Raw genomic sequence first — 56823 nt, 5'->3', positions numbered from 1 at the left:
CTCTGACTGATAACCCTGATTTCCTCACGCTGGCCAGCGCCTTCGGTATTCCTGGCCAACACATCACCCGTAAAGACCAGGTTGAAGCGGCACTCGACACCATGCTTTCGAGCCAGGGGCCATACCTGCTTCATGTCTCAATCGACGAACTTGAGAATGTCTGGCCGTTGGTGCCGCCCGGCGCCAGTAACTCTGAAATGCTGGAGAAATTATCATGATGCAACATCAGGTCGCTTTACAGGCACGTTTCAACCCGGAAACCTTAGAGCGCGTGCTGCGCGTTGTCCGCCACCGGGGTTTCCACATCTGCGCAATGAACATGGAAACCGCGCCGGACGCACAGAACATAAATATAGAATTGACCGTTGCCAGCCCGCGGCCCGTCGAATTACTGTTTAGTCAATTAAGCAAACTGGTCGACGTTGCCTGCGTCGAGATCCAGCAACCCACATCACAACAAATCCGCGCCTGAGCGCAAAGGAAGAAAAATGACGACGAAAAAAGCTGATTACATTTGGTTCAATGGCGAGATGGTTCCGTGGGGCGAAGCGAAAGTTCATGTGATGTCCCATGCGCTGCACTACGGTACCTCGGTATTCGAGGGGATCCGTTGCTACGACTCGCACAAAGGCCCGGTGGTGTTCCGTCATCGCGAACATATGCAGCGTCTGCATGATTCAGCCAAAATTTATCGTTTCCCGGTCTCCCAGAGCGTCGACGAACTGATGGAAGCCTGCCGCGAAGTCATTCGAACCAATAATCTGACCAGCGCTTATATCCGTCCGCTGGTGTTTGTTGGCGATGTCGGCATGGGGGTAAACCCGCCTCCGGGTTACAACACTGACGTGATCATCGCGGCGTTCCCATGGGGAGCCTACCTCGGCGCAGAAGCGCTTGAGCAGGGGATCGATGCAATGGTCTCTTCCTGGAACCGCGCGGCGCCGAACACCATCCCAACTGCGGCGAAAGCGGGCGGCAACTACCTCTCCTCTCTGCTGGTCGGCAGCGAAGCGCGTCGTCACGGTTATCAGGAAGGTATCGCCCTCGATGTTAACGGCTATATCTCCGAAGGCGCAGGGGAAAACCTGTTTGAAGTGAAGGACGGTGTACTGTTCACCCCGCCGTTTACCTCTTCCGCGCTGCCGGGCATTACCCGCGACGCGATCATCAAACTGGCGAAAGATCTTGGTATCGAAGTCCGCGAGCAGGTGTTGTCCCGTGAATCCCTGTATCTGGCGGATGAAGTCTTCATGTCCGGCACTGCGGCGGAAATCACCCCGGTGCGCAGCGTGGACGGCATCCAGGTCGGCGCAGGCCGTCGCGGTCCGGTAACCAAACGCATTCAGGAAGCCTTCTTTGGCCTCTTCACCGGTGAAACAGAAGATAAATGGGGCTGGTTGGATCCGGTAAGTAAGTAATTAAAAATGGGACGGCACGCACCGTCCCATTTAATAAACACAGATGGGAGTAAAAAGAGCATGCCTAAGTACCGTTCCGCCACCACCACACATGGCCGCAACATGGCGGGCGCCCGCGCGTTGTGGCGCGCAACCGGAATGACCGATGCCGATTTCGGCAAACCGATTATCGCCGTCGTTAACTCCTTTACCCAGTTTGTCCCCGGGCACGTGCACCTGCGCGATCTCGGCAAACTGGTTGCCGAGCAGATTGAAGCCGCCGGTGGTGTGGCCAAAGAATTCAACACCATCGCAGTGGATGATGGGATCGCTATGGGCCACGGGGGTATGCTCTATTCACTGCCATCCCGCGAGCTGATCGCCGACTCGGTGGAGTATATGGTTAACGCCCACTGCGCTGATGCCATGGTTTGTATCTCCAACTGCGACAAAATCACCCCGGGGATGCTGATGGCCTCCCTGCGTTTGAATATTCCGGTGATCTTTGTTTCCGGCGGCCCGATGGAAGCCGGGAAGACCAAGCTGTCAGATAAAATCATCAAGCTTGACCTGGTGGATGCGATGATTCAGGGGGCGGATCCGAAAGTGTCCGACGAGCAGAGTAATCAGGTGGAACGCTCCGCCTGCCCGACCTGCGGCTCCTGTTCCGGGATGTTCACGGCGAACTCCATGAACTGCCTGACCGAAGCGCTGGGCCTGTCGCAGCCGGGCAACGGCTCTCTGCTGGCGACCCACGCCGATCGTAAGGAGCTGTTCCTAAACGCCGGGAAACGTATCGTGGAGCTGACCAAACGCTATTACGAGCAGGATGACGCTTCCGCGCTGCCGCGCAATATCGCCAGCAAGGCGGCCTTTGAGAACGCTATGACGCTGGATATCGCCATGGGCGGCTCCACCAATACCGTTCTGCACCTGCTGGCGGCGGCGCAGGAAGCTGATATCGACTTCACCATGAGCGATATCGATAAGCTCTCCCGCAAAGTGCCGCAGCTGTGTAAGGTGGCGCCGAGCACGCAGAAATACCATATGGAAGATGTGCATCGCGCCGGCGGCGTGCTGGGCATTCTGGGCGAGCTGGACCGAGCCGGGCTGCTGAATCGCGAGGTCAAAAACGTCCTTGGCCTGACGCTGCCGCAGACCCTGGAACAGTACGATGTGATGGTGACCCAGGACGACGCGGTGAAAAAAATGTTCCGCGCCGGCCCGGCGGGCATCCGTACCACCCAGGCGTTCTCGCAAGACTGCCGCTGGGATACCCTGGATGACGATCGCGCCGAAGGCTGTATCCGTTCTCTGGAACACGCTTACAGCAAGGACGGCGGCCTGGCGGTGCTGTACGGCAATTTCGCGGAAAACGGTTGTATCGTGAAAACCGCCGGCGTGGACGACAGCATCCTGAAATTTACCGGTCCGGCGAAAGTATATGAGAGCCAGGACGATGCGGTTGAGGCCATCCTCGGCGGTAAAGTCGTGGAAGGCGACGTCGTGGTGATCCGCTACGAAGGGCCGAAAGGCGGGCCGGGGATGCAGGAAATGCTTTACCCCACCAGCTTCCTGAAATCGATGGGGCTGGGCAAAGCGTGCGCGCTGATCACCGATGGCCGTTTCTCCGGCGGCACCTCAGGGCTCTCTATCGGTCACGTCTCTCCGGAAGCGGCGAGCGGCGGCAACATTGCGCTCATTGAAGATGGCGACATGATCGCGATTGATATTCCGAACCGCAGCATCCAGCTGCAGCTGAGCGATGCGGAAATTGCGGCGCGTCGTGAAGCCCAGGAAGCGCGTGGCGACCAGGCGTGGACGCCGAAGAATCGCCAGCGTCAGGTCTCCTTTGCCCTTCGCGCCTACGCCAGCCTGGCGACCAGCGCCGACAAAGGCGCGGTACGCGATAAATCCAAGCTGGGTGGCTAATCATGGCGGATTCACAACCCTTGTCCGGCGCTCCTGAGGGCGCCGAGTACCTGCGAGCAGTGCTGCGCGCGCCGGTTTATGAAGCGGTGCAGAAAACGCCGCTGCAAAAAATGGATAAGCTCTCGTCGCGGCTGGATAACGTTATTCTGGTGAAGCGTGAAGATCGCCAGCCGGTACACAGCTTTAAGCTGCGCGGCGCTTACGCGATGATGTCCAGCCTGACTGCCGAACAGAAATCCCACGGGGTGATCACCGCTTCGGCGGGCAACCATGCCCAGGGCGTGGCGTTTTCCGCATCGCGGCTGGGCGTTAAGGCGCTGATCGTGATGCCAGTAGCGACCGCCGATATCAAAGTCGATGCCGTTCGCGGCTTTGGCGGCGAAGTGCTGCTGCACGGCGCCAACTTTGACGAAGCGAAGGCGAGAGCGATTGAGCTGGCGCAACAGCAGGGTTTTACCTGGGTGCCGCCGTTCGATCACCCGATGGTCATCGCCGGACAGGGAACCCTGGCGCTGGAGCTGCTGCAGCAGGATGCCCATATTGACCGCGTATTCGTCCCGGTGGGCGGCGGCGGTCTGGCAGCGGGCGTGGCGGTGCTGATCAAGCAGCTGATGCCGCAGATCAAAGTGATCGCGGTGGAGGCGGAAGATTCTGCTTGCCTGAAGGCGGCGCTGGACGCAGGCCATCCGGTGGATCTGCCGCGCGTCGGCTTGTTTGCCGAAGGCGTGGCGGTCAAACGCATCGGCGATGAAACGTTCCGTTTATGCCAGGAGTATCTGGACGATATCATCACCGTCGATAGCGATGCTATCTGCGCGGCGATGAAGGATCTGTTCGAAGATGTGCGGGCGGTGGCGGAGCCTTCCGGCGCGCTGGCGCTGGCGGGGATGAAAAAGTATATTGCCCAGCATAACATCCGCGGCGAGCGTCTGGCTCATATTCTGTCCGGGGCCAACGTCAACTTCCACGGCCTGCGCTACGTGTCCGAGCGCTGCGAGCTCGGGGAACAGCGCGAAGCACTGCTGGCGGTGACGATCCCGGAAGAGAAAGGTAGCTTTTTGAAGTTTTGCCAGCTACTGGGGGGCCGCTCGGTGACGGAGTTCAACTACCGCTTTGCCGATGCCAAAGACGCCTGTATTTTTGTCGGGGTACGCCTGAGTCGTGGCCTGGAAGAGCGGAAAGAGATCCTCCAGTTACTGAACGATGGCGGCTACAGCGTCGTTGACCTTTCCGATGACGAAATGGCCAAGCTCCATGTGCGCTATATGGTCGGCGGCCGGCCGACCAAAGCGCTGCAGGAGCGGCTGTTCAGCTTCGAGTTTCCGGAATCGCCGGGGGCGCTGCTGAAATTCCTGCATACCCTTGGCACCCACTGGAATATTTCACTGTTCCACTACCGCAGCCACGGCACTGACTATGGTCGGGTACTGGCGGCCTTCGAGTTGGGCGAGCACGAGCCGGACTTTGAAACTCGTCTTAATGAGCTGGGCTATGAGTGCCACGACGAAACGCATAACCCGGCATTCCGCTTTTTCCTCGCGGGTTAGTGGTTGGGAAGAATTTTCCAGAAAGCATCAATAAGCGGCTCATGCAGCCGCTTTTTTTGTGCGCAAACGCCCAGCTCAAACGGCGTTTGCTCATCGCTGCGCTCCAGGATCATCACCCTGTTGCGTACCGGCTCCGGACTGTTCTCCAGCACCACTTCCGGCAGCAGCGCCACGCCGCATCCCAGGGCGACCATCGACACCATCGCTTCGTGCCCGCCGACGGTGGCGTAGATCGACGGATTGCTGATTTTATGCCGCCGAAACCACAGCTCGATGCGCCGACGTACCGGCCCCTGGTCGGCCATGATAAAGGGCACTGTCGACCAGTCGGGGCGCTCGACGGTCACCTGGTTGCGCACCGGGCAGGGAAGGGCCGGGGCAATTAACACCACGGCGAGGTTCTCCAGCATCGAAAACGCCACCGACCCTGGCAGAGTCTCCGGCTTACCGGCAATCGCCAGGTCGGCTTCGCCGGTGACGACCTTCTCCATAGCGTCGGCGGCGTCGCCGGTCGAGAGCTTGATCTCCACCGAGGGGTGCGCGGCGCGAAAGCGGTCGAGGATCGGCGGCAGATGGCTATAGGCGGCGGTGACGGAGCAGAAGATGTGCAGCTCGCCGGAGAGCGAAGGGCCCTGCTGATCGATGACGTGACGAAGCTGCTGATACTGCAATAAAGTCTGTTGGGCAAAGGTACGTAACTCTTCCCCGGCTTCGGTAAGGGTCACCGTGCGATTATCTCGCACGAACAGCGGCTGGCCGAGGTCCTCTTCCAGACGCTGGATCTGGCGCGAAAGCGTCGACGGGCTGACGTGCATGGCCCGCGCGCTGCGGCCAAAATGGCGGCTTTCCGCCAGATGCAGAAAGGTTTTCAGATCGCGTAAATCCACGGCGCGTACTCCCCGGTTTTGTATTTCATAAAATGCAACGTGACGTTGTGAATATATCAATTTCCGCAATAAAATTCCTGTCATATAGTAAGTTCATTCTCGCAAAAGCGAACCGAACAATAAGCACGACACAACATCACGGAGTTACAGACATGGCTAACTACTTTAATACACTGAACCTGCGCCAGCAGCTGGCACAGCTGGGCAAATGCCGCTTTATGGCGCGCGACGAATTCGCCGATGGCGCAAGCTACCTTCAGGGTAAAAAAGTGGTCATCGTCGGCTGCGGCGCGCAGGGCCTGAACCAGGGTCTGAACATGCGTGACTCCGGCCTGGATATCTCCTATGCGCTGCGTAAAGAAGCGATCGCTGAGAAGCGCGCCTCCTGGCGTAAAGCGACTGAAAACGGCTTCAAAGTCGGCACTTATGAAGAGCTGATCCCGCAGGCGGACCTGGTGGTTAACCTGACGCCGGACAAACAGCACTCAGACGTTGTGCGCTCCGTACAGCCGCTGATGAAAGACGGCGCAGCGCTGGGTTACTCCCACGGCTTCAACATCGTGGAAGTGGGCGAGCAGATCCGTAAAGACATCACCGTGGTGATGGTGGCGCCGAAGTGCCCGGGCACCGAAGTGCGTGAAGAGTACAAACGCGGTTTCGGCGTACCGACGCTTATCGCGGTACACCCGGAAAACAACCCGAAAGGCGAAGGCATGGCGATTGCCAAAGCATGGGCTGCGGCGACAGGCGGCCACCGCGCGGGCGTGCTGGAATCTTCCTTCGTGGCGGAAGTGAAATCTGACCTGATGGGCGAGCAAACCATCCTTTGCGGCATGCTGCAGGCGGGTTCTCTGCTGTGCTTCGACAAGCTGGTGGCGGAAGGTACCGATCCGGCGTATGCAGAAAAACTGATTCAGTTCGGCTGGGAAACCATCACCGAAGCGCTGAAGCAGGGCGGCATCACCCTGATGATGGATCGCCTCTCCAACCCGGCGAAACTGCGCGCTTATGCGCTGTCCGAGCAGCTGAAAGAGATCATGGCGCCGCTGTTCCAGAAACACATGGACGACATTATCTCCGGCGAATTCTCCTCCGGCATGATGGCGGACTGGGCGAACGACGATAAGAAACTGCTGACCTGGCGTGAAGAGACCGGCAAAACCGCCTTCGAAACCGCGCCGCAATATGAAGGCAAAATCGGCGAGCAGGAGTACTTCGATAAAGGCGTTCTGATGATCGCGATGGTGAAAGCGGGCGTTGAGCTGGCCTTCGAAACCATGGTGGCCTCCGGCATCATCGAAGAGTCTGCTTACTACGAATCACTGCATGAGCTGCCGCTTATCGCCAACACCATCGCCCGTAAGCGTCTGTATGAGATGAACGTGGTTATTTCCGATACCGCTGAATATGGTAACTACCTGTTCTCTTACGCTTGCGTACCGCTGCTGAAAGAGTTCATGACCACCCTGCAGACCGGCGACCTGGGCACAGCGATTGCCGAAGGCGCGGTAGATAACGCGCAGCTGCGCGATGTGAACGAAGCGATTCGCAGCCACGCTATCGAGCAGGTTGGTAAGAAACTGCGCGGTTATATGACCGATATGAAGCGTATCGCGGTAGCCGGCTAATTCCTCGTCGTCTTTCGACTTGCCGATGCGTTGGCTACGGTACGTACACCCCAGTCACATAGTAATCTTTGTTCCTGGGGATGTACTTCCTTGCCGCCTTCCGGCAAGCCGAAATCCATAGAGGCATGGATTTGTTTAGTAGGCCTGATAGGCGAAGCGCCATCAGGCAAAAACCCGGAGATTAAGATCCCCGGGTTTTTTTATTATTTCCGGTACAGCACTTTGATGATGTGGTAGCCGAACTGGGTATGCAGCGGGCCGGTTGGCTCCAGTTCAGGGCAGGAGAAGACCACTTTATCGAAGGCCGGTACCATCTGGCCCTGGCGGAACTCACCCAGATCGCCGCCGCGTTTGCCTGACGGACAAATGGAGTGTTTCTTTGCCAGCTTGCCGAAATCGGCGCCGTTTTTGAGCTGCTCGAGCAGATCGAGCGCCAGTTTCTCTTCTTTTACCAGGATATGCAGTGCTGCCGCGGTTTTAGCCATGATTGCGCCTTGAGTGAGTTGGGATAAATCAGGGCGCCATAGTATCACGCGCTAGCGGCGATACAGCACCTTGATGATGTGGTAGCCGAATTTGGTTTTCACCGGGCCATAGGGTTTGAGCAGCGGACAGCTGAAGACGGCTTGATCAAACGGACCGACCATCGCGCCTTGCTGAAACTCGCCTAAGTCGCCGCCGTTGCGGCCAGACGGACATTTAGAATAGCGTTTCGCCAGATGATCGAAGCTGACGCCCCGCTCCAGTTTGGCGAGGATCTCCAGCGCCAGTTTCTCTTCTTTGACCAGGATATGCAGGGCCGCTGCGCTTTTTGCCATGACATCATTCTCAGGATGGTTTGCGTGGCTGACACTTTACCATCAGTCAGTAAATCTCGGCTCCGCTTTCTGCTACAATCCCCACCCCGTTCGAAGATTGAGCAAGACTCCCATGCGTTTAAACCCTGGCCAACAACAAGCCGTCGAATTCGTCACCGGACCGTGCCTGGTGCTGGCGGGCGCCGGTTCCGGTAAGACCCGCGTTATTACGAATAAAATCGCCCACCTGATCCGCGGCTGCGGCTATCAGGCGCGCCATATCGCGGCCGTGACCTTTACCAACAAAGCCGCGCGCGAGATGAAAGAGCGCGTTGGGCAAACGCTGGGGCGCAAAGAGGCGCGTGGGCTGATGATTTCCACCTTCCACACTTTGGGGCTGGATATCATTAAGCGCGAATACGCTGCGCTGGGTATGAAGTCTAACTTTTCCTTATTCGACGATACCGACCAGGTGGCGCTGCTTAAGGAACTGACCGAAGGATTGATCGAAGATGACAAAGTGGTGCTTCAGCAGCTGATCTCGACGATCTCCAACTGGAAAAACGATCTAAAAACCCCGGCGCAGGCCGCCGCTGGCGCGAAAGGCGAACGGGATCGTATTTTCGCCCACTGCTATGGGCTATACGACGCGCACATGAAGGCCTGCAATGTCCTCGATTTTGACGATCTGATCCTACTGCCAACGCTGCTGCTGCAGCGCAACGAGGAGGTGCGCGAGCGCTGGCAAAATAAGATCCGCTACCTGCTGGTAGATGAGTATCAGGATACCAATACCAGCCAGTATGAGCTGGTGAAACTGCTGGTGGGTCAGCGGGCGCGCTTTACCGTGGTGGGCGATGACGACCAGTCGATCTACTCGTGGCGCGGCGCGCGGCCGCAGAACCTGGTGCTGCTCAGCCAGGACTTCCCGGCGCTGCAGGTGATCAAGCTTGAGCAGAACTACCGCTCATCCGGGCGTATTCTGAAAGCCGCCAACATTTTGATCGCCAATAACCCTCACGTCTTTGAAAAGCGGCTGTTCTCCGAACTGGGATATGGCGCAGAGCTGAAAGTGCTCTCCGCCAACAATGAAGATCATGAAGCGGAGCGCGTGGCCGGGGAGCTGATCGCCCACCACTTCATTAATAAAACCAATTACAAAGACTACGCTATCCTTTATCGCGGCAATCACCAGTCGCGGGTCTTTGAAAAGATGCTGATGCAGAACCGCATCCCGTACAAAATCTCCGGCGGCACGTCGTTCTTTTCGCGTCCGGAAATTAAAGATCTGCTGGCCTATCTGCGCGTGCTGACCAACCCGGACGACGACAGCGCCTTCCTGCGTATCGTCAACACGCCGAAGCGCGAGATCGGCCCGGCGACGCTGCAAAAGCTCGGTGAGTGGGCGATGGGCCGCAACAAAGGATTGTTCACCGCCAGCTTTGATATGGGTCTCAGCCAGACGCTGACCGGGCGCGGCTATGAATCCCTCACCCGCTTCACCCACTGGCTACGCGAGATCCAGCAGCTGGCCGAACGCGAGCCGGTCAACGCCGTGCGCGATTTGATTCGCGGGATCGACTACGAATCCTGGCTGTATGAAACCTCGCCCAGCCCGAAAGCCGCGGAAATGCGCATGAAAAACGTCAACCAGCTGTTTACCTGGATGACCGAGATGCTGGAAGGCAGCGAAATCGATGAGCCGATGACCCTGACCCAGGTGGTCACCCGCTTTACCCTGCGCGACATGATGGAGCGCGGCGAATCGGATGAAGAGCTGGATCAGGTGCAGCTGATGACTCTCCATGCGTCAAAGGGGCTGGAGTTCCCCTACGTTTATCTGGTGGGAATGGAAGAGGGATTGCTGCCGCACCAAAGCAGCATTGATGAAGATAACGTCGATGAAGAGCGCCGCCTGGCCTACGTTGGCATCACCCGTGCGCAGAAAGAGCTGACCTTTACGCTCTGTAAGGAGCGCCGGCAATATGGCGAGCTGGTGCGTCCTGAACCGAGTCGTTTTCTGCTGGAGCTACCTCAGGACGACCTTATCTGGGAGCAGGCACGCAAAACCATTACGCCTGAAGAGCGGATGCAAAAAGGCCAGGCCAACGTCGCTAATATTCGGGCGATGCTGGCAAAGGCGAAAAAAGCTTAGCGTCTCAGGCGATAAACTGCTGCCAGGCGGCGGAGAAGGGCATCACCAGTATTAGCGAGGGCAGCATATTGGCGGTAGGGAAGGCACGGATCCCGCACAGACGGAAACCGGTCGCCAGCATAATGATGCCGCCGCAGGCGGTGAAATCGGCGATCATCGACGGATTGATTAACGCCATGATAAAGGTTGCCGCGAAAAACAGGATAACGAAAACAATCAGCTGGGGAATAAAGATCACGGTGATGATATACCCCAGCGTGGAGGCGAAAATCGCGGCAGTAAAAAAGTCGAGGATCGACTTGGTCAGCAGAATGGTCGGGTCGCCGGTCATCCCTTCGGTTAAGGCGCCGAAGATGCCGGTACCGCTGGCGCAGAACAGGATCAGCACGGCGATAAACTGATTCATAAAATCTTCCGCACCGACGCTGGCGCTGGACTGCGCCGGAAAGATACGTTCAATGGGGCTGCGCAGCGTTGTTCCGGCTCGTTCAATCCATTTTTCAATATTCAACAGGCCGCCGATAATCGTGCCGACAATAATAGCCAGGGCAATCGGCGGCAGGTTATGCAATTTATTGACAAAGAATATGCCCATACTGATTGAGATCAGTCCGGCGATCAACGGTAAGGTTTTTTTGAAATGTTCCGGAATAAAACGATTCAGTGAAGCGCCCGCCAGCGCACCGACGAGAAGCGAGCCGCTACAGACAAATATACCTATAGCCATAATTTATTTTCCCTAATAAAAATCAGGGCCTGAATATACAGGCCCTGAAATATTTAAATTAATTATTTAATGTTAAATACGCGGCTGGCATTACCCCAGGCGATTTTCTCTTTCAGGCCTGCTTCAAGTTCTAAAGGATCAAACCAGTCGCAGGCCTGATGAATATCTTCATACGGATAATCGACAGAGAACATCACGCGATCGGCGCCCATGACTTCAATAGCATTATTCAGTGAATGGGTATTGAAATGGCCGCTGGTGGTAACGATGAAGTTATTCTGCAGGTAGTGCATTAACGGTTTTTCCGCTTTACCCAGACCGCAGCCGAAACGCTGACGATAGAGACGATGTTGAGTGCGCGGCAGCATATGTACCAGCCCTTCGCCGAGGTGACCCAGCACCAGATTGAGGTTAGGATAACGATCGAACAGACCGCTCATCATCAGACGAATAGCATGCACTGCCGTTTCCTGAGCGAAGCCCCAGGCAGAGCCGATCAGGCTTTCGTAACCGGTATAGATGCCACGCGCCGGGCCTTCCAGCGGTTCACGAGGATGCAGATAGACAGGCACGTTCAGCTCGTTGACCTTATCCCAGAATACCAGCATGGATTCGTCATCAAGATACAGGCCATGCTCGCTATCTTTAACGTTGGTGTAGCCGTTGATCAGCGCACCTTTCATGCCTAACTTTTTCACGGCGCGCTCCAGCTCTTCCGCCGCGGCTTCCGGGTTCTGCAATGCCAGGGTGGCGAAGGCGCTGAATTTGTCCGGATTTGGCTTCACATAATTCTCAACGATAAAATCGTTAGTATCGCGGGCAAAAGAGACGGCTTTGGCTTTATCTAAAATAGACTGGGCGCCAGGTGAAGTCAGAGAAAGAATTACATGATCAATATGACGCTGCGCCATTTCTTCCAGCTGAATGCTGCGATCCAGCAGGCGGCGTTCGACATCTTTCATATATTCTGTGCCGTTACGACCTGCTTCACCAGATGAATCCCACAGACGGTTATTTTCAGGAGTGGATACGTGTTCTTCTAAAGCAATTTTTCCGCGCATGATATTTTCCTTGCGATATGTGTCAGTGTGGCTTGATGCGAGGAGAATAAAAGCTTTCACGTATTACCAGCAATAAACCAAACGTAATAGGGGTTATTAATAAAACCAATACACGGGCGTAATTTGTTACTTAGATTTTAATAGAAGTACTCTGCTGTGCGGGATCGGCAAGCGTAGCGATCAGCGAGCGTAGCCAGATATGTCCGGGATCGCGGTGCAGCCGCTGATGCCAGACCTGACGGATGGCGATTTTGGCGAGGGGAAAAGGCAGCGGCCAGCTACGGCAGGGATAGCGCCGGGTGATATGCCGCGCCACCTGTTCCGGGACGACGGCAATCATATCGCTTTCGGCCACCAGCTCACCGGTACCTAAAAAACTTGGTAACGTTAGCGCAATGCGCCGGGGCATGTGGTGCTCATCAAGCAGCTTATCCATATCGCCATGGGCAGTCCCCTCCACGCGGATCGCCAGATGCTTTTCCTGGCGCCAGTCTTCGGCGCGGAGCTGTGCGCGAATGCGAGGATGGTTTTCCGCAGCCAGGCAGACATATGATTGATCGAAGAGATGTTGCTGGTAGACGCTTTCCGGAAGCTGCGTCAGATAGCCGATCGCGAGATCGCATTTCCCGGATTCGAGGGCGTTGAGGGTCTGCTCATCCAGATTCTGTACCGTAAAGGTGATCCCGTCCGCCGCCTGCTGCTGGAGCGCAATTTGCAATAAAGGCAGCAGCGTCATTTGGCTGATATCGGTCATACCGATCGTAAAATTACGCTGGCTCTGCTGGGGAAGAAATTCAGGTTTGACCGCTAAATCGTTATCGGCAAGCTGGAGAAGAGTCGAGATGGTGGGGGCGATCGCGTCCGCTCGCGGCGTCGGGATCATCCGCTGCCCGACCCGGACAAACAGCGGGTCAGCAAAATGATCTCGTAGTTTTTTCAGCAAAAGGCTGCCGGTGGGCTGGCTGATATCGAGCGCGTCCGCTGCTGGGGAAACATTGCCCAAGCGGTAGAGCGCAGAGAAAAAGCGTAGCGATTTGAAATCCAGTTCTTCCCGCATCCGCCCTCCTGGCTGGATATTATTTCAGCGTATCGCCGCTGGCGACCCGAAGTATCCAGTGGACGTAGCTTTGCCACTGACACTCCTGATCGACCATCTCCCGACCCAGCGGATGTTCATCCAGCCAGTTTCCCGGCAATATCAGCGTCAGTTGTTCGTCTTGAGCGGTCAGCTGAATGGCGGGCAACAGATCGTCGCGCCGCCGGCTGGCAAACAGGATTGCCAGTCGCAGCAGACGACACAGATGCTCAGCCACCCGCGGTGGGACGGCATTCTGTTGATGAAGCGAAGAGAGGTCGATAGCGTTAGTCTGGTTAAGGAGCAGCGTGGCAATCAGCTTCTTCTGCGCCGGGGTAAAGCCCGGCAGGTCGAGGTTATTGACCAGATAGGCGGCGTGCTGCGGCGCGCGCTTAAAATCCACGCTCAGCCCAATCTCATGCAGCGCACAGGCGCTAAGGAGTAAATCACGGCTTAGCGGATCCAGCTCCCAGCTGCCATCCAACTGACTGAGCAGATGACTGGCAAGGCCGCCGACGCGCTGGGCCTGTTCGGTGTCGATCATAAAACGACGCTGAATATTACGCAGCGTGCGGCTGCGGATGTCCTGCTCAACGGAGAGATGCAGCATGCCGTACACCAGGCCTTCGCGTAACGCGCCGCCCGCGAGGGTCATACACTGAATATTCAGTTCGCTGAAGATAGCGATCAGGATCGCCAGCCCGCTAGGAAACACCAGCGCCCGCTCAAGGGTTAAGCCTTCGATCTCCAGCTCTTCCAGACGTCCGCACTGGATAGCGCGCTGTTTAAGCTGCTGGAGTTTGGCGAGGGTGATTCGTTCATCCATCCCCTGCGCCATCATAATTTCCTGCAGAGCCTGAACGGTGCCGGAGGCGCCAACGCACACTTTCCATCCGTGATAGCGCAGCACATCGGCGACGGGCAGTAGCACCTCGCGCGCAGCCGCTTCGGCGAGATCGAAATTCTCTTTCGTCAGACTACGGTCGGCAAAATAGCGTTCAAGCCAGGTCACACAGCCCATCGACAGGCTAAACAGCGAGGTTGTTTGTGCGCCGGTCCCGGTCACCAGCTCGGTGCTGGCGCCGCCGATATCGACCACCAGGCGCTGATCGGCGCCGCCGGTGGTGTGGGCGACACCCTGGTAAATCAGGCGCGCTTCTTCTTCGCCGCTGATCACTTGCACTGGAGTGCCGAGGATCTCCTGCGCTTTCGCCAGAAACTCCCCCGCATTGACGGCAAGACGCAGCGTGGCGGTGGCCACGACGCGGATTTGCGTCGGCGGAATATCCTGCAGGCGCTCGGCAAACAGGCGTAAGCACTGCCAGCCCCGTTCCATCGCTTCTGCGGAGAGGGTGTTGTCGCTATTCAGGCCGGCGGCCAGTCGAACCTTACGCTTAATGCGGCTCAGCGTCTGGATGCTGCCCGCCACCTCGCGCACCACCAACATATGGAAACTATTGGAGCCCAAATCAATGGCGGCATATAGCGAGGTGGAGCTCATACTCTTCATCGTTCAGAAGGCTCCCTGGTCGGCGGGGCGCTTAGGCCCGATCCACATCACTGAGCGGGTCGCCAGAGGAAGGTCGCCCTGGCAGATTCTGAATGACTGAGCGTATGGCATAGATCTCTTAACCTGAACGACGACGATTGCGCGGTGGACCGTTACGGCGCGGGCCGTTGCCTGGGCGCGCACGGGTCAGACGCAGCGGCTTAGGCAGGTCGGTCATCAGCGCGTCCGGGTTGTACTTACTGACCGGAATTGAGTGACCAATATAGGTTTCGATCGCCGGCAGATTCAGCGCATACTCTTCGCAGGCGAGGCTAATGGAGTGACCGCTGGCGCCAGCGCGACCGGTACGGCCGATGCGGTGAACGTAATCTTCGCAGTCGTCCGGCAGATCGTAGTTAAAGACGTGAGTCACGGCCGGAATATGTAAGCCACGGGCGGCAACATCGGTCGCGACCAGAATATCGAGGTCGCCACGGGTAAATTCTTCGAGAATGCGCAGACGTTTTTTCTGCGCCACGTCGCCGGTCAGCAGACCTACGCGATGGCCGTCGGCGGCGAGATGGCCCCAGATATCTTCGCAACGGTGCTTGGTATTGGCGAAAACGATGGCGCGATCGGGCCACTCTTCTTCCAGCAGCGTCTGCAGCAGGCGCATTTTTTCTTCATTGGAAGGGTAGAAGAGCTCTTCTTTAATACGGTGGCCTGTCTTCTGTTCCGGCTCGACTTCAACGTACTCGGCGTTATTCATTTGTTCGAACGCCAGTTCGCGGACGCGATAAGAAAGGGTCGCGGAGAACAGCATGTTCAGGCGCTGAGTGGCCGGCGGCATGCGGCGGAACAGCCAGCGGATATCTTTAATAAAGCCGAGATCGTACATGCGATCGGCTTCGTCCAGCACGACAACCTGAATGGCGCCGAGGTTAATGTGGTTCTGCTTCGCGTAATCGATCAGACGACCAGTGGTGCCGATCAGAATATCGACGCCGCTTTCCAGCACTTTCAGCTGTTTATCGTAGCCGTCGCCGCCGTAAGCCAGACCCAGCTTCAGACCGGTGGCCAGCGCCAGTGGCTCAGCGTCGGCGTGGATCTGTACCGCCAGTTCACGCGTCGGCGCCATAATCAGCGCGCGCGGTTGGTTAACCTGGCGATCGGCGATAGCCGGGTGAGAGAGAAGATAATGAAACGTTGACGTCAGGAACGCCATCGTTTTACCGGTACCGGTTTGCGCCTGCCCGGCGACATCGCGGCCTTCCAGCGTCAGCGGAAGGGCGAGGGCCTGAATGGGTGTGCAATTATGAAACCCTTTCTTTTCAAGGGCTTCAATGACTGCCGGGTGCAGGGCGAAGTCGGAAAACTTCTGTTCTGTTAAATGTGTTTTGCTCATAGTGTGGTAGAATATCAGCTAACTATTGCATTAAGAAAGCGTATCCGGTGAAATAACGTCAACCTTTCGTTGGCGGTGTACGAAATTATTCAAGGTACGTCTACGGTAACTGAACGAATCCAGGATAGCTTAGACTACTAAGCGAGTCGGGAGCGATAAATCTGCAGCATGCAGTTCGCGTTCGGGCACCCTGGCGTCAACAGGCGAGTCCATGATGGATTGCGCCAGTTGGCAGGCCAGAGAATTGAGGTATCCTGAAGAATAGCGTGCATAACGTAGCCGCAGCGCGTCGTTGATGGCTACGACACCAACACACCAGGCTTATTCCTGTGGAGTTAAATATGAGCGATAAAATTATTCACCTGACTGACGACAGTTTTGACACGGACGTACTCAAGGCTGACGGGCTGACCCTCGTCGATTTCTGGGCAGAGTGGTGTGGTCCGTGCAAAATGATCGCCCCGATTCTGGATGAGATCGCTGAAGAGTATCAGGGCAAACTGACCGTAGCTAAGCTGAACATTGACCAGAACCCGGGCACTGCGCCGAAATACGGCATTCGCGGTATCCCAACCCTGCTGCTGTTTAAAAACGGCGAAGTGGCGGCCACTAAAGTTGGCGCACTGTCCAAGGGTCAGCTGAAAGAGTTCCTCGACGCTAACCTGGCGTAAGCGAATTGCTGTTCCGGCGTCCAGATTCCTATTTTTTGCGGAACTCTGGACGCCCGGCTGGAGTCGTGCTAAGTTAATCCACAGACTTCGTTTTAAACATACCTTGTTTGAATCTTGTTTTACCCGAAGCATCCCGCATAAATGCGCGTGAAGCTAATAATTCCGGGCTTTTCACTCATTCCGTCTAGTCGTTTCAGTTCTGCGTTCTTTCCTGTGACCAGGCAACGTACAGACACGAGATGAAGGCCGTTAACAGGCATGGAAGTTCCTGCCATACCATTCACAACATTAAGTTCGAGATTTACCCCGAGTTTAAGAACCCACACCACTATGAATCTTACCGAATTAAAGAATACGCCGGTTTCTGAGCTGATTACTCTCGGCGAAAATATGGGGCTGGAAAACCTGGCTCGTATGCGTAAGCAGGATATTATTTTTGCCATCCTCAAGCAGCATTCGAAGAGTGGCGAAGATATCTTTGGCGACGGCGTACTGGAGATACTGCAGGATGGATTTGGATTCCTCCGCTCCGCAGACAGCTCCTACCTCGCCGGCCCTGACGACATCTACGTATCCCCCAGCCAAATCCGCCGTTTCAACCTCCGCACTGGTGACACCATTTCCGGTAAGATTCGTCCTCCGAAAGAGGGTGAACGTTACTTTGCGCTGCTGAAAGTTAACGAAGTTAACTACGACAAGCCGGAAAACGCGCGTAACAAGATCCTGTTCGAGAACTTAACGCCGCTGCACGCGAACTCTCGCCTGCGTATGGAGCGTGGTAACGGTTCTACCGAAGACTTAACCGCTCGCGTACTGGATCTGGCCTCCCCGATTGGCCGCGGCCAGCGTGGTCTGATCGTCGCGCCGCCGAAGGCCGGTAAAACCATGCTGCTGCAGAACATCGCGCAGAGCATCGCATACAACCACCCGGACTGTGTCCTGATGGTACTGCTGATCGACGAACGTCCGGAAGAAGTGACCGAGATGCAGCGTCTGGTGAAAGGTGAAGTGGTTGCTTCCACCTTTGACGAGCCGGCATCCCGTCACGTGCAGGTTGCCGAGATGGTTATTGAGAAAGCGAAACGTCTGGTTGAACACAAGAAAGACGTTATCATCTTGCTCGACTCCATTACCCGTCTGGCGCGTGCCTACAACACCGTGGTTCCGGCTTCCGGTAAAGTGTTGACCGGTGGTGTGGACGCCAACGCCCTGCACCGTCCGAAGCGTTTCTTTGGTGCGGCACGTAACGTCGAGGAGGGCGGTAGCCTGACCATCATCGCCACGGCGCTGATCGACACCGGTTCCAAAATGGACGAAGTTATCTACGAAGAGTTTAAAGGCACCGGTAACATGGAACTGCACCTCTCTCGTAAGATTGCTGAAAAACGCGTCTTCCCGGCTATCGACTACAACCGTTCCGGTACCCGTAAAGAAGAGCTGCTTACCACTCAGGAAGAGCTGCAGAAAATGTGGATCCTGCGCAAAATTATCCATCCGATGGGTGAGATTGATGCGATGGAATTCCTCATCAATAAGCTGGCAATGACCAAGACGAATGATGACTTCTTCGATATGATGAAGCGCTCGTAAGGTAAAAAAAGCCAAAAACGCCACGCCTTTGCGTGGCGTTTTCATTTTTGGGTTTGTATGATCCAGAGACAGAGAAAGCGGGACGAAAGTTGTCGTATAATGGCGCCGGATAGCAGGCGGAGACAGCTTTAACAGACTAAAATCTATACAATAAATTTGTAATGTTCTGCTTTTCCCCTTCTGGAGTTGGGGCATCATCGCTATACTTCCCGGATTAACTATGCTGAGAGCACATGCGTTGTGAATTTACTCACTGCTATTACTGAATTAATCAGTATTTTCTTATTCACGACCCTCTTTATTTTTGTCGCGCGGAAAGTGGCAAAAAAGATCGGGTTAGTGGATAAACCCAACTATCGCAAACGGCATCAGGGGTTGATTCCGTTGGTCGGTGGTATCTCAGTTTATGCAGGTATCTGTTTCACTTTCGCCATCGCCGATTATTATATTCCTCACGCCTCGCTGTATCTGGCCTGCGCGGGGGTATTGGTGCTGGTTGGCGCGCTTGACGATCGCTTCGACATCAGCGTGAAAATTCGCGCGGTCATTCAGGCCGCGATCGCCGTGATTATGATGATGGCAGGGAATCTGCATCTGAGTAGTTTGGGCTTTATTTTTGGCTCGTGGGAACTGGTGCTGGGGCCCTTCGGCTTCTTCCTGACGCTGTTTGCCGTCTGGGCCGCTATCAATGCGTTCAACATGGTCGATGGTATCGACGGCCTGCTCGGCGGACTGTCATCGGTCTCTTTTGCGGCGACCGGGATTATCCTTTGGTTTGATGGTCAGTACAGCCTGGCGATGTGGTGTTTCGCGATGATCGCCGCCATTCTACCCTATATTCTTCTCAATCTTGGCGCCCTCGGCCGCCGCTATAAAGTCTTTATGGGTGACGCCGGCAGCACGATGATTGGCTTCACCATCATCTGGATCCTGCTGGAAACCACGCAAGGTAAAACGCATCCCATTAGCCCGGTGACCGCGCTGTGGATTATCGCTATCCCGTTGATGGACATGGTGGCGATTATGTATCGCCGCCTGCGCAAAGGCATGAGTCCTTTCTCACCGGACCGTCAGCATATTCATCATTTGATCATGCGCGCCGGGTTTACTTCCCGCCAGGCGTTTGTCCTGATTACCCTGGCCGCCGCCCTGCTGGCGCTGGTTGGCGTCGTGGCGGAATACACCCGCATTGTGCCGGAATGGGTGATGTTAATTCTCTTTTTGGTAGCCTTCTTTCTTTATGGCTACTGTATTAAGCGCGCCTGGAAAGTGGCGCGCCTGGTTAAGCGCATCAGACGCAGAATTCGGCGACACAGCGGCAATAATCCGAAACTAACCAAGTAGAGCTGGGGATGTGATGACTCAACCATTACCGGGAGCACAAGCAGTGAACGTTGAGAACGAGCTGGATATTCGCGGGCTGTTTCGCGCTTTATGGGCAGGAAAAGGCTGGATAGTCGGCGGCGCCGTACTCTTCGCCGCCATCGTGCTGGTGTACACCTTCTTTGCTCGCCAGGAGTGGAGCGCCACGGCGATCACCGATCGGCCTACTGTCAATATGTTGGGGGGATACTATTCCCAACAGCAGTTCTTACGCAATCTGGACATTAAAGCCGACCTCGCCTCGGTCGACCAGCCTTCCGCCATGGATGAAGCGTATAAAGAGTTCATCATGCAGCTGGCCTCCTGGGATACCCGGCGCGATTTCTGGCTGCAAACGGACTACTACAAGCAGCGTCAGTCGGGTAATGCCCGCGCTGATGCGGCGATGCTGGATGACCTGATTAACAATATCCAGTTTATGCCAGGCGATGCGGCCAAGAGCATTAACGACAGCGTCAAACTGACCGCCGAGACCGGGCAGGATGCCAATAATCTGTTGCGTCAGTATGTGGCCTTCGCCAGCCAGCGGGCGGCAGGCCATCTTAACGACGAACTTAAAGGCGCCTGGGCGGCGCGGACGGTGCAGATGAAGGCGCAGGTGAAGCGCCAGGAAGAGGTGGCCGAGGCCATCTTCAACCGCCGGACGCACAGCGTGGAGCAGGCGCTGAAGGTGGCTCAGCAGCACAATATTTCACGTAGCGAAACGGATGTTCCTGCCGATCAGTTGCCGGATTCAGAGCTATTTTTATTGGGCAGGCCGATGCTGCAGGCCAGGCTGGAAAACCTGCAGGCCGTTGGGCCGGAATATGACCTCGATTACGACCAGAACCGCGCCATGCTGAGCACGTTGAACGTCGGTCCAACGTTAGATCCGCGTTTTCAGACTTACCGGTATTTGCGGACGCCGGAAGAACCTGTAAAACGCGATAGCCCGCGCCGTGTATTTCTGATGGTGATGTGGGGGATTGTGGGTGCGCTCATCGGCGCAGGCGTGGCGTTATCGCGTCGTCGTGTCCTGTGATTGCGGCCTGTGGTGAAGGGCAGATGACCTTCATCGCCTAATCGAAGAGAATCGATGTGAAAGTACTAACTGTATTTGGCACGAGGCCGGAAGCCATCAAGATGGCGCCTCTGGTCCATGCGCTGGCAAAGGATCCTCATTTTGAGGCGAAAGTATGCGTGACCGCGCAGCATCGGGAGATGCTCGATCAGGTGTTGAAACTTTTCTCTATTGTCCCGGACTACGATCTCAACATCATGAAGCCGGGGCAGGGGCTGACCGAGATCACCTGTCGCATCCTTGAAGGGCTGAAGCCGGTGCTGGAGTCGTTTAAACCCGACGTGGTGCTGGTACATGGCGATACCACCACCACCATGGCGGCGAGCCTGGCGGCGTTTTATCAGCGGATACCGGTGGGCCACGTAGAGGCCGGCCTGCGCACCGGCGATTTAAGTTCGCCGTGGCCGGAAGAAGGCAACCGTACGTTGACCGGCCATCTGGCGACATACCATTTCGCCCCCACGGAAACCTCGCGGCAGAACCTGCTACGGGAAAATATTGCCGACAGTCGCATCACGGTCACCGGGAATACGGTCATTGACGCCCTGTTCTGGGTGCGGGATCGGGTGCTGGGTGATGAAGCGCTACGGGAGACCCTGCTGCAGCGCTATCCTTTCATCAGCCACGGTAAAAAGATGATTCTGGTTACCGGCCACCGGCGGGAAAGCTTTGGGCTCGGTTTTGAACAGATCTGCCAGGCGCTGGCCGAGATAGCCCATACCCACCCTGAGGTGCAGATTGTCTATCCGGTTCACCTGAATCCTAATGTCAGCGAGCCGGTGAATCGTATTCTTGGTCATATTGACAATGTGATGTTGATTGAACCGCAGGATTACCTGCCGTTCGTCTGGCTGATGGATCGCGCCTGGCTGATCCTGACCGATTCCGGCGGCATTCAGGAAGAGGCCCCCTCGCTGGGTAAGCCGGTGCTGGTCATGCGCGATATGACCGAACGTCCGGAAGCGGTGGCCGCCGGCACCGTGTGTCTGGTGGGCACCGACAGCCAGCGCATCGTCGCGGAAGTGACGCGACTGCTGGAGGATGATGCTGCATACCAGGCGATGAGCCGTGCGCATAATCCCTATGGCGATGGCGAAGCATGTCGTCGCATTTTGTCTGCACTTAAAAATAATCAGGTAACGCTATGAGTTTTTCTACCATTTCAGTGATTGGCCTTGGCTATATCGGGCTGCCAACCGCTGCCGCGTTCGCCTCCCGGCAGAAGCGGGTGGTCGGCGTTGATGTTAATCAACATGCCGTGGAGACCATTAACCGTGGAGAGATTCATATCGTGGAGCCGGATCTGGCGAGCGTGGTGAAGACCGCGGTCGAGCAGGGGTATTTAAGCGCCACCACCACCTCGGTGGAGGCGGATGCTTACCTGATTGCCGTGCCGACGCCGTTTAAAGATCGCCACGAGCCGGATATGGTGTTTGTCGAGTCGGCCGCCAAATCCATTGCGCCGACGTTAAAGAAAGGGTCGCTGGTGATCCTCGAGTCCACTTCGCCGGTCGGGTCGACCGAACAGATGGCCGAGTGGCTGGCGGAGATGCGCCCGGATCTTAGCTTCCCCCAGCAGGTGGGTGAAGCGGCGGACGTGAATATCGCCTACTGCCCGGAGCGGGTATTGCCCGGTCAGGTGATGGTCGAGCTGATTAAAAACGACCGTGTTATCGGCGGCATGTCGCCGGTCTGCTCCGCTCGCGCCAGCGAGCTGTATAAAATCTTCCTTGAAGGCGAATGCGTGGTGACCAACTCGCGCACCGCCGAGATGTGCAAGCTGACGGAAAACAGCTTCCGCGACGTCAACATCGCTTTTGCCAACGAGCTGTCGCTGATTTGCGCCGACCAGGGGATTAACGTCTGGGAGCTGATCCGCCTGGCGAACCGCCATCCGCGCGTCAATATCCTGCAGCCGGGCCCGGGTGTTGGCGGCCACTGTATCGCCGTCGACCCATGGTTTATCGTGGCGCAAAACCCGCAGCAGGCGCGTCTGATCCGCACCGCTCGCGAGGTCAACGACCACAAGCCGGAATGGGTTATCGAACAGGTGAAAGCGCAGGTGGCGGACTGCCTGAATGCCACCAACAAGCGGGCCAGCGAACTGACGATCGCCTGTTTTGGCCTCGCTTTTAAACCGAATATTGACGACCTGCGCGAAAGTCCGGCGATGGAAATTGCCGCGCAGATTGCCCGCTGGCACAGCGGCACGACCCAGGTGGTTGAGCCCAACATTCACGCGCTGCCGAAGAAACTCGATGGACTGTGTACGCTGGCGACCCTTGAGGCGGCGCTGGCCAGCGCCGATGTGCTGGTGATGTTGGTCGATCATAACCAATTTAAAGCCGTTAGCGGCGATAGCGTCACCCAGGCGTTTATCGTCGACACCAAAGGAGTGTGGCGGTGAGAACCATTCTGGTCACCGGCGGCGCGGGCTTCATTGGTTCGGCGGTAGTGCGGGAGATTATCCAGCACACCGCCGATCGCGTGGTGGTGGTGGATAAACTGACCTACGCCGGCAATTTAATGTCGCTGGCGCCGGTGGCGCAGGATGCGCGTTTCGCCTTTGAACAGGTGGATATCTGCGACCGCGCCGAGCTGGATCGCATTTTTCGTCAGCATCAACCGGATACGGTGATGCACCTGGCGGCGGAAAGCCATGTCGATCGTTCGATTGACGGCCCGGCGGCGTTTATCGAGACTAATATCGTGGGCACCTATACGCTGCTGGAGGCGGCCCGTAGCTGGTGGAATACCCTGGCTACGGCGCAAAAATCGGCGTTTCGCTTCCATCACATCTCCACCGATGAAGTGTATGGCGATCTGCATGGCAGCGATGATTTCTTTACCGAGACCACGCCCTATGCGCCAAGCAGCCCCTATTCGGCTTCGAAAGCCAGCAGCGACCACCTGGTGCGCGCCTGGCTGCGAACCTATGGCCTGCCGACGCTTATCACCAACTGCTCAAATAACTACGGCCCGTATCACTTTCCCGAGAAGCTGATCCCGCTGACGATCCTTAACGCGCTGGCGGGCAAGCCGCTGCCGGTGTATGGCAATGGACAACAGATCCGCGACTGGCTGTACGTGGAAGATCACGCCAGAGCGCTGTATCTGGTGGCGACCTGCGGCGAACCGGGCGAAACTTACAATATCGGCGGTCATAACGAACGGAAAAATATCGAGGTGGTGGAAACCATTTGTCAGCTGCTGGAAGAGCTGGCGCCGGATAAGCCGCAGGGCGTGGCGCACTATCGCGATCTGATCGCCTTCGTTGCCGATCGTCCGGGCCACGATCTGCGCTATGCCATTGATGCCTCGAAGATTGCCCGCGAGCTGGGCTGGACGCCGGCAGAGACTTTCACCTCCGGTATGCGTAAGACCGTGGCGTGGTATCTGGCGAACGAGGCCTGGTGGCGTCGGGTTCAGGACGGAAGCTATCAGGGCGAGCGTCTTGGGCTGCAAAGCTAATCATCTCTGGGGGGAATGATGAAAGGTATTATTCTGGCGGGCGGTTCCGGAACGCGGCTACATCCCATCACCCGCGGCGTATCGAAGCAGCTGTTGCCGATCTACGATAAGCCGATGATCTACTACCCGCTGTCGGTATTAATGCTGGCCGGGATCCGTGAGATCCTGATTATCACCACGCCGGACGACCTACGTGATTTCCAGCGCCTGCTCGGCGATGGCTCAGAGTTTGGCATTGCGCTGCACTATGCCGTACAGCCGACGCCGGATGGTTTAGCCCAGGCGTTTATCATCGGCGAAGCCTTTCTTAACGGCGAACCGGCGTGTCTGGTGTTAGGCGACAATATCTTCTTCGGCCAAAGCTTTAGCCCGAAGCTGCGCAGCGTCGCTGCCCGCACGGAAGGGGCGACGATTTTTGGCTATCAGGTGATGGATCCTGAGCGCTTTGGCGTGGTGGAGTTTGATGATAACTTCCGTGCGCTATCGCTGGAAGAGAAGCCGAAGCAGCCGAAGTCGAACTGGGCGGTCACCGGTCTCTATTTCTACGATGGCAAGGTGACGGAGTATGCCAAACGGGTCAAACCATCCGAGCGCGGCGAGCTGGAAATCACCTCCATCAACCAGATGTATCTGGAGGATGGCGCATTGACCGTCGAACTGCTTGGACGCGGCTTTGCCTGGCTGGACACCGGCACCCACGATAGCCTGATCGAGGCCAGCATGTTCGTGCAGACCGTCGAGAAGCGCCAGGGCTTTAAAATCGCCTGTCTGGAAGAGATCGGCTGGCGTAACGGCTGGCTGGACGACGACGGCGTCAAACGTGCGGCGAAGCGGCTGGAAAAAACCGGCTACGGCCAATATCTGCTGGATCTGCTCCGTGCCCGTCCGCGCCAGTATTGACCCCCTGGAGTGGGAGAACCGCTTCTTTGCCGTGAACAGCGCGATCGTGCGCTTTGACGAGCACGCGCCGCGGCTGACGCCTGAGGCGCTGGCGGGGTGGTCGCGAGTGCAGGCGAAGATCGCCGCCAGCGACACCGTCCGGCTGGACGCGCTGCAGCGGCTGGGTTTTCAGCTGGTGGAAGGTGAGGTCGATCTGGCGCTGCCGGTGGGCAGCCCTGCAGATGCCGGCGCAGACGTCGCCGTGGAAGCGGATATTGCGCCGCTGCGCGAGCAGGCGGCGCAGGCATTTGCCATGAGCCGCTTTCGCGCGCCCTGGTACGCTGCCGACGCCAGCGGCCGCTTCTATGCCCAGTGGATTGAAAATGCGGTGCGCGGCACCTTCGATCATCAGTGCCTGATTTACCGCCATCCTGAGGGCGATATTCGCGCCTTTGTCTCCCTGCGGCAGATCACTGCGACCGAAGCGCGTATCGGCCTGCTGGCCGGACGCGGCGCCGGGGCGCAGTTGATGCAGGCGGCGCGGTACTGGGCCGCCTCGCGCGGACTTTCTACAGTGCGGGTGGCGACCCAGATGGGCAACACCGCCGCGCTTAAACGTTATATTCTCAGCGGTGCTAACGTGGAAAGCACCGCCTACTGGCTATACAGGTGACCCCCATGATCCCATTTAACGCGCCGCCGGTGGTTGGAACCGAGCTTGATTACATGCAGTCTGCGATGAACAGCGGCAAGCTGTGCGGCGACGGCGGCTTTACGCGCCGCTGCCAGCAGTGGATGGAGCAGCGATTTGGCACGGCAAAAGCGCTACTGACCCCTTCCTGCACGGCTTCGCTGGAGATGGCCGCGCTGCTGCTGGATATCCAGCCGGGCGACGAAGTGATTATGCCCAGCTATACCTTTGTCTCCACCGCCAACGCCTTTGTGCTGCGCGGGGCGAAAATCGTCTTCGTTGATATCCGTCGCGATACGATGAATATCGACGAAACGCTCATCGAAGCCGCCATCACCGATAAAACCCGGGCGATTGTCCCGGTGCATTATGCCGGCGTAGCCTGCGAGATGGACACCATCATGGCCATCGCCGACAAATACAACCTGTTTGTGGTGGAAGACGCCGCACAGGGGGTGATGTCCACCTACAAGGGGCGCGCGCTGGGCACCATCGGCCATATCGGCTGCTTCAGCTTCCATGAAACCAAAAACTACACCGCCGGCGGTGAGGGCGGGGCGACGCTGATCAACGATCGCACGCTGGTGGAACGCGCGGAGATTATTCGCGAAAAAGGCACCAACCGCAGCCAGTTCTTTCGCGGCCTGGTGGATAAATATACCTGGCGGGACATTGGCTCCAGCTATCTGATGTCCGACCTGCAGGCCGCCTATCTGTGGGCGCAGCTGGAAGCGGCGGAGCGCATCAACCAGCAGCGCCTGGCCCTGTGGCAGAACTACTATGATGCGCTGCTGCCGCTGGCGCGCGCCGGGCGTATCGAACTGCCGACGGTTCCGGCCGACTGCGGGCAAAACGCGCACATGTTCTACATTAAACTGCGTGATATCAAGGATCGCAGCAGACTGATCGCCTGGCTGAAAGAGGCGGAGATCCTCGCGGTATTCCATTACATTCCCCTGCACAGCTGCCCGGCAGGCGAACAGTTCGGCGAATTCCGCGGTGAAGACCGCTACACCACTCAGGAGAGCGAGCGTCTGGTACGCCTGCCGCTGTTTTACAATCTGTCTGTGGTGAACCAGCGGACGGTGATTAACTCGCTGCTGAGCTACTTCTCCTGATATGTCGTTAGCAAAAGCCTCACTGTGGACGGCGGCATCGACGCTGGTCAAAATCGGCGCCGGTCTGCTGGTCGTCAAGCTGCTGGCCGTCTCGTTTGGGCCGGCGGGCGTTGGCCAGGCCGGTAACTTCCGGCAACTGGTCACCGTACTCGGCGTGCTGGCCGGGGCCGGGATATTTAATGGCGTCACGAAGCTGGTGGCGCAGCATCACGACGATCCCCCGCGCCTGAAGCAGGTGGTGGGCACCTCGTCGGCGATGGTGCTTGGCTTTTCCACCCTGCTGGCGCTGGTATTTTTACTGGCGGCGGCGCCGATAAGCCAGGGGCTGTTCGGCCATACGCACTATCAGGGGCTGGTACGCCTGGTGGCGCTGGTGCAGATGGGGATCGCCTGGGCGAATTTCCTGCTGGCGCTGATGAAAGGCTTTCGCGATGCGGCGGGTAACGCCTTCTCGCTGATTGCCGGGAGCCTGATCGGCGTGGCGGCTTACTATGCTTGCTACGTGTTGGGAGGCTATCAGGGCGCGCTGCTGGGGCTGGCGTTAGTTCCAGCGCTGGTGGTGGTCCCGGCGGGTATTATGCTCTGGCGGCGGGGTAATATCCCGCTGAGCGCCCTGCGTCCGCGCTGGGATAACGGTCTGGCGGGACAGCTATCGAAATTTACCCTGATGGCGCTGATAACCTCGGTGACCCTGCCGGTAGCCTATGTGATGATGCGTAATCTGCTGGCGGCGCATTACGGCTGGGAGGCGGTCGGGATCTGGCAGGGGGTGAGCAGCATCTCCGATGCCTACCTGCAGTTTATTACCGCCTCGTTTAGCGTCTATCTGCTGCCGACGCTGTCGCGGCTGAGCGCCAAAACGGATATTACCCGCGAGATAGTCAAGTCGCTGAAATTCGTCCTGCCGGCAGTAGCGGCGGCGAGCCTGACGGTCTGGCTGCTGCGCGATTTTGCCATCTGGCTGCTGTTTTCCGATCGCTTTACCGCGATGCGTGACCTGTTCGCCTGGCAGCTGGTGGGCGACGTTTTAAAAGTAGGCGCCTACGTCTATGGCTATCTGGTGATCGCCAAAGCGTCGCTGCGTTTTTATATTCTGACGGAAATCAGCCAGTTCGCACTGCTGACCGCATTCTCACACTGGCTTATACCGGCGCACGGCGCGGTTGGCGCGGCGCAGGCATATATGGCCACTTATATTGTTTATTTCGCCCTTTGTAGTGGCGTGTTTTTACTCTGGCGTAAACGGGCATGACAGCACTGATACATGTACTGGGATCGGATATCCCGCATCATAACCAGACCGTACTGCGGTTCTTTAACGACGAACTGGCCGCCGACCCGCAGGCCAGGAGATTTATGATCGTCGGTGATGAGGCCAGCGTGCGTGATGGGTATCCGGCGCTGGACATCACCTGTTATCCGGGGAAAAAGGCGCTGGCGCAGGCAGTGATTGCTACCGCGAAAGCCAACCGCCAGCAGCGCTTTTTCTTCCACGGCCAGTTCAATACCGGGCTGTGGCTGGCGCTGTTGAGCGGCGGCATCCGCCCGTCGCAGTTTAACTGGCATATCTGGGGGGCGGATCTGTACGAAAACGCCACCAGCCTGAAATTCCGCCTGTTCTATCCGCTGCGCCGTATGGCGCAGGGGCGGGTAGGGCGCGTTTTCGCCACCCGCGGCGATCTCAGCTGGTTCGCTAACCGCCATCCGCGCGTCCCGGGCGAGCTGCTCTACTTCCCGACCCGTATGGATCCGGCGCTGAATACCCTGGCCGATAACGCTCCGCGCGGTGATACCCTGACTATTCTGGTCGGCAACTCCGGGGATCGCAGCAATGAACATATTGCCGCGCTGAAGGCAATCCATCAGCAGTTTGGCGATACGGTAAACGTCATCGTGCCGATGGGCTATCCAGCGAATAACGACGCCTATATCAATGAGGTTCGCGAGGCGGGGGCGGCGCTGTTTAGCGGTGAGCATCTGCAGATCCTCAGCGAGAAGCTGGAGTTTCATGATTATCTGGCGCTGCTGCGCCGCTGCGATCTGGGCTATTTTCTGTTTGCCCGCCAGCAGGGGATCGGCACTCTGTGTCTGCTGATTCAGGCGGGCATCCCCTGCGTGCTCAATCGGGAAAACCCGTTCTGGCAGGATATGGCCGAGCAGCATGTGCCGGTGCTGTTCACCAGCGACGCGCTGGACGTCAGCGTGGTGCGCGAAGCGCAGCGTCAGCTGGCGAGCGTGGATAAATCCGCTATCGCCTTCTTCCGGCCGAACTATCTGACGGGCTGGCGGCGGGCGCTACGGTTAGCGGCGGAGGGGCAGGCATGACGTTAATGCAATTTAGCGGGCTGCTGGTGGTCTGGCTGCTGTCGACGCTGTTCATCGCCACCGCCACCTGGTTTGAGTTCCGTCGGGTACGCTTTAACTTCAACGTTTTTTTCTCGTTGCTGTTTCTGCTGACCTTTTTCTTCGGCTTCCCGCTGACCAGTATTCTGGTGTTCCGCTTTGACGTCAGCGTGGCGCCGCCGGAGATTTTGCTGCAGACGCTGCTGATCGCGGTGTGCTTCTACGCAGTCTACTACGTGACCTATAAAACGCGGCTGCGTTCGGCATCGCGTGAGGTTGCGCATCGCCCGCTGTTTACCATGAACCGGGTGGAAACCCATCTGGCGTGGGGCATTTTGATGGGGCTGGCGCTGCTGTGCGTCGGCATCTTCTTCGCCCACAACGGTTTCCTGCTGTTTAAGCTCAACTCCTACAGCCAGATTTTCTCTGCTGAAGTGTCCGGCGTGGCGTTGAAGCGCTTCTTTTACTTCTTTATTCCGGCGATGCTGGTGGTCTATTTTCTGCGCCAGGATTATAAGGCGTGGATCTTCTTCCTCGTCAGCACGGTGGCCTTTGGTTTGCTGACCTACGCCATCGTCGGCGGGACCCGCGCCAATATCATCATCGCCTTCGCCATCTTTCTGTTCATCGGTATTATTCGCGGCTGGATCAGCCTGTGGATGCTGGCGGCGGCGGGTGTGCTGGGTATTGTCGGCATGTTCTGGCTGGCGCTGAAGCGCTACGGGATGAACGTCAGCGGCGACGAAGCGTTTTACACCTTTCTGTATCTCACGCGCGACACCTTCTCACCGTGGGAGAACCTGGCGCTGCTGCTGCAGAACTACGACAAGATCGATTTCCAGGGTCTGGCGCCGATGATCCGCGACTTCTACGTCTTTATCCCCAGCTGGATGTGGCACGGTCGCCCGACGATGGTGCTCAATACCGCCAACTACTTTACCTGGGAAGTATTAAACAACCATTCGGGGCTGGCGATCTCGCCGACGCTGATTGGCTCGCTGGTGGTGATGGGCGGCGTCTGGTTCGTACCGCTGGGCGCCGTGGCGGTAGGGTTGATTATTAAATGGTTCGACTGGCTGTATGAGCTGGGCAACCGGGAGAGCAATCGCTATAAAGCGGCTATCCTGCACAGTTTCTGTTTCGGCGCTATCTTCAACATGATAGTGCTGGCGCGCGAGGGGCTGGATTCGTTCGGCTCCCGCGTGGTGTTTTTCCTCGTGATCTTTGGTATCTGCTTGCTGGCGGCGAAACTGCTGTACTGGTTCCTGGATAGCGTGGGACTGATTCATAAGCGCGTAAAACCGCTTTCGCAACCGCAAGTCTGAGAAGGATGGACATGACTGGGACCATTTCCGCGCCGTTGTACCTGTTAAGAGGGCTGCAGCTCATAGGCTGGCGCGATATGCCGCACGCTCTGGATTATTTGTTTGCCGACGGCGCGCTCCGGGAGGGGACGCTGGTGGCCATTAATGCTGAGAAAATGCTGGCCGTAGAAGATAACCCGGAGGTACGGGCGCTGATTGAGGCGGCGGAGTTTAAATATGCCGATGGCATCAGCGTGGTGCGTTCGCTGCGCAAAAAATACCCGCAGGCCCAGGTATCCCGCGTCGCCGGGGCCGATCTCTGGGAAGCGTTAATGCAGCGCGCTGGCGCTGAAGGGACACCGGTGTTTTTGGTTGGTGGTAAACCTGAGGTCCTGGCGCAGACAGAATCCAGGCTGCGTCAGCGCTGGCAGGTGAACATCGTCGGCAGCCAGGACGGTTATTTCACCCCTGAGCAACGCCAGGCATTGTTCGAACGCATTCGCGACAGCGGGGCGAAAATCGTCACCGTCGCGATGGGGTCGCCGCGCCAGGAGATCTTCATGCGCGACTGCCGGCGCCTGTATCCGCACGCGCTGTATATGGGCGTCGGCGGCACTTACGATGTTTTTACCGGGCACGTCCATCGGGCGCCGAAGTTCTGGCAGGATCTGGGGCTGGAGTGGTTCTATCGTCTGCTTTTGCAGCCGAGCCGCATCAAGAGACAGTTCCGCCTACTGCGCTATTTACGTTGGCATTATTCCGGTAAGCTCTGATATTCCACTGCAACCAGGCGAGTTTGCATACATATTCTGTGTAATCTCTTCACTCGCCTGATACTTTATTTGCCATTTCCGCAAAATTAATTAACCATTCGCAGGCTTCATACGCGCCGGGGAGACCTGCGCGTCGGCAAGGCTATGGTTTCAGTTAATAACAATAACCGGGAGTACCCGGAATACGGCAAACACAAGAGGATATATGACTGAGAAAAAAGCGGAGCTCCAGCGTGGACTGGAGGCCCGGCATATTGAACTGATCGCCCTTGGCGGGACGATTGGCGTGGGGTTGTTTATGGGGGCGGCCAGTACCTTGAAATGGGCTGGGCCTTCCGTGCTGCTGGCGTATATTATCGCTGGCCTGTTCGTCTTTTTCATTATGCGCTCAATGGGCGAAATGCTGTTCCTTGAGCCTGTCACTGGCTCCTTCGCGGTGTATGCGCATCGCTATATGAGCCCCTTCTTCGGCTATCTGACCGCGTGGTCCTACTGGTTTATGTGGATGGCGGTGGGGATCTCGGAGATTACCGCCATCGGGGTCTATGTGCAGTTCTGGTTCCCGGAGATGGCGCAGTGGATCCCGGCGTTGATTGCCGTGGGGCTGGTGGCGTTGGCTAACCTCGCGGCGGTCCGGCTATACGGTGAAATCGAGTTCTGGTTCGCCATGATAAAAGTGACCACCATTATCGTGATGATCGTCGTGGGTCTGGGCGTCATTTTCTTCGGCTTTGGCAACGGCGGCCACTCCATCGGTTTTGGTAATCTCACCGAACATGGTGGTTTCTTTGCTGGCGGCTGGAAGGGCTTCCTGACGGCGCTGTGTATCGTGGTCGCGTCCTATCAGGGGGTGGAGCTCATCGGCATTACCGCAGGTGAAGCGAAAAACCCGCAGGTGACGCTGCGCAGCGCGGTGGGCAAAGTGCTGTGGCGGATCCTGATTTTCTACGTCGGCGCGATTTTCGTTATCGTCACTATCTTCCCGTGGGATCAAATCGGCTCCAACGGCAGCCCGTTCGTACTGACGTTTGCCAAAATCGGTATTACCGCGGCGGCGGGAATTATCAACTTCGTGGTGCTGACGGCAGCGCTTTCCGGCTGCAACAGCGGAATGTACAGCTGCGGACGTATGCTGTACGCCCTGGCGAAGAACCGTCAGCTGCCGGCGGCGATCGGTAAGGTATCGCGCAACGGCGTTCCGTCCGTCGGTGTGGCGCTGTCGATTCTAATCCTGCTGGTGGGCTCCTGCCTGAATTACATTATTCCTAATCCGCAGCGGGTGTTCGTCTATGTCTATAGCGCCAGCGTCCTGCCGGGGATGGTGCCCTGGTTTGTGATCCTGATTAGTCAGCTGCGTTTCCGTCGCGTGCATCAGGCGGCGATTGCCAGCCATCCGTTCCGTTCGCTGCTGTTTCCGTGGGCCAACTATTTCACGATGGCCTTCCTGATCTGCGTGCTGGTCGGGATGGGACTGAATGATGAAACCCGCATGTCGCTCTTCGTCGGCATTATTTTTCTGGCCGCCGTCACCCTGATTTATAAGGTGTTTGGCCTCGGAAGACAGGGGCAAGTCAATAATACGGCTGAATAACCGTCAAAATGAACAAAGCATGAGCAAACGATAATTTTCTTTAAAAAGGCACTAGACAGCGGGGTAGGAAGTCCGTATTATCCGACCCCGCAACGGCGCTAAGCGCCCGTAGCTCAGCTGGATAGAGCGCTGCCCTCCGGAGGCAGAGGTCTCAGGTTCGAATCCTGTCGGGCGCACCATTAACCCGGTGCTGGAGCTGCGGTGGTTTTAATACCGCGTAAAAGGTTTGCAGTGGTGGCTATAGCTCAGTTGGTAGAGCCCTGGATTGTGATTCCAGTTGTCGTGGGTTCGAATCCCATTAGCCACCCCATTATTTGATAGAGTTGTGAATTTGCGAAGGTGGCGGAATTGGTAGACGCGCTAGCTTCAGGTGTTAGTGTTCTTACGGACGTGGGGGTTCAAGTCCCCCCCTCGCACCACGACTTTAACGAATTGAACTAAAAATTCAAAAAGCAGTATTTCGGCGAGTAGCGCAGCTTGGTAGCGCAACTGGTTTGGGACCAGTGGGTCGGAGGTTCGAATCCTCTCTCGCCGACCAATTTTGAACCCCGCTTCGGCGGGTTTTTTGTTTTCTGCTGCCGTCCGCCATCTCTTATTTCTCTGATCTTGCTGATAAAAAATCTTCTCTTTGCTTAAGAATACGCGTCAGGAAAACTCTCAATTCATCACTGTGGTAGATGCAATTTCCCCGGATCCTGTGCGATAATAACCGGGTAGATGCTCATTCCATCTCTTATGTTCGCCTTCGTGCCTCATAAACTCCGGAATGATGCAGAGCCGTTCTTACGGTGCTTATCGTCCACTGACAGATGTCGCATTTATGCCTCATCAAACACCATGGACATTACGTTGAGTGAAGCACCCAATTTGTTGTCAAACAGACCTGTTTTAACGCCTGCCCTGATTTCAGCGCAGGCGTTTTTTTCTTTCAGGGATCCGTCAATGCGAAGGCGGGGGAGAAGGGCTATCGCCCCGCAGGAGGCGATAGCCATGCCAGGTTATGGCTGAGGATTATTCTGCAGCGTCAGCAGCAGTCCATCGCGGCGCATAGCGGCGGCTTCTTCGGGCTGATGCAGGCGGTCCAGGGCATCCGCCAGCCAGGCGTAATCAAAGGCATCCGGACGCTGCTTAAGCGCGGCGCGGAAGGCGATGCTGGCCTCCTGCCATTCGCCGTGCCGCATCAGCGACTGGCCCAGGGTGCTCCACAGCAGCGGACGGTCGCCAACGGCTTTGATCTGCTGGCGCAGCACTTTCTCCAGCTGTTCCGGGTTATTGGTCTTCAGACGCGGGATCGGCATCACCAGACGGTCATCATACTGTTTCTTCAGACCATCAATAATAATTTGCTGCGCGGTATCGTGATCGTCGCTCTCGATGAGGCGCTCGGCCATCGCCACCTGCAGCGGCACCAGCGCCCGCGTTTTACGGCTCTGGTTGCGCCACCATTCGCGTAGTCCTTCGCTGCCGCCATCGGCCAGCGCTTTATCCATCAGGCCAACCCAGGCCAGCTGTTCCAGCGCCGCGCGGTGCGCTTCATCGCCGACGTTAGCTTTCGCCATCGACGGAATGATGTCCAGCAGCGACTGCCAGGCGCCGGTGCGGGTGTATGCCTGTTCGGCGAGGCGCAGCACTTCCGGATGACGCGGGGTAATTTCCAGCAGCTTATCGATGCCATGGCGCGCAGCGTGATTTTCATTACGCGCCAGCTGCAGGCGAACGCGAGTGATTTCCACCGGGATCAGGTCATCGCCCGCCAGCTCGGTGGCGCGCTCCAGATGCTGGTTGGCCCGCGCTTCATCGCCGCGCTGCTGGGCCGCTTCCGCCGCCAGCAGATAGTTCACCACCGGCTGTTCGGCGTGATCGGCATTTTTCGCCATCAGCTTCTCAACCTGCTGGTAATCACCTTCCGCCAGCTTAAGCAGCGCCTGCTCGGTTTGCTTACGCGCGCGACGGCGTTTACGGCCGACAAACCAGCCGCGCGTATGCGCCCCGGTGCGGAAAATGCGGCGCAGCAGCCATTCAATGGCGAACAGCACCACCATGGCGAGGATCAGGATGATCACCAGCCCGGTCACGCTGGTCTCGATATTGTAATTATCGGTCTGGATCAGGACGTAGCCCTGATGCCCGGCGATCATCGGGCCGAGCACGATCCCGGCGATCAACAGTGCGAAGAGTAAAAGAATTTTCAGCATGCGTTACTCTCCTTGCGGCGCAGCGGGGGCGGCCGGCGCAGCAGGTGCGGGCGAAGGCGCGCCGCCCGCGGTAACGGCAGGCTGCGCCATCAGGTTGCGCACTCGGGTCTGCATCAGTTTTTCCAGCAACGCCTGACTCTGCAGCGTTTCCGGCACCGTCATGGTAATGCTTTGCTGACTGAGCTTATCCACCTCGTCGAGGAAGGCTTTGGTGGTGGCGTCATCGGTATCATAATAGGCGCGTACCCAGGTCGAGACGTTATCCAGCGACTGTTTCCAGGTCTCTTCCTGATGGCGCGGAACTGCCTGCGCGGCGACCAGCAGGCGAGAGCGAATATTTTCCCGCAGATAGATATCCTGATTCGGCGCCAGCAGCGGGACCGCCGTTTCATCGCGGCGGCGCACGGTGATAAAGCTGTCCATAAAGTTCTGCCAGCTTTTCTGCAGGTTGACGCGCCATTCGCTGATAGAGCTGGAAAGCTCATCGCTATCAGCGTCCATCGGCGAATCGTCATCGTTATTATCTGCCAGCCGCAGGTTATCGATTTGGTTCGCCAGCTGATTAACCTTGAGGATCATGCCGTCATAGTCCACCTGGCTTACCGCGGAGAGGGTGGCGATGTCGTCGGTGATCGCCCGGCGGGCGCCGATGAGGCTTGGGTCGTTCATGTCGGCGAGGCTGGCGTCAGCGCTTTTCAGCAGCGCGGCGGCGGTGGTGACATCCTGATCGCTCCACAGCTTACGTCCCGCCAGCTTGACGAGGAAGTCGGCCTGGGCCAGCAGCCAGGTTTTGGCATCGCTACCGGAAATCACCGCCACTTTTTGCTGCAGCTCATCCAACTGTTTGGCCAGCGTCTCCTGCTGGTGTTTGGCTTCGTTTAGCTGGTCGGCCTGCTGTTTGATAACACCTTCCAGTTCACTTTTTTGATTTTCCTGCGCTTTTTGCAGCGCCGCGACCTGGCTTGCTAATTCAGAGGTAGTTGCGTTTTGCCGCGTGGCCTGTTGTTTGTTCAGGCCATACAGGCCGATGCCGGCGGCTATCGCAATGGCGATAGCGATCGCGCTGAGCGCCAGGCTGGTTTTATTGCCTGCCTTCTTCTTCTCAGTGTTCTCTGGCTGTGGTGTGGTCTCCACGGCCTCCCTGGTCTCTTCAACCACGGCGGATTGATTTTGTTGTTCCGTCATTATGGCTTCCAATGTTGAGAGTTATTGTAATGCGCGTAGCAGCGCATCGTTGTCGGCGCTATCGGCAACCTGAATCTCCTGCCAGCCCAGTTCCCGGGCCTGAAGGGCCAGACGTTCGCTGACAACGACAACGCGGCAGTGCAGGAGCCACTGTTCGCGATACCATTGCGGTATTAACGACCATAGCTGCTGCAGCATCTCGCCGCTGGTGACCACCAGCGTGGTGACTCCGCGAGATTGCCAGCGCATCGCTTCTTCTGCGCCATCGTAATGTTTTGCACTACGTTGATAACATTCACAAAATGTGACCCTGGCGCCGCGCTCGGTCAGCGTCGCGCCTAAGAGTTCCCGCCCGCCATTGCCGCGTAGGATCAGCGCATTTTTCCCGGCAATGTTTTGTAATTCAGGTAATTGTAGCAAGACTTCGCTAATTTCCCGATCTAACGGGTAATGGATATGCTGCCCACTGACCGTATGCAGGGCCAGCGCCGTCGTGCGGCCAATGGCAAAATAGCGCGGAGAAGTGGGCCAGAGCAGGCCCTGCTGCTGCAGACGGGCATGGGCGAATTCCACCGCATGCTGGGATAGCGCAAATAGCAGATCGTCGGGTCCCAGTCGGGCAAGCGCATCGCCCAGCGCGGGAAGCTCCCTGCCGGGCGTAAATTCTATCAGCGGAAAGCTCCAGGCCACGCGTCCCATGGCCCGCAGACGGCTGACCAGCGCTTCTCCTTGCGGTAGTGGACGAGTGACCAGGATGCTCATCGCGGGGCTTCTCCATCATAAACCGCCGCGAGAATCTCGCGGGCGCCATTATCCAGAAGCTCTTCCGCCAGCGAGATGCCGAGGGCTTCCGCTTGTTCCGCTGGCCCGCGTCGTTCGCCGCGCACCAGCTGTGAACCATCCGGAGCGCCAACCAGCGCCCGCAGCCACAGTTCCCCGTCCTTCAGTTCCGCATAGCTGCCGATCGGCACCTGGCAGCCGCCTTCGAGGCGGGTGTTCATCGCCCGCTCGGCGCGCACGCGCACCGCCGTTTCCGTATGGTTGAGAGGCGCTAACAGCCCCCGGGTCCATGCATCATCAAGACGGCATTCGATGCCGACCGCGCCCTGGCCGACCGCCGGCAGAGATTGCTCAGGCGACAGCGGCTGGCGAATACGCGCTTCCAGCTGCAGGCGCTTCAGGCCGGCGGCGGCGAGGATGATGGCGTCGTACTCGCCGTTATCCAGCTTACTCAGCCGGGTACCGACGTTACCGCGCAGAGAGCGGATCGCCAGGTCCGGACGGGTGGCGGCCAGCTGGCACTGACGGCGTAAACTTGACGTGCCAACGACGCTGCCGGCCGGCAGTTCGTCAATCGAGGCATAGCGATTGGAGACAAACGCGTCGCGCGGATCGTCGCGCTCGCAGATAGTCACCAGCCCCAGGCCCTCCGGGAATTCCACCGGCACATCTTTCATCGAATGGACGGCGATATCGGCGCGCCCTTCGAGCATGGCGAGCTCTAACTCTTTCACAAATAAGCCTTTGCCCCCCACCTTTGCCAGCGGAGTATCAAGGATGACATCCCCGCGCGTGACCATCGGCACCAGCTCGACCTTCAGTCCGGGATGCGCTTGTTCCAGGCGCGCTTTAACATACTGCGCCTGCCATAGCGCAAGCGGGCTTTGCCGTGTGGCAATTTTCAAAACTTTGTCTAACATGCTTGTTACCGTCATTATCGACCACTATCCATCCTAACATTGTTGTCTTACGGATGTTAGTTTTCACGGTTTATGTGGGAGGTGGCTCCGGCCCACTCTTTTTTAACCTTTCATGCGCGTGGCGGTTGCCGGAGGCGTAGTGAGGAATTTACAGGTAATAAACGGTGCTACACTTGTATGTAGCGCATCTTTCTTTACGGTCAATGAGCAAGGTGTTAAATTGATCACGTTTTAAACCATTTGTCAGTCCGCTGCTCATCACAACCACACCGACGACGAATGGTGACGGTTTTTGTTGAAATACTGAAATCCTCCGTACTATTGTACCTCGGGTTTTTGAACATCAGGCGATATGTCTTGTACCTCTATATTGAGACACTGAAACAGAGACTGGATGCCATCAACCAATTGCGCGTGGATCGCGCGCTTGCTGCCATGGGACCCGCTTTCCAGCAGGTTTACAGTCTACTGCCAACGTTATTACATTATCATCACCCGCTGATGCCGGGTTACCTTGACGGTAACGTTCCCCGTGGCATTTGCCTCTACACGCCTGATGAAACCCAACGCCACTATCTTGAAGAACTGGAACTGCATCGCGGTATGCAGACTCAGGAGCCGCCGAAAGGCGAGCTGCCGATCACCGGCGTCTACTCGATGGGCAGTACTTCCTCCGTCGGCCAGAGCTGCTCTTCCGATCTTGATATCTGGGTATGTCACCAGGCCTGGCTGGATAGCGAAGAGCGCCAGCTGCTGCAGCGAAAATGCAGCCTGCTTGAGAGCTGGGCTGCCTCGCTCGGCGTGGAAGTCAGCTTCTTCCTGATCGACGAAAACCGTTTCCGTCATAACGAAAGCGGTAGCCTCGGCGGCGAAGACTGCGGTTCGACCCAGCATATCCTGTTGCTTGATGAGTTCTACCGCACCGCGGTGCGCCTCGCCGGCAAGCGTATTCTGTGGAATATGGTGCCGTGCGATGAAGAAGAGCATTACGATGATTACGTGATGGGGCTGTATGCCCAGGGCGTGCTGACGCCTAACGAATGGCTCGATCTCGGCGGCCTCAGTTCGCTGTCGGCGGAAGAGTACTTCGGCGCCAGCCTGTGGCAGCTGTATAAAAGTATCGACTCCCCCTATAAAGCGGTGCTGAAAACGTTGCTGCTGGAAGCCTACTCCTGGGAATACCCCAATAACCGCCTGTTAGCGAAAGATATCAAACAGCGTCTGCACGACGGGGAGATTGTCTCCTTTGGCCTCGACCCGTACTGCATGATGCTGGAGCGCGTGACCACCTATCTGCAGGCCATCGAAGATGAAACCCGCCTCGACCTGGTGCGCCGCTGCTTCTACCTGAAAGTTTGTGAAAAACTCAGCCGCGAACGCGCCTGCGTCGGCTGGCGTCGCGAAGTCGTCAGCCAGTTGGTGAATGCCTGGGGCTGGGACGAAAAGCGTCTGATGATGCTCGACAACCGCGCCAACTGGAAAATCGATGAAGTGCGCAAGGCGCACAACGAACTGCTCGACGCCATGATGCAGAGCTATCGTAATCTGATCCGCTTCGCGCGGCGCAATAACCTTAGCGTCTCCGCCAGCCCGCAGGATATTGGCGTGCTGACCCGTAAGCTGTATGCGGCCTTTGAAGCGCTGCCGGGGAAAGTGACGCTGGTAAACCCGCAAATTTCGCCGGATCTGTCGGAACCGAACCTGACCTTTATCCACGTGCCGCCGGGCCGCGCCAACCGTACCGGTTGGTATCTGTACAACCGCGCGCCGGACATGGAATCGATCATCAGCCATCAGCCGCTGGAATATAACCGTTATCTTAATAAGCTGGTGGCCTGGGCCTGGTTTAACGGCCTGCTGACCTCACGCACCCGCCTGTTTATTAAGGGCAACGGCATCGTCGATCTGGCGAAGCTGCAGGAGATGGTGGCCGACGTGTCGCACCACTTCCCGCTGCGCCTGCCGGCGCCGACGCCAAAGGCGCTGTACAGCCCGTGCGAAATCCGCCACCTGGCGATTATCGTCAACCTCGAATATGACCCAACCGCGGCCTTCCGCAACCAGGTGGTGCACTTCGATTTCCGTAAGCTGGATGTTTTCAGCTTCGGCGAAGAGCAAAAATGCCTGATCGGCAGCGTCGACCTGCTGTATCGCAACTCGTGGAACGAAGTGCGTACGCTGCACTTTAACGGCGAACAGGCGATGATCGAGGCGCTGAAAACGATCCTCGGCAAAATGCACCAGGACGCCGCGCCGCCGGACAGCGTGGAGGTGTTCTGCTATAGTCAGCACCTGCGCGGCCTGATCCGCACCCGCGTGCAGCAGATGATCTCCGAATGTATCGAACTGCGTCTCTCCAGTACCCGCCAGGATACCGGGCGTTTCAAAGCGCTGCGCGTCTCCGGCCAGACGTGGGGGCTGTTCTTCGAACGTCTTAACGTTTCGGTGCAGAAGCTGGAAAACGCCATTGAGTTCTACGGCGCTATCTCGCACAACAAGCTGCACGGGCTATCGGTGCAGGTGGAAACCAATCACGTTAAGCTGCCGGCGGTGGTGGATGGCTTCGCCAGCGAAGGGATTATTCAGTTCTTCTTTGAAGACGCGGATAATAACGACAGCGGCTTTAACATCTATATTCTTGATGAGAGCAACCGCGCCGAGGTCTATCATCACTGCGAGGGCAGTAAAGAGGAGCTGGTGCGCGACGTCAGCCGCTTCTATTCGTCATCGCACGATCGTTTCACCTACGGCTCCAGCTTCATCAACTTCAACCTGCCGCAGTTCTATCAGATTGTCGAGGTAGACGGGCGCACCCAGGTGATCCCTTTCCGCACCCAGGCGATTGCCGCCGCGATACCCACCAGCCAGGACGTTACCGCCTCGCCGGTGCTGCAGCAGCGCTACTCGTAGATTTGGCCCGGATAAGGCGCGATGCGCCGCTATCCGGGAAACACGTCATTAACGGAATTTCACCGTCTCACCGGCCTGCTGGCTCGCCGCCTGCTCCAGCAGATCCCAGAAGGTTTCGCCGCTGCGATCGCAGATCCACTCGTCGCCTTTGAGATCGAAGTGATAGCCGCCCTGTTTGGTGGCCAGCCACACCTGGTGCAGCGGCTCCTGACGGTTAATAATGATTTTGCTGCCGTTTTCAAAGCTGATGGTCAGCACGCCGCCGTTGATTTCGCAGTCGATGTCGCTATCGCCGTCCCAGTCGTCCAGACGTTCTTCGATGGTCATCCACAGGCTATCGGCCAGGCGATGGAATTCACTGTCGTTCATAATTTGATTCTGCTTTTTTGATTTTTGAAGATGGGTCGCAGTATAGCGCGAAACAAAAGCGCGCGCAGTCGGATGCTAAAGGCTTGCTTTTACGTCTTCTCCTGCGATGATAGAAAGCAGAAAGAATGAATCACGGGCAACTATCAATGAAAAACGTTTTTCCTACGCTTGCCGTTTTGTTTGCGATCTTCAGCCTGACCGGCTGCGGTCTGAAAGGGCCTCTCTATTTCCCACCGGCGGACAAAACCGCGCCGCCGCCGACCAAACCGGTTAACCCTGGCATTCAGAGCGCAACGCCGGATCGTAACGATCGTGGCGATACCGGTGGTCCGAGCCAGGTCAATTACTAACGATAACGTTCTGTTCCGCGCAACTGGAGTAGATGATGCAGTTCTCTAAAATGCATGGCCTTGGCAACGATTTTATGGTCGTTGACGCGGTAACGCAGAATGTTTTTTTCTCGCCGGAGCTGATTCGCCGCCTGGCGGATCGCCACCTTGGCGTCGGGTTCGATCAGCTATTGGTCGTCGAACCGCCCTACGATCCGGATCTGGATTTCCACTACCGGATCTTTAACGCCGACGGCAGCGAAGTGTCGCAGTGCGGCAACGGCGCGCGCTGTTTTGCCCGCTTCGTCCGGCTGAAAGGCCTGACCAATAAACGTGATATCCGCGTGAGTACGGCCAACGGGCGTATGGTATTAAGCGTAACGGAAGACGATCTGGTGCGGGTGAACATGGGCGAGCCCAACTTCGAGCCGTCCCAGGTGCCGTTCCGCGCCAACAAAGCGGAAAAGACCTATATCATGCGTGCCGCCGAGCAGACAGTATTGTGCGGCGTGGTGTCCATGGGAAATCCGCACTGCGTCATCCAGGTTGATGATGTGGATACGGCAGCGGTGGAAACTCTCGGCCCGGTGATGGAAAGCCATGAGCGTTTTCCGGAGCGCGCCAATATCGGCTTTATGCAGGTGGTCGGCCGGTCTCATATCCGTCTGCGCGTCTACGAACGCGGCGCGGGGGAAACCCAGGCCTGCGGCAGCGGCGCTTGCGCCGCGGTGGCGGTGGGGATCCAGCAGGGGCTGCTGGCGGAAACGGTACGCGTGGAATTACCCGGCGGTCGTCTTGATATCGCCTGGAAAGGCCCGGGCCAGCCGCTGTTTATGACCGGCCCGGCGGCCCATGTCTATGATGGATTTATTCATTTATGAAACCAATCGGGGAAGAACAGCAGGAGGTTGCCAGCGCGTTGAACGATCGCGCAGTGGTGGACTATCTGTTGCAACATCCTGAATTTTTTATTCGTAATGCCGCCCAGGTCGAACATCTCCGCGTCCCGCATCCGGTCCGCGGTTCGATTTCGCTGGTGGAGTGGCACATGATGCGGGCGCGTAACCATATTCATGTGCTGGAAGAAAATATGTCGCTGCTGATGGAGCAGGCGGTCGCTAATGAAAGCCTGTTCCAGCGCCTGCTGCAGCTGCAAACGCGGCTGGCGGCGGCGGAGAGCCTTGACGATATGCTCAACCGCCTTCACCGCTGGGCACGCGAGCTGGGGCTGGCGGGCGCCACGGTGCGCCTGTTTCCTGACTGCTGGCGCCTCGGCGCGCCCTCGAAGTTTACCCATCTGGCATTAAACCGGCAGGCGTTTGAGCCGATCCGTATTCAACGTCTGGGCCAGGCGCGCCACTATCTTGGACCGCTGAACGGCCCGGAGCTGCTGGTGGTGCTGCCGGAGGCGAAGGCCATTGGGTCTGTGGCGATATCGCTGCTGGGGGGCGATAATGCCCCGGGGGTGATGCTCTTCAGCAGCCGCGATGCGCAGCATTATCAGCCAGGGCAGGGGACGCAGCTGTTGCAGGAGATTGCCCAGATGCTGCCCGGCCTGCTGGAGCGCTGGATTGAACGCGCATGACCGATTCTCCTCTCTTCTCCGCCGTCGCCCGCTTTCTTCGCCATCTTGGCGTTGAACGCCAGCTCAGCCCGATCACGTTACTGAATTACCAGCGACAGCTGGACGCGCTGATCGCCCTGGCGGATGAGGCGGGCCTGAAAAGCTGGTCGCAGTGCGATGCCGCTCAGGTGCGAAGCTTTGCGGTGCGTAGTCGCCGCGCGGGGTTAGGCCCGGCAAGCCTGGCGCTTCGCCTGTCGGCGCTGCGCAGTTTCTTCGACTGGCTGGTCGGCCAGGGCGAGCTCAGCGCCAATCCGGCGAAGGGGATTGCCGCGCCGAAAATTCCCCGCCACCTGCCAAAAAATATTGACGTCGATGACGTCAATCGACTGCTGGATATCGATCTCAACGATCCGCTGGCGGTGCGCGATCGGGCGATGCTGGAGGTGATGTACGGCGCGGGATTGCGTTTGTCCGAACTGGTCAACCTGGATATCAAACACCTCGATCTCGAAAGCGGTGAGGTCTGGGTGATGGGCAAAGGCAGCAAAGAGCGCCGTTTACCGATCGGTCGCAACGCGGTGGCATGGATTGAGCACTGGCTGGATTTGCGCGGCCTGTTCGGTACCGATGACGACGCGCTGTTTTTGTCGAAGCTGGGCAAACGTATTTCGGCACGCAACGTACAGAAGCGATTCGCCGAGTGGGGCATTAAGCAGGGGCTGAACAGCCATGTACACCCGCACAAGCTGCGCCACTCCTTTGCCACCCATATGCTGGAGTCGAGCGGCGATCTGCGCGGCGTGCAGGAGCTGCTGGGGCATGCTAACCTCTCCACCACCCAAATCTATACCCATCTTGATTTTCAACACCTTGCCTCGGTGTACGATGCCGCGCATCCGCGCGCTAAACGGGGGAAATAATGCGTTTTTACCGACCTCTGGGCCAGATTTCCGCGCTGACGTTTGACCTGGACGATACCCTTTACGATAACCGCCCGGTGATTGACCGGACGATGCACGAGTCGCTGGCCTTTGTGCGCAGCTACCATCCTTCGCTCAGCCAGTTCGACGCCCATGAGCTTAATCAGCTGCGTCAGACGCTGCTGGCTGCTGAACCTGAGATTTATCATGACGTGACCGTCTGGCGCCACCGTGCGTTGGAGTTAGGTATGCGTAATGCCGGGCTCTCCGCCGAAGCGGCGAAAGCGGGGGCCGATGCGGCGATGGAACACTTCGCCCACTGGCGCAGCCGCGTCGATGTCCCGCAGGAGACCCACGATACGCTGGCGAAGCTGGCGGAGAAGTGGCCGCTGGTGGCGATTACCAATGGCAACGCCCGCCCGGAACTGTTCGGTCTGAGCGACTATTTCCGCTTCGTGCTGCGCGCCGGACCGGATGGCCGCTCCAAGCCGTTTGCCGACATGTACCACCTTGCGGCGGAGCGTCTGAATGTGCCGCTCGGGCAGATTCTGCACGTCGGCGATGATCTGACTACCGACGTGGCCGGCGCTATTCGCTGTGGGATGCAGGTCTGCTGGATCAAACCGCAAGGCGCGGACCTGATGCACACCGCGGACAGCCGCCTGCTGCCGCATATTGAAATTTCACGGTTGGCATCTCTGACCTCGCTGATATAATCACCAGTCACTCTGTATATATTAACAGGGGTTCGTGGAACCCCTTCTCTTCCGGCGGTGCCAATGGACGTTTCTTACCTGCTCGACAGCCTTAATGACAAACAGCGTGAAGCCGTAGCGGCCTCGCGCACCAATATGCTGGTTCTGGCAGGGGCGGGCAGTGGTAAGACGCGCGTTCTGGTGCACCGTATCGCCTGGCTGCTGAGCGTGGAGAACTGTTCCCCGTATTCCATTATGGCGGTGACCTTTACCAACAAAGCGGCGGCGGAGATGCGTCACCGTATCGGCCAGCTGATGGGCACCACCCAGGGCGGCATGTGGGTGGGCACCTTCCACGGCCTGGCGCACCGTTTGCTGCGCGCGCACCATCTGGATGCCAACCTGCCGCAGGACTTTCAAATCCTCGACAGCGAAGACCAGCTGCGTCTGCTGAAGCGTCTGATTAAGGCGATGAACCTCGATGAGAAACAGTGGCCGCCGCGCCAGGCGATGTGGTACATCAACAGCCAGAAAGATGAAGGGCTGCGCCCGCATCATATTCAGAGCTACGGCAACCCGGTCGAGCAGACCTGGCAGAAGGTCTATCAGGCCTATCAGGAAGCCTGCGACCGCGCCGGGCTGGTGGATTTCGCCGAGCTGCTGCTGCGCGCCCACGAGCTGTGGCTGAACAAGCCGCATATCCTGCAGCACTATCGTGAGCGTTTCACCAATATCCTTGTCGATGAATTTCAGGATACCAACAACATTCAGTACGCCTGGATCCGCCTGCTGGCGGGCGATACCGGCAAAGTGATGATCGTTGGCGATGATGACCAGTCGATTTATGGCTGGCGCGGCGCGCAGGTCGAGAACATTCAGCGCTTCCTCAACGACTTCCCCGGCGCGGAAACCATCCGCCTGGAGCAGAACTATCGCTCGACCAGCAATATTCTCAGCGCTGCCAACGCCCTGATTGAAAACAACAACGGTCGGCTGGGCAAAAAGCTGTGGACCGACGGCGCCGACGGCGAGCCGATTTCGCTGTACTGCGCCTTCAACGATCTCGACGAAGCGCGCTTTGTGGTGAACCGAATTAAAACCTGGCAGGAGAACGGCGGCGCGCTGGAGCAATGCGCCATTCTCTATCGCAGTAACGCCCAGTCGCGTGTGCTGGAAGAGGCCCTCCTGCAGGCCAGTATGCCGTACCGTATCTACGGCGGCATGCGCTTCTTCGAGCGTCAGGAAATCAAAGACGCGCTCTCTTACCTGCGCCTTATCGCCAACCGCAACGACGACGCGGCCTTTGAGCGCGTAGTCAATACGCCGACCCGCGGCATTGGCGACCGCACGCTGGACGTGGTGCGCCAAACGTCGCGCGATCGCCAGCTGACGCTATGGCAGGCCAGTCGCGAGCTATTGAAAGAAAAAGCGCTGGCCGGTCGCGCCGCCAGCGCCCTGCAGCGCTTTATGGAGCTGATTGACGCGCTGGCGCAGGAGACCACCGATATGCCGCTGCACGTTCAGACCGATCGGGTGATTAAAGACTCCGGCCTGCGCGCGATGTACGAGCAGGAGAAAGGTGAGAAGGGCCAGACCCGTATTGAAAACTTAGAGGAGCTGGTGACGGCGACGCGCCAGTTCAGCTACAACGAAGAAGATGAAGATCTGATGCCGCTGCAGGCGTTCCTCTCCCACGCCGCGCTGGAAGCGGGCGAGGGGCAGGCGGACACCTGGCAGGACGCGGTTCAGCTGATGACCCTGCACTCGGCGAAAGGGCTGGAGTTCCCACAGGTGTTCATCGTCGGCGTCGAAGAAGGGATGTTCCCGAGCCAGATGGCCCTTGATGAAGGCGGCCGCCTGGAGGAGGAGCGTCGCCTGGCCTACGTCGGCGTAACGCGCGCCATGCAGAAGCTGACGCTGACCTATGCGGAAACCCGCCGTCTGTACGGGAAAGAGGTTTATCACCGCCCGTCGCGCTTTATTGGCGAGCTGCCGCAGGAGTGCGTAGAAGAAGTGCGGCTGCGAGCCACGGTGAGCCGCCCGGTAAACCATCAGCGACTGGGCGCGCCGATTGCCGAGAGCGATACCGGCTACAAGTTAGGCCAGCGCGTACGGCATCCGAAGTTTGGCGAAGGCACTATTGTCAACCTCGAAGGCAGCGGCGAGCACAGCCGGCTGCAGGTGGCTTTTCAGGGCCAGGGAATCAAATGGCTGGTGGCGGCTTACGCCCGGCTGGAGGCAGTGTAACTTTAGGAAAAATATCATTATTTTGTAATATTCTGCTACCTTTATACGTTAAGGCGCCTGATTTGCGCTTTCGCGTTCCGTTGCGTGTTGACGCCGATTTTGCGCTGGCGTAACATGCGCGCACGATTACGCTAAGAGGACATTCGCCTTGGACACACCCAGTAGATGCTGGCTCAACTTCCTGTCATTCAGGAACAACTCCTAAGGCTATCCTCTTATGCTGATAGCCTTAGCGGTTGTCAGCGACCTGCCCCATTCCCGTCGCGCTGAGTCAGGCTTAATGGTCTGAAACCCAATTTGTTTCTGTGTGCCCACCGAACTGTCCGATAATTTTTTTGCATTGGGAGTCCCGGTCATGCTGAGCGCATTTCAACTGGAAAACAATCGTTTAACGCGCCTGGAAGCCGATGAGATCAAACACCTCGCCAGCTCGGTGTGGGTCGATCTGGTCGAGCCTGACGACGATGAGCGAAGCCGCGTGCAGACGGAACTGGGTCAAAACCTGGCGACGCGCCCGGAACTGGAAGATATCGAAGCCTCCGCGCGTTTCTTTGAAGATGAAGACGGGTTACACATCCACTCGTTCTTCTTTTTTGAAGATGCCGACGATCACGCCGGCAACTCTACCGTGGCGTTTACCATCCGCGAAGGCCGCCTGTTCACGCTGCGCGAGCGCGAACTACCCGCTTTCCGCCTCTACCGTATGCGCGTGCGTAACCAGACGCTGGTCGACGGCAACGCCTACGAACTGCTGCTCGACCTGTTCGAGACCAAAATCGAGCAGCTGGCGGATGAAATTGAAAACATCTACAGCGACCTGGAAAAGCTGAGCCGCGTGATTATGGAAGGCCATCAGGGCGACGAGTACGACGAAGCGCTGTCGACGCTGGCGGAACTGGAAGATATCGGCTGGAAGGTGCGCCTCTGTCTGATGGATACCCAGCGCGCACTGAACTTCCTCGTGCGCAAGGCGCGCCTGCCGGCGGGCCAGCTGGAGCAGGCACGGGAGATCCTGCGCGATATCGAATCTCTGCTGCCGCACAACGAATCGCTGTTCCAGAAGGTGAACTTCCTGATGCAGGCGGCGATGGGTTTTATCAATATCGAGCAGAACCGCATCATCAAGATCTTCTCGGTGGTCTCGGTGGTATTCCTGCCGCCAACTCTGGTGGCCTCCAGTTACGGGATGAACTTTGAATTTATGCCCGAACTACACTGGAGCTTTGGTTATCCGGGAGCCATCGTGTTTATGATGCTGGCCGGCCTGGCGCCGTATCTCTACTTCAAGCGCAAAAACTGGCTGTAAAAAAAGGGAGCGTCGGCTCCCTTCTTTACTGGCTGATGCAGGCTTAGCCTCTGCGCAACCGGCGCTGGGTATACAGCGCATCGACGATAAACACCGCCAGCGCGACCCAGATAAAGCCAAAGGTCACCATTTTATCCTTGCCCGGCACTTCGCCGTAGAACGTCACCGCCAGCAGGAACATCAGCGTTGGGCCGATGTACTGGAAAAAGCCCAGCGTGGAGAGCCGCAGACGCGTTGCCGCCCCGGTAAAGCACAGCAAAGGGATGGTGGTCACCACGCCCGCGGCCATCAGCAGCAGATTGAGCGACCAGGGGTTCTCGCCCATATGGCTGGTCGGGCTGTCGGTGATGCCGAACAACCAGATTGCCGCCACCGGCAGCAGCCACAGCGTTTCCACCAGCATGCCGGTTTGCGCATCGACAGCAATTTTCTTTCGCACCAGGCCGTAAAAGGCAAAACTGAAAGCCAGCCCAAGACCGATTATCGGCAGCGAACCAAAGGTCCACAGCTGGACCAGCACGCCGCAAAAGGCGAGGATCACCGCCAGCCACTGCAGACGACGAAAGCGTTCGCCGAGGAAAATCATCCCCAACAAAATATTCACCAGCGGGTTGATAAAGTAGCCGAGGCTGGCTTCCAGCATATGGTGGTTATTCACCGCCCAGATGAACAACAGCCAGTTACCGCCGACCAGCACTGCCGAGAGCGCCAGCAGGAAGATCTTGCGCGGCGTTTTCAGCAGCTTTTTCACCTGTGGCCACTGGCGGCTGACGCTGATGAGCGCCACCATGAAGAAGAAAGACCAGATCACGCGATGGGTCAAAATTTCATCGGCGGGAACATAGTAGATAAGTTTGAAGTACGCTGGCGCGATACCCCAGATAAAGTAGGCGGCGAGGGCCAGAATGATCCCCAACCGCGTCTGTTTCGCATCCATCGGTAAAATCCATTGCCAAAGAGAGTGATGTTACTCGATTTTGGCCAATCAACCCACCATATAGGTGGCCGTTGCGCTGGCAATATAGACCTGAGCTTCGTTATGCAGTTCCACGCGGGCAACCGCCACTTTATTGCCGGCGCGCAGCAGGGTGCTGGTGGCGGTAAAACGTTCGCCGCGGCCCGGACGCAGGTAGTCCACGCGCAGGTCGATGGTTCCCATACGGGAAAGCCGTTGGCGCAACTCTTCTTCGTTGATGGTGTCATGGCGGGTAAGGGTACTGCCGACGCAGACCAGGCCAGCGGCAACGTCCAGCGCGGAGGCGATCACCCCGCCATGCAGAATGCTTTGCGCCCAGTTGCCGACCATCATCGGCTGATTATTAAAGCTAAGCTGGGCAAACGCTTTTTCGTAGCGTTCCAGTTCGAGACCGAGGGCGCGGTTAAACGGCATGTGATAGACGAAAATCTCCCCTACCAGTTTCAGGGCTGCTTCGGCAGTAAGTTCAGACATAACACCGGTTCCATTCGTTAATAAAATGTTGATTTTATGCTTCTAAAATATTGATTTCCACTTTCGGAGCGGATTAGGGGGCAGGTGATTAATAAACAGGTAGAATGGCTTCAGGTTAAACAAAAATAAAAACTATTTTTCAGGAGACCAGCATGCGTATCTCTTTGGCCTGCCTGGTGGCGCTGTGCGCGCTACCGGCCGGTGTTATGGCGCAGGACGCGTCGGTACACGACAAACCGGCAGTGCGCGGCAGCATTATCGCCAACCTGCTCCAGGACCATGATAATCCTTTCCTGCTCTACCCTTATGAGAGCAACTATCTGCTCTATACGTGGACCAGCGACCTCAATAAAGAGGCGATCCGCAGCTATGACTGGGCCGAAAATGCCCGTAAAGATGAAGTGAAGTTTCAGCTAAGCCTGGCGTTCCCGCTGTGGCGCGGTATCCTGGGCGATAATTCGCTGCTGGGCGCGTCCTATACCCAGAAATCCTGGTGGCAGCTCTCTAACAGCAAAGAGTCGGCGCCGTTTCGCGAAACCAATTATGAACCCCAGCTGTTTTTGGGCTTTGCGACCGACTACCAGTTTGCCGGCTGGACGCTGCGCGATATTGAGATGGGGTATAACCACGACTCGAATGGGCGTTCCGACCCCACCTCGCGCAGCTGGAATCGGCTTTATGCCCGCCTGATGGCGCAAAACGGTAACTGGCTGGTGGAAGTGAAGCCCTGGTATGTGGTGGGCAACACCGATGATAACCCGGATATCACCAAATATATGGGCTATTACCGGCTGAAGGTGGGCTACCAGCTGGGAGAGGCGATCCTCAGCGCGCAGGGGCAATACAACTGGAACACCGGCTACGGCGGGGCGGAACTTGGCGTGAGCTATCCCATTACCAAACATGTTCGCGCCTATACGCAGATCTACAGCGGCTATGGCGAGTCGCTTATCGACTATAACTTTAACCAAACGCGCGTCGGCGTCGGGCTAATGCTCAACGATCTGTTTTAATCGTTGCACTCTGGCTCGCAGGCGCTGAAAATAGCGCCTGTTTTCTTTTCAGGCAAATGGGGTCAACGTGGCACAGGCGGAAGTATTAAATCAGGAATCGCTGGCTAAGCAGGTTTTACAAGAGACCTTCGGCTACCAGCAGTTCCGTCCTGGCCAGGAAACGATTATCGAGACGGCGCTCGAAGGCCGGGACTGCCTGGTGGTCATGCCGACCGGTGGCGGCAAGTCGCTGTGCTATCAGGTGCCGGCGCTGGTCATGGGCGGTCTGACGGTCGTGGTCTCACCGCTGATCTCGCTGATGAAGGACCAGGTCGATCAGCTGCTGGCCAACGGCGTGGCGGCGGCTTGTCTGAACTCGACGCAAAGCCGCGAGCAGCAGCAGGAGGTGATGGCCGGCTGCCGCAGCGGGCAGGTTCGTCTGCTGTATATCGCGCCGGAACGGCTGATGCTGGATAACTTTCTTGAGCATCTGGCGAACTGGAACCTGGCGATGCTGGCGGTAGACGAGGCGCACTGTATCTCGCAGTGGGGCCATGACTTCCGTCCGGAATATGCCGCGCTGGGCCAGCTGCGTCAGCGGATGCCGCAGATCCCGTTTATGGCGTTGACCGCCACCGCCGATGATACCACCCGCCGCGATATCGTCCGCCTGCTGGGGCTTAACGATCCGCTGATTCAGGTCAGCAGCTTCGACCGGCCAAACATCCGCTATATGCTGATGGAGAAATTCAAGCCGCTCGATCAGCTGATGCGCTACGTTCAGGATCAGCGCGGCAAATCGGGCATTATCTACTGCAACAGCCGTTCGAAAGTGGAAGACACCGCCGCCAGGCTGCAAAGCCGCGGTATTAGCGCGGCGGCTTACCATGCCGGTCTGGAAAACGACGTGCGCGCCGAGGTGCAGGAGAAATTCCAGCGCGACGATCTGCAGATCGTGGTGGCGACGGTGGCCTTCGGGATGGGCATTAACAAGCCGAACGTCCGCTTTGTGGTGCATTTTGATATTCCGCGCAATATTGAATCCTACTATCAGGAGACCGGCCGCGCCGGGCGTGATGGCCTGCCGGCGGAAGCGATGCTGTTTTACGATCCGGCGGATATGGCGTGGCTGCGCCGCTGTCTGGAAGAAAAACCCGCCGGGCCGCTACAGGATATCGAACGGCATAAGCTGAATGCGATGGGGGCGTTTGCCGAAGCGCAGACCTGTCGCCGTCTGGTGCTGCTGAACTATTTTGGCGAAGGGCGTCAGGAGCCGTGCGGCAACTGCGATATCTGTCTTGACCCGCCAAAGCAGTACGATGGCTTAATGGATGCGCGCAAGGCGCTTTCAACGATTTACCGGGTCAATCAACGCTTCGGAATGGGTTACGTGGTGGAGGTCCTGCGCGGGGCCAACAACCAGCGCATCCGAGAGATGGGCCACGATAAGTTGCCGGTTTACGGTATCGGCCGGGAGCAAAGTCACGAGCACTGGGTGAGCGTGATCCGCCAGCTGATTCACCTTGGGCTGGTGACGCAGAATATCGCCCAGCACTCCGCGCTGCAGCTGACCGAAGCCGCGCGACCGGTGCTGCGTGGCGAAGTGCCGCTGCAGCTCGCCGTGCCGCGTATCGTGGCGCTGAAGCCAAAGGCGATGCAGAAATCCTTTGGCGGCAATTACGACCGTAAACTGTTCGCCAAGCTGCGCAAATTACGTAAAGCGATCGCCGACGAAGAGAACATCCCGCCATATGTGGTCTTCAACGACGCGACGCTTATCGAGATGGCCGAACAATCGCCGCTGACCGCCGGCGAAATGCTCAGCGTCAACGGCGTGGGGACACGCAAGCTCGAGCGTTTCGGGAAGCCGTTTATGGCGCTGATCCGGGCGCATGTTGATGGCGACGATGAGTAGTCAGCTGGCTGAAAAAGTGCCAGAATAGTTTCTCTCTTCATTATTTTCCTGCGAGTTAACTATGCTGATGCTTTTCCTCACCGTGGCGCTGGTGCATATCATTGCGCTGATGAGCCCGGGGCCGGACTTTTTCTTTGTCTCACAAACGGCCATCAGCCGCTCGCGCAGAGAGGCGATGATGGGTGTGCTGGGGATCACCTGCGGCGTCATGGTCTGGGCGGGAGTGGCGCTGCTCGGCCTGAACCTGATCCTCGCCCGGATGGCGTGGCTGCATAACATTATTATGGTCGGCGGGGGCCTGTATCTATGCTGGATGGGCTACCAGATGCTGCGTGGCGCGCTGAAAAAAGAGACGGTGGCCTCGGCGGAGCCGCAGGTGGAGCTGGCCCGCAGCGGACGCAGCTTCGTGAAGGGATTGCTGACCAATCTGGCGAATCCGAAAGCGATTATCTACTTCGGCTCAGTGTTTTCGCTGTTCGTGGGTGACAGCGTCGGCGCCGGCGCGCGCTGGGGCATTTTCCTGCTGATTATCGTTGAGACGCTGGCCTGGTTTATGGTGGTTGCCAGCCTGTTCGCCCTGCCGGGGATGCGCCGCGGCTATCAGCGGATGGCGAAGTGGATCGACGGTATCGCCGGTACGCTGTTTGCGGGCTTCGGCATCCACCTGATTATCTCGCGTTAACCGGCATGCTGTTTCCCACCCGGTTGTTTCCGGGTGGGAAAGTATCAGTGGCGAAGCCGCTGCAGCTCGTCTTCAGACAGACCGGTCATTTCCATAATCGCCTGGTCATCAATACCGCGACTGCGCATCGCTTCGGCAACCTGCACCAGAGCCTGGTGTTTACCTTCTTTTATGCCCTGCTGTACGCCTTTCTCCATACCTTCTGCAAGCCATGTTTCCGCCAGCGTCATCAGTAATCCTCCATGCTGCGGCACGCGCTGTGCCAGCCCGTACAAGAGTGTCCGAGTATCTTCGGCATCCCCTGCCTGAGCCATATAGTTTACCAATACGGTGATTTGTTGTCCGCTCATCTGCTCCAGCATTAAGAGGTGGGTCAACTTATCCAGCAATTGCGCCATATCGCGCTGGCGGATGTGCTTTTGCACCAGCGTCAGGGCTGCCATGCTGCGGTGCTGCATGATGTCGTCGTCGGGGATCACCGTGATATCGACCAGCGGAAACGACCCGCTATACAGCTGGCTGGCGGTCTCAGGATCGGCAAAATTATCCAGCCAGCGCATCGACCAGGGATAGGGGCTGCGTCGTCCCTGATAGAAGAGAATAGGGATAACCAGAGGCAGCGTTTTATGGCCGCTCTCCAGGTGCCGCTGCATGGCGGCGATGGCATAGCGCATTAAGCGAAAGGCCATCAGCTTATCGGGTGCGCTCTGGTGCTCGATCAGAACATGGACATAGCCCGAACCGCGGGTGGTTTCCAGCGAATAAAGGATATCGCTGTAGTAAGGCCTGAGATCGTCTTCGAGAAAGCTGCCGGATTCCAGACGCAGGGTGTCCAGTTTGCAGATCTGTGTTAACGACGGAGGCAGGTGGAGCTCGATAAAATCGCGCGCCGTCTCTACCCGTGAGAGAAAAGTTTTAAATATCGCATCATGAGGGGTCGCCGTTTCCGCCATTGCCGTTCATCCGTGAATCACGTATCTGGCGGCATCCTGGCACGGCGGGTTCAGCGCCGACAGCGGGCAAAAAAATTAATTACCCACTTTGCGCGCCGGCTCGCGCAGAGAGAAAGCGTCGTTCACCTGGCGAGCCTCTCTTTGCGAGCGAGATTCCATGATTCAGGCATGGCGGGCGGAGGCGAGCAGCGCCCCGACCAGCATAAACAGTGAACCAAAGACTTTGTTCAACGCCTTCATCTGCTTTGGCCCTTTGATCCATGCGGAAATGCGCTGCGCCAGGGTCGCATAGCCAATCATCACAATGATATCGACGACGATGGTGGTGACGCCCAGAACGATATATTGCATCACCTGCGGCTGGTGCGGCAGGATAAACTGCGGAAACAGGGCGGCCAGAAAAACAATGCTTTTGGGATTGGTGAGATTTACGAACACCGCGCGCTGGAACAGTTTGCCGCGCGTCTGCGCCTTCGCCAGCGTATTCAGGTCGATCGCCCCTGCCGCCCGCCATTGCTGGATACCCAGCCAGATCAGGTAGGCGGCGCCGGCCCATTTTAGCACCTCAAAGGCCAGCACCGAGCGGGAGAAGAGAGTGCCGAGACCAACGCCAACCAGCACGATATGAATGGCCAGCCCGGTCTGCAAACCGGCAATCGACGCCGCCGCGCCGCGGTATCCGTGGTTAATGGAGGTGGTCATGGTATTAATCGCTCCGGAACCCGGCGACAGGCTGAGAATAATTGATGTCAGCAGGTAGGCGAACCACCACTCAATGGTCATGAGAAACTCCCTGATTGTCTGTTTTTATGCCACAATACGCTATTGTGTCAGCATTGTGTGATACACGGTAAAAAAACGATTTTCAGCGGTTAACAGGGGTGTAAACCCGATGTTTGGGCAGAAAAAGGACTGGGAAACACGAGAAAACGCGTTTGCGGCCTTTAGCATGGGGCCGCTGACGGATTTCTGGCGACAGCGCGAAGAAGCTGAATTTAAAGGCGTCGACGATGTACCGGTACGCTTTGTCCGCTTTTGCGCGCAACATAACGATCGTCTGGTGTTGATTTGCCCCGGGCGCATTGAAAGCTACGTGAAGTATGCTGAAGTGGCCTACGATCTCTTTCACTGCGGCTTTGACGTGATGATCATTGACCATCGCGGGCAGGGACGCTCGGGCCGCCTGCTCTCAGATACCCACCGCGGACACGTGGTTAACTTCAGCGACTATGTTGATGACCTGGCCGCGCTCTGGCAGCAGCAGGTGGTTCCTGGACACTGGCGAAAACGGTTTATCCTTGCTCATTCTATGGGCGGAGCGATTGCCACGCTTTTTCTGCAACGTTACCGGGCGCATTGCGATGCAATAGCGCTCTGCGCGCCGATGTTCGGGATTATCATTCGGCTGCCGGACTGGATGGTGCGCCATATTCTCGACTGGGCTGAGGGCCATCAGCGCATTCGCGAAGAGTATGCCATCGGCACCGGGCGCTGGCGGGCGCTGCCTTTTGCCGTTAACGTGCTGACGCACAGTCGGCAACGCTATCGTCGCAACCTGCGCTTCTATGCCGATGAGCCGCGGCTGCAGGTCGGCGGTCCGACCTGGCACTGGGTGCGTGAGGGCATGCTGGCCGGCGACGAAGTGCTGGCGAATGTGGAAAAAGATACCGCCCCGACGCTGCTTTTACAGGCGGAAGAGGAGCGGGTGGTCGATAATCTGATGCACGACCGCTATTGCGAATTACGGGCCGCTGCCGGCCATCCCTGTGAGGGCGGTAAGCCGCTCGTCATTGAAGGGGCATATCATGAGATCCTTTTTGAAAAGGACGCTATGCGCTCAGTCGCGCTCAATGCCATCGTCGAGTTTTTCAATCGACATACTTAATCCGACGATAACGCTCGTCGCCCTGCTTAGAGGTTAACTTTTTTATGTACCAGGTTGTTGCGTCTGATTTAGACGGCACGCTGCTTTCCCCCGATCATTTCCTGACCCCGTATGCCAAAGAGACGCTGAAGCTGCTTACCGCCCGTGGGATCAATTTCGTCTTCGCCACCGGCCGTCACTACATCGACGTCGGGCAAATCCGCGATAATCTCGGCATCCGGTCGTACATGATCACCTCTAACGGCGCCCGCGTTCACGATAGCGATGGTCAGCAAATCTTTGCCCATAACCTCGATCGCGATATTGCCGCCGACCTGTTTGAGATCGTGCGTAACGACCCGAAAATCGTCACTAACGTTTATCGGGAAGACGAGTGGTATATGAACCGCCATCGTCCGGAAGAGATGCGCTTCTTCAAGGAGGCGGTGTTTAACTACAAGCTGTATGAGCCGGGCGAACTGGATCCGCAGGGGATCAGCAAAGTATTCTTTACCTGCGAGGATCATGAGCATCTGCTGCCGCTGGAGCAGGCGATGAACGCCCGCTGGGGCG

The 56823-nt window shown here is 57.5% G+C and carries 53 protein-coding genes and 4 tRNA genes (2 of these 57 running past the window's edge); 40 read left to right on the top strand and 17 right to left on the bottom strand.

The window, feature by feature from the left end:
• The 5 genes in view from ilvG to ilvA are tightly spaced (at most 60 nt apart) and all read left to right on the top strand, a layout consistent with a single transcriptional unit that may run on beyond the window.
• Window positions 1-218: the final stretch of an acetolactate synthase 2 catalytic subunit gene (gene ilvG / locus LPQ25_RS25195; protein ID WP_012737117.1), read on the top strand. The gene continues 1429 nt to the left of window position 1, outside the view; the window shows 218 of its 1647 coding nt (coding positions 1430-1647); its start codon lies off the left edge, out of view; its stop codon occupies window positions 216-218.
• Window positions 215-472, top strand: a complete 258-nt coding sequence (ilvM, locus tag LPQ25_RS25190) for an acetolactate synthase 2 small subunit (RefSeq protein WP_002883170.1) — start codon at window positions 215-217, stop codon at window positions 470-472. The genes ilvG and ilvM overlap by 4 nt, the downstream gene beginning before the upstream one ends.
• Window positions 473-488: 16 nt before the next feature.
• The gene (gene ilvE / locus LPQ25_RS25185; protein ID WP_002883171.1) at window positions 489-1418 is read left to right on the top strand and encodes a branched-chain-amino-acid transaminase; all 930 of its coding nucleotides are present in this window, start codon (window positions 489-491) and stop codon (window positions 1416-1418) included.
• A 60-nt stretch (window positions 1419-1478) separates the two neighbouring features.
• Entirely contained in the window at window positions 1479-3329 is a 1851-nt protein-coding gene (ilvD, locus tag LPQ25_RS25180; protein ID WP_012737118.1) for a dihydroxy-acid dehydratase, read from the top strand.
• A 2-nt stretch (window positions 3330-3331) separates the two neighbouring features.
• A complete protein-coding gene (ilvA, locus tag LPQ25_RS25175; RefSeq protein ID WP_012737119.1) occupies window positions 3332-4876 on the top strand; it encodes a threonine ammonia-lyase, biosynthetic in 1545 nt (514 codons plus the stop codon).
• On the opposite strand, the gene ilvY is transcribed toward ilvA, so the two are convergent.
• The gene (gene ilvY / locus LPQ25_RS25170) at window positions 4873-5763 is read right to left on the bottom strand and encodes an HTH-type transcriptional activator IlvY (RefSeq protein WP_002883176.1); all 891 of its coding nucleotides are present in this window, start codon (window positions 5761-5763) and stop codon (window positions 4873-4875) included. The genes ilvA and ilvY overlap by 4 nt on opposite strands.
• Window positions 5764-5915: 152 nt before the next feature.
• Here ilvY and ilvC point away from each other — a divergent pair, with 152 nt between their 5' ends.
• The gene (gene ilvC / locus LPQ25_RS25165; RefSeq protein ID WP_014908115.1) at window positions 5916-7391 is read left to right on the top strand and encodes a ketol-acid reductoisomerase; all 1476 of its coding nucleotides are present in this window, start codon (window positions 5916-5918) and stop codon (window positions 7389-7391) included.
• A 203-nt stretch (window positions 7392-7594) separates the two neighbouring features.
• Here ilvC and ppiC (LPQ25_RS25160) read toward each other — a convergent pair whose 3' ends face one another.
• Both ppiC (LPQ25_RS25160) and ppiC (LPQ25_RS25155) read right to left on the bottom strand, forming a co-directional pair.
• Complete coding sequence (gene ppiC, locus LPQ25_RS25160) at window positions 7595-7876, bottom strand: peptidylprolyl isomerase PpiC (protein ID WP_002883180.1); 282 nt, start codon at window positions 7874-7876, stop codon at window positions 7595-7597.
• 51 nt (window positions 7877-7927) lie between these two features.
• Entirely contained in the window at window positions 7928-8209 is a 282-nt protein-coding gene (gene ppiC, locus LPQ25_RS25155) for a peptidylprolyl isomerase PpiC (RefSeq protein ID WP_002883181.1), read from the bottom strand.
• 112 nt (window positions 8210-8321) lie between these two features.
• Here ppiC (LPQ25_RS25155) and rep point away from each other — a divergent pair, with 112 nt between their 5' ends.
• Entirely contained in the window at window positions 8322-10343 is a 2022-nt protein-coding gene (gene rep / locus LPQ25_RS25150) for a DNA helicase Rep (RefSeq protein WP_004181641.1), read from the top strand.
• Window positions 10344-10347: 4 nt separating this feature from the next.
• On the opposite strand, the gene LPQ25_RS25145 is transcribed toward rep, so the two are convergent.
• The 5 genes from LPQ25_RS25145 to rhlB form a co-directional block, all read right to left on the bottom strand.
• On the bottom strand, window positions 10348-11070 hold the full coding sequence (locus tag LPQ25_RS25145) for a DUF554 domain-containing protein (RefSeq protein WP_002883185.1): 723 nt from the start codon (window positions 11068-11070) through the stop codon (window positions 10348-10350).
• A 62-nt stretch (window positions 11071-11132) separates the two neighbouring features.
• On the bottom strand, window positions 11133-12131 hold the full coding sequence (locus LPQ25_RS25140; protein ID WP_004181642.1) for an amidohydrolase family protein: 999 nt from the start codon (window positions 12129-12131) through the stop codon (window positions 11133-11135).
• Window positions 12132-12261: 130 nt separating this feature from the next.
• Entirely contained in the window at window positions 12262-13188 is a 927-nt protein-coding gene (locus LPQ25_RS25135; protein WP_002883211.1) for a LysR family transcriptional regulator, read from the bottom strand.
• A 19-nt stretch (window positions 13189-13207) separates the two neighbouring features.
• Entirely contained in the window at window positions 13208-14716 is a 1509-nt protein-coding gene (gppA, locus tag LPQ25_RS25130) for a guanosine-5'-triphosphate,3'-diphosphate diphosphatase (protein ID WP_004150419.1), read from the bottom strand.
• Window positions 14717-14834: 118 nt separating this feature from the next.
• Entirely contained in the window at window positions 14835-16100 is a 1266-nt protein-coding gene (gene rhlB / locus LPQ25_RS25125) for an ATP-dependent RNA helicase RhlB (protein ID WP_012737122.1), read from the bottom strand.
• A 341-nt stretch (window positions 16101-16441) separates the two neighbouring features.
• Here rhlB and trxA point away from each other — a divergent pair, with 341 nt between their 5' ends.
• From trxA to LPQ25_RS25030, 19 genes are all read left to right on the top strand, one after another.
• Complete coding sequence (trxA, locus tag LPQ25_RS25120) at window positions 16442-16771, top strand: thioredoxin TrxA (protein WP_002883224.1); 330 nt, start codon at window positions 16442-16444, stop codon at window positions 16769-16771.
• A 330-nt stretch (window positions 16772-17101) separates the two neighbouring features.
• Complete coding sequence (rho, locus tag LPQ25_RS25115) at window positions 17102-18361, top strand: transcription termination factor Rho (protein ID WP_002883293.1); 1260 nt, start codon at window positions 17102-17104, stop codon at window positions 18359-18361.
• 240 nt (window positions 18362-18601) lie between these two features.
• Window positions 18602-19705, top strand: a complete 1104-nt coding sequence (wecA, locus tag LPQ25_RS25110) for a UDP-N-acetylglucosamine--undecaprenyl-phosphate N-acetylglucosaminephosphotransferase (protein WP_002883295.1) — start codon at window positions 18602-18604, stop codon at window positions 19703-19705.
• Window positions 19706-19718: 13 nt separating this feature from the next.
• On the top strand, window positions 19719-20765 hold the full coding sequence (gene wzzE / locus LPQ25_RS25105) for an ECA polysaccharide chain length modulation protein (protein WP_002883296.1): 1047 nt from the start codon (window positions 19719-19721) through the stop codon (window positions 20763-20765).
• A 56-nt stretch (window positions 20766-20821) separates the two neighbouring features.
• The gene (gene wecB, locus LPQ25_RS25100; protein ID WP_002883297.1) at window positions 20822-21952 is read left to right on the top strand and encodes a non-hydrolyzing UDP-N-acetylglucosamine 2-epimerase; all 1131 of its coding nucleotides are present in this window, start codon (window positions 20822-20824) and stop codon (window positions 21950-21952) included.
• Window positions 21949-23211, top strand: coding sequence for a UDP-N-acetyl-D-mannosamine dehydrogenase (gene wecC, locus LPQ25_RS25095; protein WP_012737123.1), 1263 nt, complete (start codon window positions 21949-21951; stop codon window positions 23209-23211). Before wecB ends, wecC begins: the two co-directional genes overlap by 4 nt.
• Window positions 23208-24275, top strand: coding sequence for a dTDP-glucose 4,6-dehydratase (rffG, locus tag LPQ25_RS25090; protein ID WP_012737124.1), 1068 nt, complete (start codon window positions 23208-23210; stop codon window positions 24273-24275). The genes wecC and rffG overlap by 4 nt, the downstream gene beginning before the upstream one ends.
• A gap of 18 nt (window positions 24276-24293) precedes the next feature.
• Window positions 24294-25175 (top strand): glucose-1-phosphate thymidylyltransferase RfbA, encoded by an 882-nt coding sequence (gene rfbA / locus LPQ25_RS25085; protein WP_002883307.1) that lies wholly within the window; start codon window positions 24294-24296, stop codon window positions 25173-25175.
• Window positions 25153-25827, top strand: coding sequence for a dTDP-4-amino-4,6-dideoxy-D-galactose acyltransferase (rffC, locus tag LPQ25_RS25080; RefSeq protein WP_012737125.1), 675 nt, complete (start codon window positions 25153-25155; stop codon window positions 25825-25827). Before rfbA ends, rffC begins: the two co-directional genes overlap by 23 nt.
• Before the next feature lie 5 nt (window positions 25828-25832).
• On the top strand, window positions 25833-26963 hold the full coding sequence (rffA, locus tag LPQ25_RS25075) for a dTDP-4-amino-4,6-dideoxygalactose transaminase (RefSeq protein WP_012737126.1): 1131 nt from the start codon (window positions 25833-25835) through the stop codon (window positions 26961-26963).
• Between the two features lies 1 nt (window position 26964).
• Window positions 26965-28215, top strand: coding sequence for a lipid III flippase WzxE (wzxE, locus tag LPQ25_RS25070; protein WP_002883312.1), 1251 nt, complete (start codon window positions 26965-26967; stop codon window positions 28213-28215).
• Window positions 28212-29288, top strand: coding sequence for a TDP-N-acetylfucosamine:lipid II N-acetylfucosaminyltransferase (locus LPQ25_RS25065; protein WP_012737127.1), 1077 nt, complete (start codon window positions 28212-28214; stop codon window positions 29286-29288). Before wzxE ends, LPQ25_RS25065 begins: the two co-directional genes overlap by 4 nt.
• Window positions 29285-30631 carry an ECA oligosaccharide polymerase gene (gene wzyE / locus LPQ25_RS25060; RefSeq protein ID WP_004146500.1) on the top strand — a complete coding sequence of 449 codons (1347 nt, stop codon included), beginning with the start codon at window positions 29285-29287 and terminating at the stop codon, window positions 30629-30631. The genes LPQ25_RS25065 and wzyE overlap by 4 nt, the downstream gene beginning before the upstream one ends.
• Before the next feature lie 11 nt (window positions 30632-30642).
• Window positions 30643-31383 (top strand): lipopolysaccharide N-acetylmannosaminouronosyltransferase, encoded by a 741-nt coding sequence (gene wecG / locus LPQ25_RS25055; RefSeq protein ID WP_004177935.1) that lies wholly within the window; start codon window positions 30643-30645, stop codon window positions 31381-31383.
• 205 nt (window positions 31384-31588) lie between these two features.
• Window positions 31589-32974 carry a bifunctional threonine/serine APC transporter ThrP gene (gene thrP, locus LPQ25_RS25050; RefSeq protein WP_002883322.1) on the top strand — a complete coding sequence of 462 codons (1386 nt, stop codon included), beginning with the start codon at window positions 31589-31591 and terminating at the stop codon, window positions 32972-32974.
• 102 nt (window positions 32975-33076) lie between these two features.
• Window positions 33077-33153 (top strand) — tRNA-Arg (locus tag LPQ25_RS25045).
• A gap of 55 nt (window positions 33154-33208) precedes the next feature.
• Window positions 33209-33284: transfer RNA gene (locus tag LPQ25_RS25040), tRNA-His, on the top strand.
• Between the two features lie 23 nt (window positions 33285-33307).
• Window positions 33308-33393: transfer RNA gene (locus LPQ25_RS25035), tRNA-Leu, on the top strand.
• Between the two features lie 42 nt (window positions 33394-33435).
• Window positions 33436-33512, top strand: a tRNA-Pro gene (locus LPQ25_RS25030).
• 460 nt (window positions 33513-33972) lie between these two features.
• Here the strand turns inward: LPQ25_RS25030 and hemY are convergent.
• From hemY to hemC, 4 genes are read right to left on the bottom strand one after another with little or no spacing between them, the layout of a single operon-like run.
• Window positions 33973-35169 (bottom strand): protoheme IX biogenesis protein HemY, encoded by a 1197-nt coding sequence (hemY, locus tag LPQ25_RS25025; RefSeq protein ID WP_004150428.1) that lies wholly within the window; start codon window positions 35167-35169, stop codon window positions 33973-33975.
• Window positions 35170-35172: 3 nt separating this feature from the next.
• Entirely contained in the window at window positions 35173-36354 is a 1182-nt protein-coding gene (hemX, locus tag LPQ25_RS25020) for a uroporphyrinogen-III C-methyltransferase (protein ID WP_004150429.1), read from the bottom strand.
• Window positions 36355-36375: 21 nt separating this feature from the next.
• Entirely contained in the window at window positions 36376-37116 is a 741-nt protein-coding gene (gene hemD / locus LPQ25_RS25015; RefSeq protein WP_012737128.1) for a uroporphyrinogen-III synthase, read from the bottom strand.
• Window positions 37113-38054: a hydroxymethylbilane synthase gene (hemC, locus tag LPQ25_RS25010; protein ID WP_002883381.1), complete on the bottom strand. Its 942-nt coding sequence runs from the start codon at window positions 38052-38054 to the stop codon at window positions 37113-37115. The genes hemD and hemC overlap by 4 nt, the downstream gene beginning before the upstream one ends.
• Window positions 38055-38411: 357 nt before the next feature.
• On the opposite strand from hemC, the gene cyaA reads away from it, so the two are divergent.
• The gene (gene cyaA / locus LPQ25_RS25005) at window positions 38412-40964 is read left to right on the top strand and encodes a class I adenylate cyclase (RefSeq protein ID WP_002883383.1); all 2553 of its coding nucleotides are present in this window, start codon (window positions 38412-38414) and stop codon (window positions 40962-40964) included.
• Window positions 40965-41012: 48 nt separating this feature from the next.
• Here the strand turns inward: cyaA and cyaY are convergent, their stop codons facing one another.
• The gene (cyaY, locus tag LPQ25_RS25000; RefSeq protein WP_002883389.1) at window positions 41013-41333 is read right to left on the bottom strand and encodes an iron donor protein CyaY; all 321 of its coding nucleotides are present in this window, start codon (window positions 41331-41333) and stop codon (window positions 41013-41015) included.
• Between the two features lie 146 nt (window positions 41334-41479).
• Between cyaY and lptM the strand changes: the two genes are divergently transcribed.
• The 8 genes from lptM to corA all read left to right on the top strand — a co-directional run bounded on the left by lptM (window position 41480) and on the right by corA (window position 48394).
• Window positions 41480-41683 (top strand): LPS translocon maturation chaperone LptM, encoded by a 204-nt coding sequence (lptM, locus tag LPQ25_RS24995; protein WP_002883392.1) that lies wholly within the window; start codon window positions 41480-41482, stop codon window positions 41681-41683.
• 35 nt (window positions 41684-41718) lie between these two features.
• Window positions 41719-42543: a diaminopimelate epimerase gene (dapF, locus tag LPQ25_RS24990; protein ID WP_002883394.1), complete on the top strand. Its 825-nt coding sequence runs from the start codon at window positions 41719-41721 to the stop codon at window positions 42541-42543.
• A complete protein-coding gene (locus LPQ25_RS24985; RefSeq protein WP_012737129.1) occupies window positions 42540-43247 on the top strand; it encodes a DUF484 domain-containing protein in 708 nt (235 codons plus the stop codon). The genes dapF and LPQ25_RS24985 overlap by 4 nt, the downstream gene beginning before the upstream one ends.
• Window positions 43244-44146 carry a tyrosine recombinase XerC gene (xerC, locus tag LPQ25_RS24980; RefSeq protein ID WP_002883396.1) on the top strand — a complete coding sequence of 301 codons (903 nt, stop codon included), beginning with the start codon at window positions 43244-43246 and terminating at the stop codon, window positions 44144-44146. The genes LPQ25_RS24985 and xerC overlap by 4 nt, the downstream gene beginning before the upstream one ends.
• On the top strand, window positions 44146-44862 hold the full coding sequence (gene yigB, locus LPQ25_RS24975) for a 5-amino-6-(5-phospho-D-ribitylamino)uracil phosphatase YigB (RefSeq protein WP_012737130.1): 717 nt from the start codon (window positions 44146-44148) through the stop codon (window positions 44860-44862). The genes xerC and yigB overlap by 1 nt, the downstream gene beginning before the upstream one ends.
• A 63-nt stretch (window positions 44863-44925) precedes the next feature.
• The gene (uvrD, locus tag LPQ25_RS24970; protein WP_002883398.1) at window positions 44926-47088 is read left to right on the top strand and encodes a DNA helicase II; all 2163 of its coding nucleotides are present in this window, start codon (window positions 44926-44928) and stop codon (window positions 47086-47088) included.
• A gap of 148 nt (window positions 47089-47236) precedes the next feature.
• Complete coding sequence (ysgD, locus tag LPQ25_RS27470) at window positions 47237-47293, top strand: YsgD/CorL family protein (RefSeq protein ID WP_349815745.1); 57 nt, start codon at window positions 47237-47239, stop codon at window positions 47291-47293.
• Window positions 47294-47443: 150 nt separating this feature from the next.
• Window positions 47444-48394 carry a magnesium/cobalt transporter CorA gene (corA, locus tag LPQ25_RS24965; protein ID WP_002883400.1) on the top strand — a complete coding sequence of 317 codons (951 nt, stop codon included), beginning with the start codon at window positions 47444-47446 and terminating at the stop codon, window positions 48392-48394.
• A gap of 43 nt (window positions 48395-48437) precedes the next feature.
• Here the strand turns inward: corA and rarD are convergent, their stop codons facing one another.
• Window positions 48438-49331, bottom strand: a complete 894-nt coding sequence (gene rarD, locus LPQ25_RS24960; protein WP_002883402.1) for an EamA family transporter RarD — start codon at window positions 49329-49331, stop codon at window positions 48438-48440.
• Window positions 49332-49379: 48 nt separating this feature from the next.
• Entirely contained in the window at window positions 49380-49844 is a 465-nt protein-coding gene (gene yigI / locus LPQ25_RS24955) for an acyl-CoA thioesterase YigI (protein ID WP_002883404.1), read from the bottom strand.
• 152 nt (window positions 49845-49996) lie between these two features.
• Here yigI and pldA point away from each other — a divergent pair, with 152 nt between their 5' ends.
• The 3 genes from pldA to rhtC all read left to right on the top strand — a co-directional run bounded on the left by pldA (window position 49997) and on the right by rhtC (window position 53433).
• Window positions 49997-50857: a phospholipase A gene (gene pldA, locus LPQ25_RS24950; protein WP_002883408.1), complete on the top strand. Its 861-nt coding sequence runs from the start codon at window positions 49997-49999 to the stop codon at window positions 50855-50857.
• 67 nt (window positions 50858-50924) lie between these two features.
• Window positions 50925-52751, top strand: coding sequence for an ATP-dependent DNA helicase RecQ (gene recQ, locus LPQ25_RS24945; protein ID WP_004152055.1), 1827 nt, complete (start codon window positions 50925-50927; stop codon window positions 52749-52751).
• Window positions 52752-52812: 61 nt separating this feature from the next.
• On the top strand, window positions 52813-53433 hold the full coding sequence (rhtC, locus tag LPQ25_RS24940) for a threonine export protein RhtC (protein ID WP_004177928.1): 621 nt from the start codon (window positions 52813-52815) through the stop codon (window positions 53431-53433).
• A 44-nt stretch (window positions 53434-53477) separates the two neighbouring features.
• Here rhtC and LPQ25_RS24935 read toward each other — a convergent pair whose 3' ends face one another.
• Together LPQ25_RS24935 and rhtB are read right to left on the bottom strand one after the other, a co-directional pair.
• Window positions 53478-54386, bottom strand: a complete 909-nt coding sequence (locus LPQ25_RS24935; RefSeq protein ID WP_012737133.1) for an Rpn family recombination-promoting nuclease/putative transposase — start codon at window positions 54384-54386, stop codon at window positions 53478-53480.
• A 162-nt stretch (window positions 54387-54548) separates the two neighbouring features.
• Window positions 54549-55169 (bottom strand): homoserine/homoserine lactone efflux protein, encoded by a 621-nt coding sequence (gene rhtB / locus LPQ25_RS24930; protein WP_004181651.1) that lies wholly within the window; start codon window positions 55167-55169, stop codon window positions 54549-54551.
• A 109-nt stretch (window positions 55170-55278) separates the two neighbouring features.
• On the opposite strand from rhtB, the gene pldB reads away from it, so the two are divergent.
• Complete coding sequence (gene pldB / locus LPQ25_RS24925; RefSeq protein WP_002883412.1) at window positions 55279-56271, top strand: lysophospholipase L2; 993 nt, start codon at window positions 55279-55281, stop codon at window positions 56269-56271.
• Between the two features lie 44 nt (window positions 56272-56315).
• On the top strand, window positions 56316-56823 hold the 5' portion of the coding sequence (gene yigL / locus LPQ25_RS24920) for a sugar/pyridoxal phosphate phosphatase YigL (RefSeq protein WP_004146466.1). The gene runs 293 nt beyond the window's last position; the window shows 508 of its 801 coding nt (coding positions 1-508); the start codon lies at window positions 56316-56318; the stop codon falls past the right edge of the window.

This window comes from Klebsiella sp. KPN54798 (assembly GCF_021184225.1).
GTDB classification, from domain to species: domain Bacteria; phylum Pseudomonadota; class Gammaproteobacteria; order Enterobacterales; family Enterobacteriaceae; genus Klebsiella; species Klebsiella pneumoniae.
Note: the sequence above shows the minus strand (reverse complement) of the source record. Positions and strands in the feature narration are given on the sequence as shown.

Excerpts from the sequence above, each read along its gene's own strand:
- ilvM (WP_002883170.1), top strand. The coding sequence starts at position 215 with ATGATGCAACATCAGGTCGCTTTACAGGCACGTTTCAACCCGGAAACC.
- ilvE (WP_002883171.1), top strand. The coding sequence starts at position 489 with ATGACGACGAAAAAAGCTGATTACATTTGGTTCAATGGCGAGATGGTT.
- ilvD (WP_012737118.1), top strand. The coding sequence starts at position 1,479 with ATGCCTAAGTACCGTTCCGCCACCACCACACATGGCCGCAACATGGCG.
- ilvA (WP_012737119.1), top strand. The coding sequence starts at position 3,332 with ATGGCGGATTCACAACCCTTGTCCGGCGCTCCTGAGGGCGCCGAGTAC.
- ilvC (WP_014908115.1), top strand. The coding sequence starts at position 5,916 with ATGGCTAACTACTTTAATACACTGAACCTGCGCCAGCAGCTGGCACAG.
- ppiC (WP_002883180.1), bottom strand. The coding sequence starts at position 7,876 with ATGGCTAAAACCGCGGCAGCACTGCATATCCTGGTAAAAGAAGAGAAA.
- ppiC (WP_002883181.1), bottom strand. The coding sequence starts at position 8,209 with ATGGCAAAAAGCGCAGCGGCCCTGCATATCCTGGTCAAAGAAGAGAAA.
- rep (WP_004181641.1), top strand. The coding sequence starts at position 8,322 with ATGCGTTTAAACCCTGGCCAACAACAAGCCGTCGAATTCGTCACCGGA.
- LPQ25_RS25145 (WP_002883185.1), bottom strand. The coding sequence starts at position 11,070 with ATGGCTATAGGTATATTTGTCTGTAGCGGCTCGCTTCTCGTCGGTGCG.
- LPQ25_RS25140 (WP_004181642.1), bottom strand. The coding sequence starts at position 12,131 with ATGCGCGGAAAAATTGCTTTAGAAGAACACGTATCCACTCCTGAAAAT.
- LPQ25_RS25135 (WP_002883211.1), bottom strand. The coding sequence starts at position 13,188 with ATGCGGGAAGAACTGGATTTCAAATCGCTACGCTTTTTCTCTGCGCTC.
- gppA (WP_004150419.1), bottom strand. The coding sequence starts at position 14,716 with ATGAAGAGTATGAGCTCCACCTCGCTATATGCCGCCATTGATTTGGGC.
- rhlB (WP_012737122.1), bottom strand. The coding sequence starts at position 16,100 with ATGAGCAAAACACATTTAACAGAACAGAAGTTTTCCGACTTCGCCCTG.
- trxA (WP_002883224.1), top strand. The coding sequence starts at position 16,442 with ATGAGCGATAAAATTATTCACCTGACTGACGACAGTTTTGACACGGAC.
- rho (WP_002883293.1), top strand. The coding sequence starts at position 17,102 with ATGAATCTTACCGAATTAAAGAATACGCCGGTTTCTGAGCTGATTACT.
- wzzE (WP_002883296.1), top strand. The coding sequence starts at position 19,719 with ATGACTCAACCATTACCGGGAGCACAAGCAGTGAACGTTGAGAACGAG.
- wecC (WP_012737123.1), top strand. The coding sequence starts at position 21,949 with ATGAGTTTTTCTACCATTTCAGTGATTGGCCTTGGCTATATCGGGCTG.
- rfbA (WP_002883307.1), top strand. The coding sequence starts at position 24,294 with ATGAAAGGTATTATTCTGGCGGGCGGTTCCGGAACGCGGCTACATCCC.
- rffA (WP_012737126.1), top strand. The coding sequence starts at position 25,833 with ATGATCCCATTTAACGCGCCGCCGGTGGTTGGAACCGAGCTTGATTAC.
- wzxE (WP_002883312.1), top strand. The coding sequence starts at position 26,965 with ATGTCGTTAGCAAAAGCCTCACTGTGGACGGCGGCATCGACGCTGGTC.
- LPQ25_RS25065 (WP_012737127.1), top strand. The coding sequence starts at position 28,212 with ATGACAGCACTGATACATGTACTGGGATCGGATATCCCGCATCATAAC.
- wzyE (WP_004146500.1), top strand. The coding sequence starts at position 29,285 with ATGACGTTAATGCAATTTAGCGGGCTGCTGGTGGTCTGGCTGCTGTCG.
- wecG (WP_004177935.1), top strand. The coding sequence starts at position 30,643 with ATGACTGGGACCATTTCCGCGCCGTTGTACCTGTTAAGAGGGCTGCAG.
- thrP (WP_002883322.1), top strand. The coding sequence starts at position 31,589 with ATGACTGAGAAAAAAGCGGAGCTCCAGCGTGGACTGGAGGCCCGGCAT.
- hemY (WP_004150428.1), bottom strand. The coding sequence starts at position 35,169 with ATGCTGAAAATTCTTTTACTCTTCGCACTGTTGATCGCCGGGATCGTG.
- hemX (WP_004150429.1), bottom strand. The coding sequence starts at position 36,354 with ATGACGGAACAACAAAATCAATCCGCCGTGGTTGAAGAGACCAGGGAG.
- hemD (WP_012737128.1), bottom strand. The coding sequence starts at position 37,116 with ATGAGCATCCTGGTCACTCGTCCACTACCGCAAGGAGAAGCGCTGGTC.
- hemC (WP_002883381.1), bottom strand. The coding sequence starts at position 38,054 with ATGTTAGACAAAGTTTTGAAAATTGCCACACGGCAAAGCCCGCTTGCG.
- cyaY (WP_002883389.1), bottom strand. The coding sequence starts at position 41,333 with ATGAACGACAGTGAATTCCATCGCCTGGCCGATAGCCTGTGGATGACC.
- lptM (WP_002883392.1), top strand. The coding sequence starts at position 41,480 with ATGAAAAACGTTTTTCCTACGCTTGCCGTTTTGTTTGCGATCTTCAGC.
- dapF (WP_002883394.1), top strand. The coding sequence starts at position 41,719 with ATGCAGTTCTCTAAAATGCATGGCCTTGGCAACGATTTTATGGTCGTT.
- LPQ25_RS24985 (WP_012737129.1), top strand. The coding sequence starts at position 42,540 with ATGAAACCAATCGGGGAAGAACAGCAGGAGGTTGCCAGCGCGTTGAAC.
- xerC (WP_002883396.1), top strand. The coding sequence starts at position 43,244 with ATGACCGATTCTCCTCTCTTCTCCGCCGTCGCCCGCTTTCTTCGCCAT.
- yigB (WP_012737130.1), top strand. The coding sequence starts at position 44,146 with ATGCGTTTTTACCGACCTCTGGGCCAGATTTCCGCGCTGACGTTTGAC.
- uvrD (WP_002883398.1), top strand. The coding sequence starts at position 44,926 with ATGGACGTTTCTTACCTGCTCGACAGCCTTAATGACAAACAGCGTGAA.
- corA (WP_002883400.1), top strand. The coding sequence starts at position 47,444 with ATGCTGAGCGCATTTCAACTGGAAAACAATCGTTTAACGCGCCTGGAA.
- rarD (WP_002883402.1), bottom strand. The coding sequence starts at position 49,331 with ATGGATGCGAAACAGACGCGGTTGGGGATCATTCTGGCCCTCGCCGCC.
- yigI (WP_002883404.1), bottom strand. The coding sequence starts at position 49,844 with ATGTCTGAACTTACTGCCGAAGCAGCCCTGAAACTGGTAGGGGAGATT.
- pldA (WP_002883408.1), top strand. The coding sequence starts at position 49,997 with ATGCGTATCTCTTTGGCCTGCCTGGTGGCGCTGTGCGCGCTACCGGCC.
- rhtC (WP_004177928.1), top strand. The coding sequence starts at position 52,813 with ATGCTGATGCTTTTCCTCACCGTGGCGCTGGTGCATATCATTGCGCTG.
- LPQ25_RS24935 (WP_012737133.1), bottom strand. The coding sequence starts at position 54,386 with ATGGCGGAAACGGCGACCCCTCATGATGCGATATTTAAAACTTTTCTC.
- rhtB (WP_004181651.1), bottom strand. The coding sequence starts at position 55,169 with ATGACCATTGAGTGGTGGTTCGCCTACCTGCTGACATCAATTATTCTC.
- pldB (WP_002883412.1), top strand. The coding sequence starts at position 55,279 with ATGTTTGGGCAGAAAAAGGACTGGGAAACACGAGAAAACGCGTTTGCG.